Raw genomic sequence first — 56,358 nt, 5'->3', positions numbered from 1 at the left:
AAGCATTCGCTTGAGCAGTATCGCCAAGATGTTGCCGACCATTTAGCGAATACTGGTAAGTTAGTAAACAAAATGAAAGAAAACTACGATCAGTTATTAAGTCATGTTGAAGAAACTAATCAACTGTTACTTGAAGACAGAAATAAAGCCCCTGCTGAACCGTTTTTCTCTAAAGAAACCACCGAACAGTTACAAGCGTCATTAAAAGAACGTAGTTCAGATCGCTCAAACGCCGATGCCCAACCAGCTGATTATGTGTCGGGTAAATCAGGATTATTTGCTGGTGATGTGAATACTTCTAAAGCATCTTGATGAACTTTTTTTTGACCCCATAGTCTTTAGATATAACAGCTTTGTTGTTTTATCTTACTGATATACTTTTTTGAGGCTGCTTATTGCAGCCTTTTGCTTTTTAAGTGGAGTAAACCCTGACTATGAAAATGAAATTATCACTTATCAGTGCTGCTATTTTATCTACCAGCTTATTACTAAGTCCAACCGCCTCGTTTGCTAAATTGCCGGTTGCCGTTAATGGTCAACAATTACCAACACTTGCCCCTATGCTTGAGCAAATTACCCCAGGTGTAGTGAGTATTCAGGTTTCAGGCTCTAAAGAGGTTCGCCGACGCGGTGACCCGCTCGATTTCTTTTTTGGCAACCCGCAGCCACGTAGCCAAAAGCGCCAGTTTAGTGGTTTAGGCTCAGGAGTTATTATTGATGCTGACAAAGGTTATGTCGTTACTAACAACCATGTAGTGCAAGACGCTGAAAAAATGGTAGTCACCCTTGAAGATGGCCGCGAATATGAAGCAACAAAAATTGGTAGCGATAAAGAGTCTGATATTGCGCTACTACAAATAGACGCAGATGAATTAACCGCAGTAAAGCTAGCTAACTCAGATGACTTACGTGTCGGTGATTTTGCCGTCGCAATTGGTAACCCTTTTGGTTTAAGCCACACGGTTACCTCAGGTATTGTTAGCGCATTAGGCCGCAGTGGCTTAAATATTGAGGGTTACGAAGATTTCATTCAAACCGATGCCGCGATAAACCAAGGTAACTCAGGTGGGGCTTTAGTTAATTTAAACGGTGAGCTGATTGGTATTAATACCGCTATTTTAGGTGCATCAGGTGGAAATGTGGGGATTGGCTTTGCTATTCCGTCAAATATGATGAAAAACCTAGTTGATCAAATTGTAGAGCATGGTGAAGTACGCCGTGGTTCGTTAGGTATTTCAGGCCGCCCTCTTGATGCAGGTCTTGCTAAAGCACAGCAGCTTGATGTTAAACAAGGGGCTTATGTTATGCAGGTAATGGATGACACCGCAGCCAGCAAAGCGGGAATTAAAGCAGGCGATGTAATTATTAGCATTAACGGCAGTGAAATTAGCGGATTCCATGAGCTACGCAGTAAAATTGCCACCTTAGGTGAGGGTCGTGAAGTACAGTTGGGGATTTACCGTGACGGTAAAGTTAAAAATGTGGAAGTAACCCTAGATGGTGCATCAGGCATTACCGCTGCGGGCGAAGAGTTACACCCAGCATTCCAAGGTGCAACGCTTGAAAACGTGAAGAAGAACAAAATGAAAGGGATTGAGGTGACCTCTGTCGACCCTCGTTCGCCATCAGCACGAGTAGGCCTTGAAGAAGGCGATGTTATTGTGCAAGTAAACCGTCAACGAGTAGAAAGCATTCGCGACATGAACAAAATTATCGAAGATATTCAAGGTAATATTGTGTTAGGTGTGAAACGCGGACGTGAATCTATTTTTGTATTAATTCAGTAATAATACAATAAAAGTAACAGCGGCACTTGCCGCTGTTATTTTTTTGTGCCATCATAAAGGGATTGCTCACTAACAATAAGAATACCGTGCTAAAACTTCTAAAATTTGTACTTCCTCCTCTATTTGCCGGTTTAGGCATTGCTTTTTTAGTGGTTTTTTTTAGCCCTAACATGCGCACTGCATTGCTACCTAACGTGCCGCTACCCAGTGCAATGACTGCAAGTCATTTGAGCTTTTCTGACGCAGTTAAGCGCGCAGCGCCATCGGTTGTCACCATTTTTTCAGAAAGCATTTCTAAAGAGCCACGCTATAAACGCCAAAATACGGTGCAAGAGCTTGGTTCTGGGGTGATCATGTCACCTGACGGTTATATTTTGACTAATTACCATGTGATCAATAATGCCGATCAAATACTGGTTATTCTTACTGACGGCAGACGTTTTTTTGATGTGCAACTCATTGGCTTTGATACTATTACCGACTTAGCATTATTAAAAATAAATGCCAATCACCTGCCTGTTATACCCGTTAACGATAACTACAGTTCGAGTGTAGGCGATTTAGTATTAGCCATCGGAAACCCACTTAACTTAGGGCAAACCATTACTCAGGGGATCATTAGCGCCACCGGTAAGCAAAAAATTACCGACAGTCCTTACAATAACTTATTGCAAATGGACGCTGCTATTAACGTAGGTAACTCTGGTGGTGCACTGGTAAATTCTAATGGCGATTTAGTAGGGATCACCTCTGCCCAGTTTAAAACCCGTGAAAACTTAAATATACAAGGGATCTTTTTTGCGGTGCCTTACACCTTGGCAAAAGAGGTAATGGGCAAACTTATTCGCCATGGTCGTGTTGTGCGCGGCTATTTGGGCTTTGAAGGCACAGCGGTAGACAGTACAGGTAAAGAGGTCAATGATAGCTTAACGCCCGTTGCAGGCATGCGTATTACCAACCTAGACCCTTTAGGCCCTGCATGGCAGGCGGGTATAGAAGAGCAAGATATTGTGATTAAAATTGCTGGGCTTTCAGTGGCTAATCCACAAAATGTATTGAAAAAAATAGGCAGTACCGAACCGGGGAAAGAAATTGAGTTTGAGCTATACCGTAACGGTAAAATACAAAAAATAATGGTGAAAGTAGCAGAGCTTGAAACCAAGCTATAAAGCGCTTATTTATACTTTGGCATTAGACATAAAAAACGCGATAGATTATCGCGTTTTTATGGATTAGAATAATAATCGTATTAGTATAACTAATTGCTTTTGCGTTTGATGTTAGCACCTAGCGCACTGAGTTTATCTTCAATACGCTGATAACCTCTATCTACATGATAAATACGATCAACAACCGTTTCGCCTTGGGCTACAATCCCCGTTAGAATAAGACTCGCTGATGCACGAAGGTCAGTTGCCATTACTTGCGCACCCGATAAGCTTTTTGTTTCACCACAAAAGGCCGTATTGCCTTCTAAGCGAATATTAGCGCCCATACGTTGTAGCTCAGGCACATGCATAAAACGATTTTCAAAAATAGTTTCGGTAATCGTCGCACTACCATTAGCCACCACATTTAATGCGGTAAACTGCGCTTGCATATCGGTTGGAAAACCTGGATGAGGCATAGTTTTAATATTCACCGCTTTTAGCTCTCGGCCTCGCATGTCTAAATAAATACTGTCATCGTGCACTTCTAATAACGCATTGGTTGCACGTAGTTTTTCTATTACTGGCTCAAGTGAATGAAAGTCGGTCATTTTACATAGTACTTCGCCGCCAGCCATCGCTGCAGCCACTAAAAAGGTACCTGTTTCAATACGATCCGGTAATATGCGGTGCTCACAACCTGATAAACGCTCAACCCCTTCAATCTCAATACGGCTTGAGCCCGCACCACTGATTTTAGCCCCCATAGCAATTAAGCAATTGGCTAAATCGATAATTTCGGGCTCGCGCGCTGCATTTTCTAGTACTGTTTTACCCTCGGCGAGCGTTGCCGCCATCAGTAAGTTTTCAGTAGCACCTACGCTGATCATTTCCATGAAAACTTCAGCGCCTTTTAAGCGACCATCTACTTTGGCATTAATATAACCGTTTTCAACGGTTATTTGAGCGCCCATACGCTCTAAGCCTTGAATATGAATATCAACCGGGCGCGCACCAATAGCACAGCCACCAGGTAAGGATACTTGTGCCTCACCAAATCGAGCGACTAAAGGACCAAGTGCAAGCACTGACGCACGCATTTGCTTTACTAAGTCATAAGGCGCTAACGTGCTATTTACCGTTGCACCATCAATAATGAGTGAATCGCCCTGCCACTGAACATCAGCGCCTAACGTTTTCAGTAAGGCTTCGGTCGTGATGATATCGCGAAGATGTGGTACGTTAGTGAAAGTACTTTTGCCATCAGCTAATAAAGCTGCAAATAGAATCGGAAGAGCTGCGTTTTTAGCGCCAGAAATAGTTACTTCACCAGCGAGTGAAGTGCCACCTTGAATTACAAATTGATCCATCTAAGGGGCCTTATTTATTGCGGTAAAATGAATTTTTGCTCACGTTTCCACTCTGTCGGAGTAAAAGCGCGGATAGAAACAGCATGAATGGTACCGTCTGAAATAGTGTTCATTAATGGGCCATACACTAGCTGTTGCTTTTTAACACGACTTAATCCGTCAAAGCATTCACCGACAGCGATTACTTCATAATGACTGCCATTGGCTTTTACATGTACTTCAGCTAACTGAAGTTCGTCGCGTAATAATGTTTCGACTTGACTCGTTTCCATAACTCTCACTCAAATAGGGTTGTAACCTGGCCTAACTGCATAAGGTTTTGCAGTTGTTCAGGTGGGTTTTGCAATTCAAGGCGAATGCCTTGTTGCTTAAATTCTGTAAAAGAGTGAATTAACCAAGCTAAGCCGGCTGTGTCAACCCTTGTCACCTCACTTAGGTCAAAATAAAGGGTTTTATGCTCAGTTTGTCGCTTAGTGTTCAGAAGCCGTTCATTGCCAATTGAATTATGAGTCAATTCACCACTGACTCGTAGATGCTGTTCATCGACTTGGCTGATTGCCAATTTAGTCATTTGTGTCGCTGCCTCTAAACTGAACCGGTAACTTACTTTTTTGCTCTAACAGGTCGCTAACGTGGTCAATACCTTGTTGGCGTAAAATGCCCTGAAGCTCACTTTGTTTTGCATCAAGTAAGCTAATGCCTTCAGCAATCATATCGTAAGCGCGCCATTCGCCACTTCTATCTTCACGTACTTTAAAATCAATTTTAATATCAGGCTTACCGGCTTCTACAATTTTGGTTTTTATCATCACCACATCTTTGCCTTTAAAAGGCTGCTCGGCAGCAAATTCAACTTGTTGATTAGTATACTGGGTAAAAACGCCAGCATAAGTGGCAACAAGGTACTCTCTAAACGCGCCAATAAAACGCTGAATATCTTCAATTGCTTTTGCTTTTTCTGCTTTGTCGGTAATGGCGCGTACCTTAGACACTTCGCTACCTAACACTCTTAGTGCTGCATATTTGTAGTCAATGTAAGGCATCAGCTCTTCTTCAACGATGACCCTTAAATGTTCTTTGTTGGTAGATATTAATGGCTGGTCTTTGGTAATACGCTCAAAAGTATTATCAGCAACCTGACGCACCATTTTATTCGGATCAACCAATTTAACTTCATCGGCATGCACGCTTTGTACTAGCATTAAACTTACCAATGCGACATTTGCTAAAAATGTTTTCAACATAATAATTACTCACTACCTTGGTTGAATAAAAACTGGCCAATTAATTCTTCAAGTACCAATGCCGACTTAGTATCAGTGATTGAATCGCCACTTGCTAATGCTTTGCTTTGCACCCCAAATAAATCGTCAATAGCTTGGTCTTGCGCACTGTTTGCAACATCTTCGCCTAAACAACGTTGTTTAGCTGAATCTGAGGCGATCACAGGGTTAATACCTAAATATTGCTCGCCTAAAATACCCGAGGTTAAAATTGAGATAGAACTGGTGTCTGAAAAACGACATAAATACTGCGCATCAATACTCATGTTCACCACAGGTAAAAACTCTTGCGGGTGCACATAAATTGACTCGACACGACCAATAACAACTCCCCCTACTTTAATAGGCGCGCGAGTTTTTAATGAGCCTATATTTTCAAACTTGGCGTTTAATGTGTAGGTTTCACCTGAGCCGCTAATACCTGAATTAGCCACTTTAAGCGCTAGCATTGAAAACGCCAAAATACCTAGTGCGACAAAAAAACCAACTAAAATTTCTAATTTCCGTGAATTCATTATTTAATACCCTATTAGCTAGTAAACATTACCGCTGTCAAAATAAAGTCAAAACCTAATACCGCCAGTGATGAGTGCACCACTGTTTCTGTTGTTGCCTTACTGATCCCTTCTGATGTAGGAATACAGTCATACCCTTTATAAAGCGCAATCCAAGTGACAACAATCGCAAATACGATACTTTTAATTAAACCGTTTAGTATATCTTTTTCAAACGACACCTGAGCTTGCATTATTGACCAAAAGCTTCCAGTATCAACGCCTAGCCAATCAACACCCACCAAGTGAGCACCAATAATAGCGACCGCTGAAAAAATTAACGCCAGTAACGGCATACTAATTAAGCCAGCCCAAAATCGCGGCGCAATAATACGCCTAAGCGGGTCGATAGCCATCATCTCTAGCGACGATAACTGCTCGGTGGCTTTCATTAAACCGATTTCAGCCGTCAACGCACTGCCTGCCCTACCTGCAAATAATAATGCAGTAACCACAGGCCCCAGCTCACGTAACAAGCTAAGCGCCACTAGAGGTCCAAGGCTGTCTTCTGCACCATAATCAACTAAAACGGTATAACCTTGCAGAGCTAAAACCATGCCGATAAATAAGCCCGACACCACAATAATCAACAGCGATTGTGAACCAACCATGTAGAGTTGGCGCACCAGTAGAGGCGTACCTTTTTTAAAATTGGGTAAATGCCATAGTGCACTTGCTAGCATTTGCGTTGAACGCCCAAGTGCAGCAAAACGACCCAGTGTTTTATGGCCTATTTTTTGTAGTAAATCCAACATTACTGCGGCTCTCCTAACAGTTCATCTGCATAGGTTTGTGCTGGATAATGAAATGGTACAGGCCCATCTGATAACCCTTTTAAAAATTGTTGCACCAGTGGTGATTCATGCTGACGCATTTCATCTGGCGTGCCGCTTCCAATCACACCTTGCTCGGCAATAATAATAACATGGTCGGCAATGCTCATTACTTCATTCACATCATGTGTAACAATCAAAGAAGATAAACCAAGCACTTCATTTAATGACTTAATCAGCTTAACCAACACTCCCATTGAAATGGGATCTTGTCCTGCAAAAGGCTCATCATACATAATAAGTTCAGGATCAAGCGCTATAGAGCGAGCCAAAGCTGCACGACGTGCCATACCACCAGATAACTCTGAAGGCATTAAATCTTTAGCACCACGTAAGCCAACGGCTTGAAGTTTCATTAAAACCACTAGACGGATTAAGTCTTCACTGAGTTGTGTGTGCTCGCGGATAGGAAATGCGATATTGTCAAACACCGACATATCGGTAAATAAAGCACCGCTTTGAAATAACATGCTCATGCGTTTACGTGCCGCGTAGAGTTCTTTACGCGACATGGCGACTATGCTGTCTTTTTTAAATAAAATATCACCGGAGTCAGGTTTGAGCTGGCCACCAATTAAGCGCAGCATCGTGGTTTTGCCAATTCCGCTTGGCCCCATAATGGCAGTAATTTTACCCTCTGGGACATCAAAGCTCATATTTTTATATATGACCCTATCGCCTCTAGAAAAGGTAACATCCTTTACTTCTACTATTGATTGCGACAAGTCGCTCTCCATAACAATATTCTCTCATATTTCTATTTTAAGGGTTTTTTGGTCAAGATGGAAAAAACAATTCGTAAGATTTTGTAATAGCGCCGCCAAAACAGTTATAAGACTGCGATAAATTGACTTAACCGACGCTTAAACAACCAAATCAACTTAGTAAAAAATTATTTTAATAACCGTCTAATGTATTACAGCTTACTCTTTTACTTATACTTTTATGGTGGCTTTTGTTACTATTCGCGCTATCTGAATTTACACTAGCTGGCTTATCACAATGGTTACCTCGTTTGTCATTTTAATTCTCGGTTTTGCAGCTCTCGTATGGAGTGCAGACAGGTTTGTTTATGGTGCAGCTGCACTGGCTAAAAACTTTGGCGTACCAACATTAATAGTAGGTTTAACCGTGGTAGCTATGGGCTCATCGGCGCCTGAAATGATGGTATCCGCTTCAGCTGCTTTGGCTAATAAAACCGATACGGCGGTTGGTAATGCGGTAGGTTCAAATATAACTAACATACTATTAGTATTAGGTATTACAGCGCTTTTAAGACCACTTTCAGTTTCTTCAAGTACACTAAGGCGTGAAATTCCATTGGTATTACTGGTGTCTATCGCCACTTGGTATATTTTTTCAGATAACTACTTTTCGTTTTTTGAAGGCGCAGCCTTACTGTTTGGTTTTGTTGTTTTTATTGGTGGGCTTATTTTTGTATCACTGCGAGCAAAAAACCAAGACGACCCCTTTGTTAGCGAAGCCTGTGATGAAGTACCTGACAACGTACCAACCAAAAAAGCCGTTTTTTGGTTGGTAGTGGGTATGATTTTACTGCCGGTTAGCTCACACTTTTTAGTTGGCTCAGCCGTCGATATTGCTAAATACTTTGGCTTAAGTGACTTAGTAATTGGTTTAACCATAATAGCCATAGGTACCAGCTTACCTGAACTTGCAGCCTCTATTGCGGGTGTTCTTAAAAATGAAGATGACCTAGCACTGGGTAACATTGTTGGCTCAAATATCTTTAATATTTTAGCGGTATTACCGCTGGCAGGATTAATTAACCCATCGGTTATTGACGCATCAGTAGCTAACCGTGATGTTATCATTATGATAGGTGCAACCTTGGCACTTATTGCTATGTCATTGAACTTTAGAGGTCAAAGACGTATCAATAGACTAGAAGGTGGCTTGCTCATCGTCGCATTTATGATTTACCAAGGTTATATTTTTAGTCAAGTAGGGTGATCCATGGCAACGCTAAATTTTATTCAACAAGGCTTACGCGTCCTTGATATAGAACGCCAAGCACTCAACGATATCGCACAATACGTTAATGAAAGCTTTAACCAAGCGTGTCAATTAATGTATGACTGCTCAGGCCGTATTATTGTTATTGGCATGGGTAAATCGGGCCATATCGGTAATAAAATAGCAGCCACTTTAGCGAGTACTGGTAGCCCCGCATTTTTTGTTCACCCTGGTGAAGCGAGTCATGGTGATTTAGGTATGATCACTGCCAGTGATGTAGTTATGCTTATTTCTAACTCTGGCGAAACCAGTGAAGTGCTTAATATTATTCCGGTATTAAAACGCATTGGCGCTAAAATGATTGCTATGACAGGTAACGAAACGTCAACTATGGCAACATTGGCAAATGTGCATGTGTGTATTAAAGTTGAACAAGAAGCCTGCTCATTAGGCCTAGCGCCAACGGCAAGTACCACGGCAACACTCGCTATGGGTGATGCAATGGCAGTCGCATTATTGGAAGCCCGTGGCTTTACCGCAGATGATTTTGCTCTGTCGCATCCAGGTGGCAGTTTAGGCAAACGCTTACTGTTAACCTTAAAAGATGTAATGCACAGCGGTATTCACACGCCTATTATTAATGAAACGCAAACCATTAAAGACGCCCTAATTGAAATGTCAGCCAAAGGACTCGGCATGACCGCTATTATAGATGGTAACCAACAATTATCTGGTTTGTTTACCGATGGTGATTTACGCCGTATTTTAGAGCAACGTGTTGATATACACAGCACAGAAATTAATGTTGTGATGACTAAATCATGCACAACAGCCACACAAGACATGCTCGCGGCTGAAGCACTGAACATTATGGAACAAAAACGTATTAATGGTTTAATTGTGATTAATGAGCATAATCAGCCCATTGGCGCACTAAATATGCAAGACTTACTAAAAGCGGGAGTGCTATAAATGCAGTTTGAAGATCTTTACCAACCGTTAAGTGATGATGCAAAAGCGCGCGCCAAAAAAATAAAATTATTAATTTGCGACATTGATGGTGTGTTTTCTGATGGGCGTATTTATCTTGGTAACCAAGGTGAAGAGCTCAAAGCATTTAATACCAAAGACGGATTTGGCATTAAAGCCCTTATTAATAGTGGTTTTGAAGTTGCCGTGATCACAGGTCGTCACTCACAAATAGTTCAACAACGTATGAGTAGTTTAACCGTACAACATATATACCAAGGCCAAGAAGACAAACTCATCGCCTATCAAGAATTAAAACAAAAATTAGCGCTTAGCGATGAGCAAATTGCCTACATAGGCGACGATGGCCCTGATATGCCAGTAATGGAAAAAGTCGGGTTTGCAGTAGCCGTGAACGACGCCCACCCGCTGATTAAACGTTTATCGCATTATGTTACTCAGCTGCCTGGCGGCTTTGGCGCAGTAAGAGAGTTAACAGACTTACTAATGCTTGAAAACAATAAGCCACTTACCAGCCAAGGAACCAGTTCATGAATGTGGCGCGCATTATACTGAGCGTTTTATTCATAAGCTGTATGGTTTGGCTTTGGTATCCTTACTTTACTCAGGTAGATATTGTTGCGGATGAACAAACTCAAGTTATTGCTAGACCCGATTATACCGCGATTGAGCTAAAACAAACCGCTTACAATGATCAAGGTAAAGTAAGCCATAAAGTGACTGCGGTAAAAATGGAGTTATATCAACAACTCGGTTTTACCTTTTTTGAAAAACCTATATTTACGTTATATAACGAACAGCAAACATGGCGTATTAACGCTGATGAAGCCACCCTCTACGACGATCGGCAACTGGTGTTAGAGGGTAATGTGAAAGCGCTAAATTTAGTCGATAACGCAATGATCGATACGATCACAGCCGATAGCATCAATGTAGATATAAAACTACTCACTATGCAGTCACAGCAGCCAGTCGTTATTACAGGACCTAATTTAAAAATCATCGGTAAAGGCCTTGAAGCCGATTTAAAAACCGAAGTGATTAAACTTATTAACCATACGCGAACCCTATATTATGACCAATAACCTATTTAAAATTTTAATTGTTCCTTCACTACTGATTGCATTTCATAGCCATGCAGAGGAGGCCGTTGAAGCCCCTGTGGCTAATCAAATTTCAATTAGTGCTGACAGACAGGAAGGTCAATTAAAAGAAAACGTGGGCATTTTTGAAAAGAATGTTGAAATTATTCATGGTAATCGCCGCATTACCGCCGATCGTTTAGAAGTACATAAACGTGATGACTTAGGCGAGAATAAGCAACTTTTAATTGCCACAGGTAGCCCTGCTTACTTTGAAGAAACACAAGCTGATGGCACCATCATGAGCGCCAGTGCCAATGAAGTTCGCTATGATGTATCGCAACGTTTTTTAACCTTAATCGGTGATGCCAGCATCGCTCAAGCAGGTCAAAAAATTACCGCTAAAAGTATCACCTACGATATAGAGCAGCAGTTGATTAGCGCAGAAAAAGATGAAAATTCAACCGATCGTGTACACACCATTTTGGTGCCTGTTGAAAACAAAAAAGAAGACGATAAAGGCCAACCATGAGCACATTAAAAGCAGAGCTATTAGCAAAAAGCTATAAAGGCCGTGAAGTGGTGAAAAATGTTGGCCTAGAAGTCGAAGCTGGCAGTATTGTCGGTTTACTTGGCCCCAATGGCGCAGGTAAAACCACGACCTTTTACATGATTGTAGGGCTTGTACCGAGCGATAAAGGTAAAATATCAATAGATGATCAAGATATCACTTTATTACCAATGCACAGCCGAGCTCGCCTAGGGATTGGTTACTTACCACAAGAATCATCGATTTTTAGAAAGCTGACGGTTTACCAAAACTTAATGGCTATTTTAGAAACACGTAAAGAGCTTAATAAACAACAACGTGAAGATACCTTAAATAATTTACTTGATGAATTTAGCATTCAGCATATTCGTGACAGCCAAGGTATGGCTCTGTCAGGCGGTGAACGCCGCCGTGTTGAAATTGCCCGGGCATTAGCAGCAAATCCTAAATTTATACTATTAGACGAACCCTTTGCAGGGGTTGATCCTATCTCTGTATTAGATATTAAAAAGATCATAGAGCATCTTAAAAATCGAGGGATTGGCGTATTGATCACAGATCACAACGTACGCGAAACACTTGATGTTTGTGAAAAAGCCTACATAGTTTCTCATGGGGAGTTAATTGCATCAGGCACTCCAGATTACGTATTAAACGATAAAACAGTACGCGATGTTTATTTGGGCGAGCAGTTCAAGCTCTAATATTTGTGTTATTCCACTAAGCATCTGCTAAGATTAATTATACTTAGGTCTGTTGACCTTTCAAGGTTGAATTTGCAGCAGTCTGTTTGGTATTTAGGCAAGGCAGAGCCTATGTGATGTGGTATTCCCCATAAATAGGCGATAACGCAGCATCAATGCCAAACAGGCGCTGGCCTTCGGGTTCTGCCTAGGGACGATTTACTTTTTGTTGCTCGGTTTTGACTTAGCCCACTAGGTTACAAACCTCGCGCCGCGATTAAACCGCCCCTAGTTTGAACAAATTTTAATCCGTAAAGGTCAACAGACCGTAATTTAAAAGGATTGTTAGAGATAAATGAGGCAATCATTACAGCTGCGCATGGGCCAGCAACTTACAATGACTCCACAGTTGCAACAAGCAATTCGCTTATTGCAGCTCAGTACATTGGATCTCCAGCAAGAAATTCAAGAAGCGCTCGATAGCAATCCCTTGCTTGAAGTTGAAGAACAAGATTACAGCGAAGATGCTGCGGGTAAAAACGAACAAAAAGCCGATAACGATGAATCAACGCTAAGTGCTTCAGCTGACGAAAAACCTAGCGAGTATGAGCAAGACAGCGGCGAAGCCATGAGCAAAGACACCATTAGCGATGATATGGCAATGGACGTTACATGGGATGAATACATGAGCGCAGCACCTGCCTCTTCATCGGGACCGATGCCTGAAGATGAATCAATTTATCAAGGCTCTTCAACTGAAACGCTGCATGAATATTTAATGTGGCAATTGCAACTGACGCCATTTAGTCCTACAGATGAAGCCATTGCGATTGCAATAGTAGAAGCCGTGGACGACTCAGGTATTTTAACCCTTAGCTGTGAAGAAATTTTAGAAAGCTTTAATCAAGAAAACGACGACGAAGATGAAGTTGAACTTGATGAAATAGAAGCGGTATTAAAGCGTATTCAATTATTTGATCCAGTAGGAATAGCCGCGCGTAGTTTACAAGAGTGTTTGTGTATTCAACTTAATCAATTTGATAAAGACACGCCTTTTTTAAACGAAACAAAAATGATTTTAACCGATCATATTGATTTACTAGCGGCACGTGATTATCGCACGTTAATGAAAAAAACTAAGCTCAAAGAAGATGAGCTTAAAGAGATCATGACGTTAATTCATACCCTTAGCCCAAAACCGGCAGACACTATTGTCAGAGAAGAGTCAGAGTATGTTATTCCTGATGTGTCGGTTAAAAAAATTAAAGGGCGTTGGGTGGTTGAACTAAACCCTGATAGCATGCCTAAAATTAGGGTAAACAGCCAATATGCGGCTATGTCACGTACTGTTAAATCAAGTGGTGATAGCCAGTTTATTCGCTCACACTTGCAAGAAGCAAAATGGTTTATAAAAAGTCTAGAAAGTAGAAACGACACGCTACTTAAAGTAACTAACTGTATTGTGCAACAGCAACAGGCCTTTTTTGAACATGGTCCTGAGGCGATGAAGCCTATGGTGCTTAATGATGTGGCAGAAATGGTAGAAATGCACGAATCGACTATTTCGCGTGTTACTACGCAAAAATACATGCATACACCACGGGGTATTTTTGAGCTTAAATATTTCTTTTCAAGCCATGTAAGCACTGAAAACGGTGGCGAATGTTCATCAACAGCAATTCGCGCATTAATTAAAAAATTAATCGCGGCAGAAAACTCAGCTAAACCATTGAGTGATAGTAAAATTGCAGATATATTGGCAGAGCAAGGAATTAAAGTAGCAAGGAGAACTATTGCAAAATATCGCGAATCTCTAGCTATTCCCCCGTCGAATCAACGAAAAAGTTTGATTTAAGGCGTACAACAAAGAGGAAAATGTTTATGCAACTGAACTTAACTGGTCGCCATGTAGATATTACTGACTCGCTTAGAGACTACGTAAATAGTAAATTTGCAAAGCTGCAGAGGCACACTGATCACATAACGAATGTGCATGTTATTCTCGATGTAGAAAAACTAAACCAAAAAGCTGAAGCAACCGTTCATGTTAGTGGCGCTGAAATTTTTGCCTCTACTGAACATCAAGATATGTATGCCGCTATAGACTCGCTGATTGACAAGCTAGATCGTCAAGTAATTAAACACAAAGAGAAACTTGCTCGACACTAACACTATGAAACTAAGCTCACTTATCTGTCAGGACTGCAGTAAAGCTGCGGTCCTTTTTAATAGTAAAAAAAGAATTTTAGAATTTATCAGTGAATTGGCTCACAATAAACTGCCCTATTTAACCCAACAAGATATTCTCAACGCGTTAACCGCTAGAGAAAAGCTAGGGAGCACAGGTATAGGCCGAGGAATTGCAATTCCACATGGTCGTATGAGTGGTGCACAAGAGCCTCTTGCACTTATACTGGTGAGCGAAACGGCTATTAATTTTGATGCGATAGATAACCGACCGGTCGACATTTTTGTTGCCTTAATTGTCCCCGACGGTGACAATCAACAGCATTTAAAGACCTTAGCTACCATTGCAGATAAGCTCAACGATAAAGAATTTTGTAAGCAATTACGGGCGGCAAAATCCGACAATGAGCTGTACCAAGTCATTGTCAGTCAACCGTAGTAACAATAAAGGGTGATAAATGGAATTAATAATTATAAGTGGTCGCTCAGGTTCTGGTAAATCTGTTGCGTTACGGGTTGTTGAGGATTTAGGTTATTATTGTGTAGATAATATTCCTTTAAATTTATTACCATCTCTTGTTCGAAGTGTTTCCGACAGCTACAACAAAATTGCCGTAAGTGTTGATGTGCGTAACTTACCTAAAGAGCAGCAACAGTTTAATGAAATCATTGAATATTTACCTGGTTTCACTAAACCAACGGTGTTTTATTTAGACAGTGACGATCAAACATTAATTAAACGCTTTTCGGAAACTAGGCGTCTTCACCCTCTTTCTATTGATTCTCTACCGCTTGATTTAGCAATAAAAAAAGAAAAACAACTACTGGATGTTTTGATCAATCATGCTGATCATATGATTGATACCACTGATTTAAGTGTGCATCAGCTGGCTGAGTCTATCCGTGAAAAAATACTCGGTAAAAAAGACAAACAACTGATCATTACCTTTGAGTCATTTGGTTTTAAGCACGGTATACCCAAAGAAGCAGATTACGTATTCGATGCCCGATTTTTACCAAACCCGCATTGGGAGCCTGAACTTAAGCCACTCACAGGGCTAGATCAACCGGTAAAAGACTACCTAGCCAGCCACAGCATAGTACAAAAATTTACATGGCAAATTCAAACCTTTGTACAAACATGGTTGCCGCATTTAGAAAGAAATAACCGCAGCTATTTGACCATAGCCATAGGTTGTACTGGTGGACAACACCGTTCTGTTTACTTAGCGCAAACTATAGGTGAAAGTTTTGCAATGAGTCATCCTAATGTAAAAATTCGTCACAGAGAACAAGAATAACATCAAAGAGAATAGTAATGCGGTTAGAAAACACATTTTTAATAAAAAACAAATTAGGCCTGCATGCCAGAGCGGCAACAGTACTGGCACAGCTTTCTGTGCAATTTGATGCCTCAATCACTTTATTTCAAGACGATAAACAAGCCGCTGGCGATAGTGTATTAGCACTTATGTTACTAGAGAGCAGTCAAGGCAAAGAAGTGAAGGTAGTATGTGAAGGCCCTGACGCAGAACCTGCACTTAATGCAATTGGTGAGCTCATTGACCAACGATTTAATGAGCAAGAATAAAATAGTTCATCATTAAATCATCATCCTAAGCTAAGGTTAATAGTGGTTGAGGTAGTTTGCTCATATAAAGTAAGATAAACTAAAATTGAATAGCATTCATAACCCTTCCACTATGTAATAAAATTTAATTAAGGACGCCAATGCCTGAAGCTTTAGAACAAGATATTCCACTACAACAACTAAAACAGGTGACCAAGTCACTAAATAGTGGTCAATTTGTTCAAGTTAGGCGCATGCTAGCAAAAACGGCACCTTGTGATACCGCACTTCTTTTAGAATCATCTCCCCATAAAATTCGTCGCATGCTCTGGCAACTGGTTGATCCTGATGTACAGGGCGATGTACTTGAAGAGCTCTCTGAAGACGTACGTTTGGGTATTATTGCGCAAATGGCACCTGAGCACATTGCGGCTGCAACAGAAGACATGGGCCATGATGACTTAGGGGAAGTGCTACGTAGTCTGCCTGACACCGTTTATAAAGACGTTGTCAGCGCTATGGATATTCAAGATAGAGAACGTGCAACACAAGCTCTATCCTATCAGGAGCGCTCTGCTGGCGCCTTGATGAATATCGATACCGTAACTATTCGCCCTGATGTAACTCTAGATGTTGTACTACGTTATATTCGCTTACGCGGTGAGCTACCAGAAGGCACCGATGACTTATACGTTGTAGATAAACATAACTGTTTTTTAGGCGCCTTATCGCTAAGCACTTTATTAACTAATCCTCCAGAGAAAATTGTTCAGGATTTAATGGATGAAGAGTGTGAATCTATTCCTATTTCAATGGATGAAAGCGAAGTAGCGCAACTATTTGAACGGCATAACTGGATATCGGCACCAGTTGTCGATGACAACGCGCATTTGCTTGGTCGTATTACTATTGATGATATCGTTGATGTTATCCGTGAAGATGCAGAGCATAGCTTATTAAGCTTAGCGGGTCTTGATGATGAAGAAGATACCTTTGCGCCGGTCTTAAAAAGCTCTAAAAAGCGCTCAATTTGGCTAGGTGTAAACTTACTAACTGCATTGCTGGCTGCAATTGTGGCGAGCTTTTTTGAAAACACCTTAGCTATATTACCAATTCTTGCTGTGCTCAATGGCATTGTCCCGTCAATGGGTGGGGTTGCAGGCAGCCAAACTTTAACTTTGGTTATTCGCGGTATTGCCGTAGGTCATATTAACCAAACTAACCAACGTTTTTTATTATTAAAAGAACTCGCTATCGGCGCGATTAACGGTATGGTTTGGTCTATCCTAATTGCCGGTGTCGTTGCGCTTTGGCAATGGGATTTCAAACTCGGTGGTGTTTTAGCGTTTGCTATGTTTATGAATTTAGTTGCGGCAGGTATTGCGGGTGCTAGTATCCCACTATTGCTTAAAAAAATGAAAATAGATCCAGCACTTGCAGGCAGTGTGGTACTAACCACAGTAACTGATATTGTTGGTATATTTGCCTTCTTAGGTACTGCGACTTGGTTATTGATTTAATCTTTTTATAAACGTTTATAAACAAAAACACCGCATCAATACGCGGTGTTTTTGTTTAAGCCGATAGTTACTTTACATAAGTTAAGGCTACTTAGCGCGCTGGCGATTACCGCCTACCTTAGGTTTAGTGTTGGCTTTTTTAAACTGACTAAAGCCAGTATGACGAGTAAGCGCAGGACGACCGCCCTTATTGCCTTTACCGCCTTTGGTTTGCCTTTCATCTCTGCCTTCTTCTGGCACTAAACAATTTGGACCTTTACCAATGAGTTTAGCTTTGCCCATATTACGCAGGGCTTCACGGATCATTGGCCAACCGGCAGGATCATGGTAACGCAAAATCGCTTTATGCAAACGACGCTGGCGCGCGCCTTTTGGTACCGCAACTTGCTCAGTATTATTTTTAATATTACGCAGCGAGTTCATTTCAGTATGATAAATGGTGGTCGCATTAGCCATCGGTGATGGGTAAAAGTTTTGCACCTGATCAAGCTTAAAGTCATTCGATTTCAGCCACAAAGCCATATTCACCATGTCTTCGTCTTTAGTCCCTGGGTGAGCAGAAATAAAGTATGGAATTAAATACTGCTTTTTACCTGCTTCTTTAGAGTACTTATCAAATAGCGCTTTAAATTCATCATAGGCGCCCATACCCGGCTTCATCATTTTTGATAATGGGCCGTCTTCTGTGTGTTCTGGGGCTATTTTTAAATATCCACCAACATGATGAGTTACTAGCTCTTTAACGTAACGAGGATCACGTACAGCAAGGTCATAACGTACGCCCGAAGCAATTAAGATCTTTTTGATCCCTTTAACCTCACGCGCCTTTTTATATAAATCGATAGTCGGGGTATGGTCAGTATCCATATGCTTACAAATATCAGGATACACACACGACAAGCGGCGACAGGTACTCTCTGCTTTTTTACTGGTACAACGCAGTTTGTACATATTTGCGGTCGGTCCGCCTAAATCAGAAATAACCCCAGTAAAGCCCGGCACTTTATCTCTAATTTGCTCAATCTCTTCAATAATTGATTCTTGTGAGCGGCTTTGTATTATTCGCCCTTCATGCTCAGTAATAGAACAGAACGAACAGCCGCCAAAACAACCACGCATAATGTTTACCGACGTTTTAATCATATCGTAAGCAGGAATTTTATCGTCGCCATAACTTGGGTGCGGAATACGCTGATACGGTAAACCAAACACATCATCCATTTCTTGGGTTTCAAGTGGATAAGCTGGCGGATTCACCCAAATAGAGCGATCGCCATGACGCTGAAATAGCGCTCTTGCACAACCGGGGTTAGTTTCTTGGTGCAAAATACGCGATGCATGGGCATACAATGGTTTATTAACACTGACCTGCTCAAAAGCGGGTAGCTTAACGTAAGTTTTTTCCCATGGTTTAGGGCGCGCAGGCTGAATGGTAATTGGTTTTGCAGCTTCGGCTTTTAAATCAATACCCGCTTGCTTAAATTCTGATTTAGCACAACCCACATCATCCGCACCATAAGGATTAGGAATAGGATCTATTTTACCAATTTTATCAATCGCGGTTGAATCACTGCCGCGCCAACCGGGTAAAGGCTCCTTACGAATAACCGCCGTGCCTCTCACATCTTGTATGGTATCCATGGTTTCACCTGCAGCGATACGATGCGCCACTTCAACTAATGGACGTTCGGCATTACCATAAATTAAAATGTCACCCTTAGCGTCAAACAATACACTACGGCGTACTTTCTCTTGCCAATAATCGTAATGAGCAATACGACGCAAGCTGGCTTCAATGCCCCCTAACACCAGTGGCACATCTTTATAGGCTTCACGACAACGTTGTGAGTATATGATCACGGCACGGTCAGGGCGTTTACCACCTACATTTCCCGGTGTATAAGCATCATCGTGGCGCATACGTTTTTCAGCGGTGTAACGATTGATCATCGAATCCATGTTACCGGCTGTAATACCAAAAAATAAGTTAGGCTTACCCAATGCCATAAACGCATCTTTAGAGTTCCAATCAGGCTGAGCAATAATGCCCACTCTAAATCCTTGCGCTTCAAGCACACGGCCAATTACGGCCATCCCAAAACTAGGATGGTCTACATAAGCATCACCGCTAATAATAATAATATCGCAGCTATCCCAGCCAAGCGCGTCCATTTCTTCGCGTGTTGTTGGTAAAAATGGGGCTGTGCCATAACACTCAGCCCAATACTTAGGGTATGAGAATAAGGCGCGATCAGCTTTTAATGTGCTCATAAAATTGGCCGTTCAATAACAAAAGGCGCGAATTATACCCTATCGACATCCACGTTGATATAGCTCAAAATGTAAGGTGGTGATTAAAAACCGCCTACTTTTATAGCAATACTAAAACAAAAATATCATCTAAACTAATTACTGCTAATGTCTGCTTTTAGAATTGTTTTAAGCAGATAAAACAAACAAAAATCCGCAGCTCTAAGCTAAACTATTAAATAAGCTGTGATTATTAACAATTCATAGACGCTGTAATATTAAAACCAATGAGGCATACCTATTAAACTACTTAAACAATTAATGCAGTTTTCAGCCATCTTACTGTTGGCGTTTGTTGTTGTGGGGTTACTTTTACCACAAAACTATCACGTGCAAAAAAGCATTAAAATAAATGCCCGCCCTCCTGTTATAAAGTCATTAGTGGAAGATTTTACGCAGTGGTACAAATGGTCGCCGTGGCAGCAAATAGATCCCAACATTGAATTTAGTATTGGTGAACCAAGTTCTGGGGCAGGCGCCTATCAGTCTTGGCAAGGTAAGTGGGGCAATGGCGAAATGACAATATCATCATTGAGCGCCAATGAAGTTGTATTTAGTGTGTTATTTAATCAAGAACATATTATTACTAGCCGATTACTATTTAGCCCGCATACAAAAACCGTCACGTGGCATATTGAAGGGCAAGCAACGGTGCCACTCATTTCTGGCTATGTTGCTATATTTGCTGAAAATATATTAAGCAATATAGTCACTCTTGGGCTAAATAACCTAAAGACGGTAGCCCAGCTCAGTGATGCACAAGCAATAATGGAAAGTCATGACAGTCAAAACCGCACAAGCCAGAATTAAACTTGCCAATATTATTGAGTCACTGTTAGGTTACTCAGTCACAAAAGTGAGTAATACACCTGCAGCTGATGAAAAAACCTATAATACGCAGGGTAAAGCAAAGTCTCTTTATCGTATTAATAGCGAGCATTCAGTGTTAGCTCGAGCACAAAAAAGACAAGATCTACTGCTAATAAAACAACAACAAAATATCGAGACTATTTTAGCCTTAGCAATGGAATTTTGTCCTGATGTAGCCTGCGCTAAACAACCTGACGCCGATTGGGTGGAGCACTTTATTGCCTTATGTGAAGATACCTCAAACCAATCTATGCAAACATTATGGGCAAAAATTTTTACTGGCGAAACCATTAGCCCAGGTACCTTTTCTATAAAAAGCTTACAAACTCTCAAACACATGACCCAGCGCGAAGCTGATTCATTAAGAAAGTGTGTGTCTATTTCAGGGTATAACGAAAAAGACAGTAGTCACCTAATATTTTTAGGCTATTACAAAAAACCCTCGTTATTTGATTTATTAGGCAAGGGTAATAAAGTGTCATTAAGCATAGGTAAAAGCGGTGTGAGCTTTCCTGATGTATTAACCTTAATGGATTTAAATTTGTTATACCGTAAAGAGATTGAATCCGCTGCATTAAAAGCAGGACAAGAAATTACCCTCTCCTTTTTGACTCAAAAACTAACTTTAAAAGCAAAAAGTAACGACTTAGTATTGAGTTATTATAAGTTTACCCAAACCGGTGATGAACTGTTTAGACTGATGAATTACCCAATTAATAAAGTGTACAAACAGTTAATTGGTGCAGCATTTGAGGGGGAGTTTGAATTAGTATGGCACGCTTCAAAATAACTAAAAAAAGCCACACAAGGTGGCTTTTAGAAAAATCGGTGCTTAAAAATGAACTTGTATGCCCGCAAATGGGCCTGAAGCATCAATATTAGTATTAATGTCATCTACATCATCAAGTTCTAAAACCATAGAGCGGTAGCCCGCTTTAACCGCAACATCAACGGCTAGGTTATCAATAAACTCCCAAGCAATACCCATTTGGTAATCTTGTACTTTGCTATCGTCAATGGCTAAAAAGCTACCCTCAGCAAAAACACTTAAACCACTAAACGGTAAACCCGCTTCAAAACGGCCGTATGCTAAAGGCACCACACCTGAGAACTCTTCAATTTCAGTGAAGTTAGCGCCACCTTGTTGTGATGTACCTGTTACCACAAGCTCACCATCAAACTGCTTAGCATTAATACCTAAATCAATCGAGATTAAATCGTTATCAAAAATCTCGTAGTAAAGAATATAATCAATGTGCGATAAGTCAGTAACTGAATTAACATCAGTGCCTACAACATAATCAGTGCCATTGAAAGTAAATGTATCTTCCAGTCGCGTTGAACCGGTTAGTTCAAGCTCAGTGTATTTTAGCTTTAAGTTTGGCACTAATGGAACCGGATGCTCAAGTGCGGCGTAATAGCTAACAAAAGTCTCATCTTCAAAATTGAAGTTTTGTAGGGCGTTATTATTATCAGAAAAGCTACCGTCATTATCGGCTTTCCAACCATCAACCCCTACATACAAACCCAATACAGTGTCGGCTTGTGCTACAGGTGCTAAACATGCCATTGATAAGGCTGCTGCTATACAATACTTTTTCATTTTTTATCCTTGCGCTAATAATTCGCTAAGTTCAATCAGTGCCGCATTGGCTCTAGAGATATAATTTGCCATAACGAGTGAATGGTTGGCGACATAACCGAACCCGTTGCCGTTTAAAATCATTGGGCTCCAAACGGTTTCTTGGGTCGCTTCAAGCTCGCGTATAATTTGTTGTAAACTAACACGAGCGTTCTTTTTATCAAGCACTTCGGCAAAATCATATTCAACCGCTTGTAAAAAATGCAGTAAAGCCCAAGTAGCACCGCGTGACTCATAAAATACATCATCAATTTCCCACCACGATGTTTTTACTTGTTGTTGCAATGGCGTATAAGTGGCTTGAGTATTTGAAGAGTTGCCGGCTAAATCGGTATTTACCTTATCTTGACCTACACTCGCACTCAAACGTTGGCTTAGGCTACCTAAGCGTTTTTCTGCTTCTTTTAACCAACTGCGTAAATTATCTGCACGTGAGTAAAATTGGCTATCGCGCTCATGCTGATTCGCAATTTGAGAGCGGTATACTAATAAGTAATCAATGCCCTTTTGATATTCGCCCTCAGCACTCGGCCATGCCCATGCTTCAGAGCTGATATTAAATTGTGGTTGTGCTTTTTTAAGCGCTTCGTGCTCAGTTGATTGTGACTGTGAACGACTAAAATCTTTTCGCATTGATAATGCTAAATCACGCACCATTTCCAACGCGCCATACTCCCAAGCTGGCATGTTGTCCATTATTACGCTCGGTGGCAGCACATCATTTGATAAATAACCACCTGACTTAGTTAAAAGAGTATCAGAGACAGTGATAAGCGTTGAAGTGGTTACATAGCCTGTTACTGGTTTCTCGTTACGCAACTGTGCTTGTTGTTTTGCATTTTGTACCACATCAAAACGTGCAGGCTCTATGCTCCAGTAAACTGCAATAGCGTAAAATACGACAAACAATAATACCAATGCCGTTATTATTTTTCCTTTATGCTGTGACATTTATCCCCCTAATGATGACTATGATCTTTCGATGCTTTTACCGGCTCAGCTTGCGATGCTAACGAAACTACTTTTGCATTAGTGAACACTCGATTCCCATCTTCAAAATATAGCGTGAGTTTGCGTTCTTGACCTACTTTTAACGGCTCTTGTGGTTCAAACACCATTAAATGATAGCTACCAGGCTTAAAATCGAGTTGCTGGTGAGCTTTAATAAGCAATGATTCTACTTTTTGCATTTTCATCATACCATCAGCGTGGACGTTCTCATGAATCTCAACACGACCTAAACCATCTATGGTCGCTCTTATGAGTGTTGCCGGTACATTACTGTGATTTTCAATACTAAAATAACCCACGCTCGCTTTAGTGGCAGGTAAAAACTCTCTTACTTGCGCATGCGTTACTTGTAATTGCGCAACGACACTATCGTGTTCATGTCCTTCATGCGCCAATAACGAAGACGAAAAAACACCCATCAATAATGCACTTGCACTTAAAATACATTGTTTAATCATCAGTAAAATCCTTGTTAAAATATAAAAATATAGTCCAAATTTATCATAATTCCCTAATATTAGGCAGCTAATTTAAGTTTAAGAAGCCACTTTTTTGTTATCTGCGATTAACCAGCATAACCCTGCCACAAACAATAATGGCCAAGCAATCATCAATGATCCGAATAAAAAGGCTAATATAGTTCCAGCCAGTGCCACCATCGCCGCGCCAACAAGCCCCATGGTTACCAAAGCAGCAATCGCAATAACAACAATAATGCCGACTAACGCCCCAATGAGCTCAATACCTGTCCAACTAATATCTGAAATCCACAGCGGAAATTGCCATACATCAAAATGAATTATCGAACCGCTATTAATTAAAAATAATGTAACAATAAGTAGGCATACGGCGAAAGTTTTCATGTTGCTCTCCTTACACTGCTTTTTCTTCAAGACAACAGTGTGCGATTAAATAACCTAGCGCCACTGCAAACGGAAAACTTAAAAATAATAAAACGGTGACTAAGCGAGTAGACCATACCGGAAAGTCTAATCGATAAGCTAACCCACTACAGACACCCGATATTTTTTGTTAAGTGTATTTTTATACCAACGACGATATGTATTAAAATTATTCATAACAATCTCCTTAGGCTGTTTGTTTATCAGCGGTGTTTAAACTCGCTTTTAAACTTGCCAGCTCTGCATCAATTTTTTCGTTTTTAACCAGTGACTCAATTTGCATTGCCGTATTGCTCGCTGTATCTGTTAGTTCATACGCTTCAACTTGCGATTCAACACTCTCAACGCGGCGCTCAATTTGCTCAAATCGTGATAAAGCAGTGGCCACTTTATCGCTCTGCAGCTGAGTATTTATCTTTGCTCTTGCCTCAACCACATTTTCACGCTTTACAAGTTGTGCTTGCTTAGCTTTAGCCTGTGTCATTTTTTGCTGTAGGCGCTCACAATCCTCTGTGATTTTTACAATTGATTGCTGCAATGTCTCAAGCTGTGTTTGTAAGCATTCTATGTTTTTTTCAACTGTGTGTTTTTCAGCTAATGCTGATTTAGCTAAATCGTCACGATTTTTTGCAATGGCATGTTCGGCCTTTAATTGCCAATTTGTGAGCGCTTGTTGTTTATTGCTTATTTGACGCTTGATATTCTTTTCTTCACATAATAGTGCTGCCGCGGTGCTACGACACTCATTAAGTGCCTCCTGCATTTCGGTTAGCATCAAATTAAGTAGTTTTTCTGAATCTTCGGCTTTATCAAGCATAGCTACGATATTTGCTTGAATGACGTCGTTTACGCGATTAAATATACCCATGTTATTCTCCTGATGATTTTTTATTTATACATCAACAGGATTCCAAGAGTTATGCCAATAACTTAACATTATTTTATTTTCATTAAATATCAATAATTTAAATCATTTTTGGCGGGTAAGTTAATGACTAGTCACTGAATGAAATTAAGTCGAATTGGCTAATAAATTACATTTTTGACTAAAATTTGGGATCAAAAAAAGCCACCTGAGGTGACTTTTTCTATACAGAGGATCTGTTACGCCAATTGCATTAAATTAACATTACTCGGGTACGTAGCTTAGTGCCTTATCCATAACACTTAAATCAGCTTGCTTGCCATGACCATTTTCAGATAAGTGGCGTCTAAAACCACGCGCACCAGGTTGCCCCTGAAAAATACCCAACATATGGCGAGCAACATGCCAAAAATTAGCCCCTAAACGCATCTCTTCTTCAATGTAATCATACATAGAGCGTACAACATCATGTCGAGACTGAGTGTTAGCTGCATCACCATAAATTTTTTCATCTACTTCATTAAGCATAAATGGATTACTGTAAGCCTCTCGGCCAACCATAACCCCGTCTATGTACTGTAAATGCTCAAGGCTTTGCTCAATGGTTTTAACACCACCATTAATACTTAAATCAAGTTGTGGGTAATCTTTTTTAAGCTGGTAAACGCGGGGGTAGTTAAGCTCAGGAACTTCGCGATTTTCTTTCGGGCTCAACCCTTTTAGCCATGCCTTACGGGCATGAATAATAAAGTCATCGCAGCCAACTTTATGTGAAGCCTCTATCAAAGCACATAAAAACTCATAAGAATCTTGCTCATCAATACCAATACGAGTTTTAACCGTAACCGGAATATTCACTTCACTTTTCATTGCAGCAACACACTCTGCAACTAAATTAGGCTCAGCCATTAAACAGGCACCAAAACGTCCATTTTGCACACGATCTGACGGACAACCTACATTAAGGTTTATTTCATCATAACCACGCTCACCAGCAAGCTTGGCACACTGCGCTAGCGCTTGCGGATCGGATCCTCCTAATTGCAATGCCACAGGACCTTCGTGCTGATTAAAATGCAAGTAGTCACCGCGGCCGAATAAAATAGCGCCTGTAGTGATCATTTCAGTGTAGAGCACGGTGTGTTTTGTCATTTTACGATGAAACGTACGACAGTGGCGATCAGTCCAATCGAGCATAGGGGCAACAGAAAAGCGTCGATTTAAAGTACGTTTATCCAAAATGTGATCCTCAAAAATTTATAATTTAAGCACAGCTTAAAAGGCGCTGCATTTTACACAAAAGCCCTATGCGCAGCAATATTAAGCAAACACTTGCAAGCCAAAGTATTGCGCAATACCGTTTAAAATATTAGTCACCGCGACTGAGCTTAAAATTAACCCCATGATTCGACTAATAATACTCGCTCCACTATCGCCTATTATTTTATGTACATGCGTAGCAAGTAATAACAAAATCAGTACCACCACTAAAACAGCTAACATCATTGATGAGGTAATCATTTGCTCAACCCAGGTATACTCCTCATTGCGCGTCATTAATACCGCACCTAACATGGCACCGGGACTGGCTATTGAAGGGATAGCGAGCGGAAAAATAGCGGTTTCAGTGCTGTCTCTAACACTTTTAATTTCAGCTTCGGGCTTACTTTCACCAAAGGTCATGGAGAGCGCAAAAATTAATAAAATTAAACCACCTGCTATTTGAAATGCCGAGAGCGGAATCTCAATCACATTCAATAATTGCTCGCCAGCAACCACAAAAAATAACAGCACTAAAGCAGATACACCCACGGCCTTAAAAATCACTTTACGCTTAAACTTGTCGTCATCTCCCCGAGTTACAGCGATAAAAACCGGGATGGTGCCTATTGGATCAATAACCGCAAAAAAGAAAATAAATATAGCTAATAGCTCATGCATTAATGAATACCTTTGGACAAAATCAATTAATAAAACGCTGCAACTACAATACAGTATGTTAGTATATCACGGCAGCGTAAGGATGAGAGAAGATGAATATAGAATCACTCGTAAGTAAAGCAAAACAAGTATGCGACAACCGTGGTGCGCGATTCACACCAATTCGCGAAAAGGTATTTCGTTTATTAGCCAGTGCCCAAGGTGGTGTGGGTGCATACGATTTACTTGAACAATTAAAAGTCACTGAAACAGGTGCTAAACCTGCAACAATTTATCGTGCTTTAGACTTTTTAGCCGAACTCGGTTTTATTCATAAAATTGAAAGCACCAATGCATTTATGCTGTGTCATCATTTTGATCATATTCATCCTGTTCAGCTATTAATTTGTGATAGCTGCGGTTTTGTTAAAGAGCTGCATTCAACAGTAATTTCACATGAGCTCAATAACTTAGCAGCTGAAAGTGGCTTTGTCGTTTCAGGGCAAACAATAGAAGCGCATGGTAAATGTGACTCTTGTCGAGCATAGCTCAGCGACTATAGCTATACTTTACGTATAACCTTTATCAGTACCAATTTAAGGATATCTAACATGAATGTAGAGTTCATTAATCCCTTTTTATCTTCTTTGATGAATGTATTGAGCACTATGGCTCAAACTCAATTAAAACCAGGCAAGCCGCGTATTAAAACCGATGAGATAGCCTGTGGTGATGTATCGGGATTAATTGGTATGGTCGGTCCGCAAACTCGTGGTTCATTTTCAATTACCTTCGACGAGAGTTTAGCACTGACTATTATGGAACGTATGTTAGGTGAGCGACCAGACAGTATAAATGAAGAAGTAACTGACATGGTTGGCGAAATAACCAATATGGTTACCGGTGGAGCTAAGAATTTATTAGGGGAAAAAGGCTATGACTTTGCCATGGCAACTCCCATCGTTGTCTCTGGTACAAACCACACCATTACGCATAAAAGTGACGGCAAAAAAATTCTTATGCCATTTACCAGTGACGCAGGTAATGCAAATATTGAAGTGAGTTTCGATAAGCTATGAGCTGGTCGCAAACTACGATTACATTAAAGCCTCGCTCGCGAGGCTTTCATTTAATTGATAACGACATACTTACTCACCTCCCACAACTGAGCCAGCTTAAAGTTGGTTTATTACACTTATTTATTCAACACACCTCAGCCAGCTTAACTATTAACGAAAACGCGGATCCAACGGTACGCATGGATATGGAAAGCCACTTTAATCAGTTTGTTCCAGAGCGCCAGCCTTATTATCGCCATGACTATGAGGGCGATGATGATATGCCTGCCCATATAAAAACCAGTACCTTAGGTTGTGAGTTAACTATACCGATTAGTGATGGTCAGTTAGCGCTAGGAACTTGGCAAGGAATATACTTAGGTGAGCACCGTGATCATGGCGGTTCAAGACGTATTATTGCAACTTTGCAAGGCGAAAAGTTTTAGGTTTTAGGTTTTAGGTTTTAGGTTTTAGGTTTTAGGTTTTACAACATAGATCATTCGCACACATTGAACATTTCAAAAAGTTACATAAATTAAATTTATAATGATTCGCGTGTGGGTTATTGTTTGCTATTTGAGAATGAATATCTGGAAAGTAAATAAGATTGGAGCGGTACACGAGGCTCGAACTCGTGACCTCGACCTTGGCAAGGTCGCGCTCTACCAACTGAGCTAGTACCGCATTTAATTCTAGGTTCTAGGTTCTAGGTTCTAGGTTCTATCAATTTTAACCTTTTATCTTGAACTACAATTTCTTTTGGTGAGAAATTGGAGCGGCACACGAGGCTCGAACTCGTGACCTCGACCTTGGCAAGGTCGCGCTCTACCAACTGAGCTAGTGCCGCATTCTAGGTTCTAGGTTCTAGGTTCTAGGTTCTAGGTTCTAGGTTCTAGGTTCTATCAATATTAAACCAGTTCTTTTAACCTAAGCTCAAACACACTAACCCCGCGGGGGTTATCGTCTTGAGCGGGGCAGGATTCTACAATAATTAGGGGGCTTTGCAAGTATTTTTTATAAATTAAAAAACTTTTCTCGGTAAACCTTTAATTCCATAATCGAATCTTTAATGTCATCTAACGCTAAATGCGACCCTTTTTTATTCACTTGAGCCAGCACATCTGGTTTCCAACGACGAGCAAGTTCTTTAATGGTACTGACATCTAAATTACGGTAATGAAAAAAGTCTTCAAGCTCGCGCATATACTTATTCATAAAGCGGCGGTCTTGGCCTATCGAGTTACCACACATAGGTGAAGCACCCGCTGGCACCCATTGCTTTAAAAACGCAAGTGTTTGTTCCACGGCATAAGCTTCATTAAACGTGCTTGCCTTACAGCGTGCCGTTAGTCCAGATTTGCCATGCTGAGTTGTACACCACTCATCCATACCATCAAGTAGTTCATCACTTTGATGAATGGCAATCGTTGGGCCTTCGGCTAATATATTCAGATCAGCATCAGTGACAACAGTTGCAATTTCAAGTATTTTGTCAGTCTCTGGTTCAAGTCCGGTCATTTCCAGATCGAGCCAAATTAAATTTGATTTATTAATAGTCATAATTACCTTAAACGGTGCTTTTCTTTAGATCCAACGCATTTCGATATATCATATTAGCATCAACCGTCGAGCTAAAGCTTTTTTTAGCAAACTCGGCATTTAACTCAGGTTATAGGCCTCAAGTGGCAAAACAGAAAAAATTAAGTAAAGGCCAATCCCGTAGGATCAAGGCTAACCATCAAAAGCGTTTAAGCAATGCCGACGCAAAACCAGCGAAAGCGGGTGCGCAAGAGTGGCAAACAGATAATTTAGGTCAAGTGGAAAATGCGATTGTCATTAGCCGCTTTGGGCAACATGCCGATGTAGAAACGCAAAATGGCGATGTTCTTCGCTGTAATATTCGCCGTACCGTATCGAATTTAGTATGTGGCGATGAGGTATTATTTCGTCGAGCAAAAGTAAGTGAAGGCGATTTAGCGGGTGTTATTGAAGCAACTCAAGAACGTCGTTCACAGTTAACGCGCCCTGATTTTTACGACGGTGTAAAAGTTATTGCCGCTAATATAGATCAAATTTTAATGGTTTCAGCGGTACTGCCAGAGTTTACGCCAAGCATTATCGACCGCTATTTAATTGCCTGCGAAGACATGGGCATTGAGCCAATTTTAGTGCTTAATAAAATTGATTTAATTGATGAAGCTGGTTTAAACGACATACAACAAATACTCGATATTTACCGTAAACTTAATTATCAGGTGCTGCTAGTTAGTAATATAACCGGCGAAGGCATTAATGAATTAAAAGAAGTACTTGTAGGCAAAAACAATATTTTTGTTGGCCAAAGTGGTGTGGGTAAATCTACCTTAGTTAACACTGTGCTGCCGGATGCTGAAATTTTGACTAAAGAAGTGTCTGAAAACAGCGGTCTAGGCCAGCACACCACGACAGTATCGCGTCTGCATCATTTACCAAGTGGCGGTAACTTAATAGATTCACCGGGTATTCGTGAGTTTGGTTTATGGCATTTAGATGTTGAACGAGTCACGTGGTGCTTTAAAGAATTTAGAGAGTTTATAGGTGGATGCCGTTTTAGGGACTGTAAACACTTAAACGATCCTGGCTGTATAATTCAGCAAGCAGTCGCTGATGGCGATATCTCAAAGTTACGTTTTGAAAGCTATCATCGTATTTTAGAAACCATGGCCGATGGCCGTGCCGGCGCGCGTGCGCCTCGCGTATAATTAGGGAAAAACCTGTGAGTTTAGATAAATTTAAAATCGCCATGCAATATGCTATGCCAAAGCACTTTATTTCTCGTGTAGTAGGTAAGCTTGCAGCTGCAAAAGCGGGCGCATTAACCACAACATTAATTAAATTATTCATTAAACAATACAAAATAAATATGAGTGAGGCTAAATATTCTGATCCAGCTCACTATAAAACCTTTAATGAATTTTTTACCCGCCCATTAAAAGACGGTGCTCGTCCTATGGTTGAAGATGACGATATTATTATTCACCCTGTTGACGGCGCAATCAGTCAACTTGGCGATATTGTTGACGGCCAACTAATCCAAGCTAAAGGCCATGATTACAGCTTACAAGCGTTGCTAGGTGGCTCACAAGACGACACAACGCCGTTTTTAGGCGGTAAATTTGCAACTATTTACTTGGCACCAAAAGACTACCACCGTATTCATATGCCAATTGATGGCACGTTAAGCAAAATGATTTACGTACCGGGCGATTTATTTTCAGTAAATCCACTTACCGCGCAAAACGTACCGAATTTATTTGCCCGTAACGAACGTGTAGTAGCAATTTTTGAAACTGAAATTGGCCCGCTTGCTATGGTCCTTGTAGGCGCAACCATTGTTGCTAGCATAGAAACTATTTGGGCTGGCACAGTCACTCCACCAGCTGGCAGTGATGTGTTTAGCTGGAATTACCCCACTAAAGGCGAAAACGCGATTAACCTTAAAAAAGGGGAAGAAATGGGTCGCTTTAAATTAGGCTCAACAGTTGTGCTTGCATGGGGTGCAGATAAAGCCGATATTTTTGATGATCAACGCCCTGAAACAGTCACCCGTTTAGGCACTGCGTTTGCAAAAATTGATGATTAATAAATAGTACCAGTTGTCTGGTTGAGATTAAAAAACACCGTGTTTATTTTCTATAATCACGGTGTTTTTGTAGACGTAGAGCTTGCGACGTTAAAAGCGAAGCTACTCTTTACTCATACTGCTACACTCTCTACACGCTAAATTTTTAGCCATCTTAAAATGCTGTTGCTTTAAGCTTAATGCGTCAAAGGTTATAAACACACTCCCCCCAAAATGACCTAACAACATATTAAGAGTTAGCTGTGCCTGCATAGAGCCAATTACCCCAAGTAAGGGACTAATAACGCCCGCATTGTCGCAATTAACAACAGGGTTAGCATCACTGTGTGGAAATACGCAGCCATAGCAAGGGCTATCTGTTTGCCTAAAGTCAAAGCCCATTAATTGCCCTTGAGTTGCTAGCGCTGCTGCAGAAATTAATGGTATTTTGTTGTTTACGCAAAAACGATTGACGGTGTAACGAGTCGCAAAGTTATCAGAGCAATCAAGTACAATATCGGCGTTATTTAATAGTGCATCACTGTTAGCAGCGCTCAACTTTTGCGAGTGAGTCACTATGTTTATTTGATTATTAAGGCTCGCAAGCACCTTTCCTGCTGCATTTACTTTTTGCTGCCCTAAGTGATTCACTTTATAAAGTATTTGCCGCTGTAAATTAGATAGTTCAACGGCATCGTCATCAATTAATATTAGTGTGCCAATGCCAGCCGCTGCTAAATAAAGTAGCGCAGGACTTCCTAGCCCGCCTGCACCTACCACAGCAACGGTTGCCTCTTTAAGTGTTAACTGCCCTTCAAGCCCCACTTCTTTTAATAATAAGTGACGGCTATAGCGCAGAGTTTCTTTGTCGCTCAGTTGCTGCGCTTGCATGTTAGCAGGCATTCTCATTTATCACCGATTTTAAGGTATTGATTGCCTCTACATAATCATCAGCCTCGGTAATAGCACGTACCACGGCCACACTGCCCACGCCCGTTTTAGCAACCTCTTGCGCCCTGTCTAAATCAATTCCGCCAATAGCCACTGTAGGATAGCTTTGCATTAGTGGCACAAACCGAGTTAGCTTTTCAAGCCCTTGAATTTGGCCTGTCATGTCTTTGGTGGTGGTAGGGTAAATCGCGCCAAAGGCCATGTAACTTGGGCGGTAATTGTGCGCCCGAAGCATTTCATAAAAGCCATGGGTAGAAAGCCCAAGTCGCAGGCCTGCTTCTTTTATAGCTGCTAAATTGGCGTTCTCTATGTCTTCTTGTCCTAAATGCGCACCATAGGCGCCATGTTTAATTGCCAGCTGCCAGTAATCGTTAATAAACACATGCGCACTGTATTGCTGACCCAAAGCGACCGCGCTTGCGACTAATTGTTCCAGCTCATCTTCGCTTTTATTTTTAACTCTTAACTGCGCTGTTTTAATACCATTTTGTAAGCATTTTTCTAACCACTCTACACTATCGACTACCGCATAAGCGCCAAGCGCTTTGCTTTCACACGCAGCAAAGTCAGCTGCCATATTAAAATCAAGCGGTACATCAAAATCTAGCTCATCACCCAACCAACTACCCGCTTCAATCACTTGAGGGTAATGCGCTAGGTCAGTCGGAAACGACGTTTGTGCAACCGGCCCTATCCCCTCGCCATAGCGAACTGATTGCTTTAAACCTTGGTTTATATAGGCTTTAGCTAAAATAAACGCATCTTTTAACGGATAGTCTTTTGCAAGACATGCAGCAATAACAGACGCCATACTACAGCCAGTGCCATGATTGTGCGGAACCTGAATTTTTTCATTACCCAACCAGTACTCTTCACCACCTTGTGAGCAGTAATCAATACAGTAACCACTTGGGTAATCCCAATGCCCGCCTTTTATAACCACCGCTTTGGCACCCCATGCCATTAGTTTGCTTGCTGCTTCTTTAATTGCTGCGGGGCCAATTAAATACACACCTGTTAATAACTGTGTTTCATGGGTATTAGGGGTAATTACATCCACCAGCGGTAATAGGCATTCTTTAATCGCGCTTACAGTGTCTTCTTCTGTTAGTACGTCACCGCTTGAGGCAATAGCCACAGGGTCGTACACAATCACCGGCGGGGTTGGCCACTTCGCTTTGTAATGGCTAATATGCTCACTGATCAATTGAATTTGCTGCACGTTAGCTAACATACCAATTTTAATTACTTTGGCTTTCATGTCTTTTTCGAGTGCCAATAACTGCGACTCAATCACATCAGTAGAGACGGGATTAATCGCCTCAACACCTAAACTGTTTTGTGCTGTTAGTGCGGTAATCGCAGTACAACCGTGCACACCAAAGCTTTGCATTGCTTTAATATCAGCTTGAATACCTGCGCCACCGCCGGAGTCTGAGCCCGCAATCGTCCATACTACATTGTTCATAATGACCTACTTCCTAATTTTTTACGTTTGATGCCAAAATGGCATACCCATTGTGGGGGTTGATGGGGCCGCAACGTCTTTTTCTGGCATTGCTTTGGCGTTATAAGCAAAGCGCCCTGCTTCAACCGCTGCTTTAAATGCACGTCCCATGGTAATAGGGCAACCCGCGCCCGCTATGGCTGAATTTAATAATACCGCATCATACCCTAATTCTAAGGCTTGGCAGGCATGCGATGGTAAACCTAACCCAGCATCAACAATTAATGTGCTGTTAGGTAAACGCTCCCGTATCGCCTTTAAGTTATAACTATTTAATAATCCCTTACCGGTACCAATTGGCGCGCCCCATGGCATTAGCACCTCGCAGCCTAATTCATCTAAACGCTGGCAAAGCACTAAGTCATCGGTGCAGTAAGGCAGTACTTTAAACCCATCTTTAATTAAAATCTCAGTGGCTTCAAGCAGAGCAAAAGGATCTGGCTGTAAGTTATAATCATCGCCAATTAATTCCAGCTTAATCCAATCGGTAGCAAATACTTCTCGACACATTTTAGCTAAATTAATGGCCTCTTTAACACTGTGGCATCCTGCTGTGTTAGGTAAAACTTTGAGCCCTGTATTCTTTATAAGTTGCCAAAAATCATCTCCTGCAGCTGCGCTTTGCTGGCGACGTAAAGACACAGTAACAATATCCGCTCCTGAAGCATTAATTGCTTTAGTCATCGTCGCGGGAGATGGGTAAAGCGCAGAGCCAATCAGTAATCTACTTGAAAATTGCTCGCCATAAATAGTGATATTATCGGGAGGTAACATAATGGTTACCCTCCTTGAATCGGAGATAACACATCAATGCAATCACCATCATTAAGTGTGTAGTTAGCATGTTGCTCTTGAGGTACAAACTGGCCATTAATGGCTACTGCAAACGGTGCTTTAGCACCATACTCAATTAAACACTGTTTTAGTTCGCTACTTGTTAGGGTGAGCGCTTTACCATTAATTATTATATCCATCATTCTTCACTCTATTCTGGCAACAGCATCAGCAACTAAACTCGGCGCGAGCATGTAGCCATGGCGGTATAATCCATTAATACTAATTACCTGCCCCAGTTGTGTAACTTGTGGGCAGTTATCGCTAAACGCAGGGCGAAGCCCGGTTTGAATATTTAACAGTCGAGCCTCGGCAAAACCGCTGTGCACTGTATAAGCGGCTGAAAGTAACTCCAACGTTGAACGCACCGTTGCCAGCCCATTATCTTGAGACTCAATTTCGGTGGCACCAATCACATATTCATGATTCGGCTTAGGTGCTATATAAATAGGATAACGCGGATGCATTAACCTCACTGGCCGAGATAAATTAACCTCGGGTGCATAGAGTCTTGCCACTTCCCCGCGCACGCCTCGAAGGGGCTGTTCTTGTTTGGCTCCAAGCCCTCTGCAATCAATAATGTAATCAAACTCTCGATTATTCACTTTGTTATCAAAGATGCTGGCGCGCTGATTAAATACAAACTTTACTTTGCGCTTATTTAGCAACCTAAAGCTGGCTTTGTAAAAGGCTTGGTTATCTATCTGCGCTTCACCGGGCAAAAATAGGCCTTGGCTAAATCGACCAGCCAGTTCAGGTTCTAGTTGCTCAATTTGCTGCGCATTGACTGCTTCAGCACTAAAATTTAGTAACGGCTTGATTCGCTGTGCAAAGCTTTGTAAGTCGCCTTTATCCTGCGGATGAGCAACCACTAGGGTACCTTGCTGTTGAAAAAATACCTCGCTATTTAGTTGTTCTAAAATAGCAGGCCATCGAGTGATAGAATCCACTCCCAATAGCGCTAAATCATGTTCACACATAACCGATTCAGCTAGCGGTGCCAGCATAGCCGCCGCCACTTTACCCGCACTATTTTGGGTATGCTCATCATCAGCTTCAAATACAGTAATACGGTGCTGCTTACTTAACTCAAGCGCCGCCAACCGCCCCGCTAAACCAAATCCCACCACAGCAATGTCATAAAACATAAACACTCCTACATTTAGCTGCGAGCTGCGGGTCTCTGGCTTCGAGCAACAAGATGCTAAGATAAACATTTCGCTACTCGATGCTCGCAACCCGCAATCTATTTTATATTGCTTTGTGGTAAATCTCTGAGCCTGTTTGTTTAAACTCTTCAGATTTAGCTTTCATCTCGGCTTCTACATCAACCATTTTTATTTCAATGGCATCGCCCACGTTATTAGGATCAATACCGCGCGCTTCTAGATCTTTTGCGTAGTCGCGTACTTCTTGGGTTATTTTCATGGAACAAAATTTAGGGCCGCACATAGAACAAAAATGCGCCACTTTGCCTGATTCTTGCGGTAATGTTTCATCATGATATTCACGAGCACGAACCGGGTCTAAACCAATGTTAAATTGGTCATGCCATCTAAACTCAAAGCGCGCTTTTGATAGCGCGTTATCTCGCTCCTGTGCACCTGGGTGGCCTTTGGCTAAATCGGCCGCATGTGCGGCAATTTTGTAAGTAATCAGGCCTTCTTTTACATCTTCTTTATTAGGTAACCCTAAGTGCTCTTTAGGTGTTACGTAACACAACATCGCACAGCCATACCAAGCAATCTGCGCTGCACCAATCCCTGAGGTTATATGGTCGTACCCCGGGGCAATATCTGTGGTCAGTGGACCTAAAGTATAAAACGGGGCTTCGTCACAATGCTTAAGCTGTTCATCCATATTCGCTTTGATCATATGCATAGGCACATGTCCAGGGCCTTCTATGAACACTTGTACATCATGCTTCCAAGCTATTTTAGTCAGCTTTCCTAAAGTACGTAGCTCACTAAATTGTGCTTCGTCGTTCGCATCGGCAATTGAACCCGGGCGCAAACCATCACCGAGTGAAAAGCACACATCGTATTGCTTTAAAATTTCACAAATATCTTCAAAGTGTGTGTATAAGAAGTTTTCTTTGTGGTGTGCTAAACACCATTTAGCCATAATTGAGCCACCACGTGACACAATACCGGTTACGCGTTTTGCTGTCATTGGCACATAACGCAGCAGCACACCAGCATGAATGGTAAAGTAATCAACGCCTTGTTCTGCTTGTTCAATCAGGGTGTCGCGAAATATTTCCCAGGTGAGGTCTTCTGCTACGCCATTTACTTTTTCAAGTGCTTGGTAAATTGGAACCGTACCGATAGGGACTGGCGAATTACGCACCAGCCATTCACGGGTTTCATGAATGTAACGCCCTGTTGATAAATCCATTACGGTGTCGGCACCCCAACGGGTTGACCACACCATTTTTTCAACTTCTTCTTCGATAGATGAACCCACTGATGAATTACCAATATTGGCATTTACTTTAACTAAAAAGTTGCGACCAACAATCATAGGTTCAGTTTCTGGGTGATTAATATTATTAGGTAAAATAGCGCGCCCACGAGCAATTTCATCGCGAACAAATTCAGGAGTAATAAACTCAGGAATACTCGCGCCAAACGACTCCCCTTTATGCTGCGCAGCTAGTAACTCTTCACGTATTTGCGCACGCCCCATGTTTTCACGTATCGCAACATATTCCATTTCTGGGGTAACAATCCCTTGGCGAGCATAATGCATTTGGGTGACATTTTTACCCGTTTTTGCACGGCGTATTTTTGGAAGGTGTTCAAAGCGAATATGATCTAGCCCGTCGTCAGCCATACGCTGCTGTGCAAACTGTGAGGTTACCGACCCGAGTACTTCGGTATCATTACGGCTCTCAATCCATTGTTCACGGTATTTATTAAGCCCCTTACGTACATCTAATTTAAACTCAGGATCGGTATACGGGCCTGATGTATCGTAAACACGCAGCGGCGCATTTGGCTCATACACGGGGTTTTCATCTGTGCCACCTATGAATGTATCGCTTAATGTTATTTCGCGCATACCCACACGCACGCCTTGCAGGCTTCCTTCAACATACACTTTATGAGAGCTTGGAAATGGTTGACCCGTTAGGTTATAAATATAGTCAGATGCAGCAGCACGAGTTTCTCGGCGCGACGATTTTTTTGTAGTGTTTGACATGACTTACCTCATTGCTTAAGGGTTGTCTTGCCAGATATTCCGATGGAATAGAGAAAGATCGTAAAGTAGCTTTATGCCACTTTGCAGCCTAAATTGACGGGTTTGATGTTGTTGTACGCATAAAAAAAGACGCACAAGCGTCCCGTTTAGGCAGCTTGTTCCCTACGCAGGTATTAACCTGATCAGGTTCACGGATCCCGCTTTCGCGATCTCAGCCTAAATAAAACTTAGGCACTCCGACAAGTAGTTAAATTGTTCGTTGATTTGATAATGTTTTAATCAAATCTGCTATGAGTGTACGCCAGTTGAAAATTCCCCGCAAGGGGCTGTTTTTCAAAATGTGTAAAATTTACTTAGGGATAAACACAAATTTTTGCTCGCCTTGCATCACCAATTTTTGGTCTTGCAGGTTAAGCTCGGCACCTTGCTTAAGCGCTTGTAAAAACTGCTGTTCAAACTCATCCAGTTCAGGGCCGCATGATTTGCGTGTCATACCTAATTTACTTACGCTCAAGCTGCTATCTTCAAGCGAACCTTCACCAAAAAACTTATTGCATCCGGCAAAGCCATTTATTTGTAGCGCTTCTATAAAGCTCATTGATGCTTTAAAAGATGCGGGAATGGCCAAACCATCAACCTTTGATAATTGCCATTGTGTATATTTTAGCTGCTCAGTGGTAACTGTCCCTGTTGATGCGCAACCAACACATAAACCGATTACAAGCATCGGTATTGCTGCTAATTTCATGTTACTACTAACTTATTGTCTAATTAGTGTAATAGTATCAATATTTGTCAGGTTTATCCGTTAAAAATGCATGTTTTAAATGTAAATTTTTGTTCTAAGCTAATTTAAAAGCAGTACTATTTGGAATTAAGCAATTGCTTGGAATAAGTTATCTATCTGTGGTGGTAAAAATGGACGACCTTTCTCGTTAACCGACGTACCTATTACTAAGGCATTGAGCATCACTTTTTCGTCTAATTTGCGAACTACCGTTTGTTTAAACGCAAATTTAAGGCGACTAATGCGTACAGGCTCTACTGCTACATAAAATTCATCCGCTGGCTTTAAAGACTGCTTGTAATCCATTTCACTGCGAAGTACCACTAAGTTAATTTTATCTTTAGCAAGTTGTGCAAAATCAACACCCTGTGCGTATAAAAACTCATGACGAGCGTGCTCCAGATAATTAAAATAAACACTATTATTTACAATACCTTGTAGGTCACATTCATAGTCGCGTACCTTAAAGTCTACTTTAAAGGTCATATTAGTAATCCCAATTATTTAACGTATAATTGCCGCGTTTATAGCACAAGTGTTGAAATAATTGCTACCATACAAGTCCCTAAAATGGAGTTAAGTAACCTAATGAACTTACGTTTGTCTTTAATTACAGCCACGTTATTACCCTTATTCGCTGCCCCTATCTATGCTAACGCAGATGACACCGAACTAGAGAAAATCATTGTTACCGGTGACTTTCAGCAAGAAAGCATTCAAACATTAAGTGCCAGTGCCAGCTTATTTTCTGAAAATGAAATGAATCAACGTGGTGCAACGTATTTAGACGAAATGTTAGCCAGTGCTGCCAATGTAAACTTTGCTGCAGGTGCGTCTCGCGGGCGCTATATTCAAATTCGCGGTGTCGGTTTACGCTCGCAGTTTGTTGACCCAATAAACCCATCTGTAGGTTTGGTGATTGATGGCATTAATTATTCAGGCTTAGGGGGTAGTTCATTATTGTTTGATATTGACCAAGTAGAAATTTACCGTGGTCCTCAAGGTACGCGTTTTGGTGCAGATAGCATGGCGGGCATGATCCAAATGCAATCAGCTAATGCAACCAGCGATCCTAGCTTAAAATTACATTTAGGTGCTGGCACTTATAACAGCCACGAAGCAGGCCTTGCTGCTAGTACAGGCTTAACAGATGACACCAGTGCCCGCGTTAGCTACTTTCGCAGAAAGTCTGACGGCTACGTAGACAACCTTTATTTAGATAAACCCACTCAAGATCAAGATGAGCAAGTTGCACGCTTTAAATTAAACAGCCAACTCACAGCTCATTTAAATTCAGAACTTAACCTGCATTATATCGATATTAATAACGGCTACGATGCATTTACTCTTGATAATTCTCGCAACAGTCTTGCTGATCAACCAGGCGAAGATAATCAACAAAGTTATGCTATTGGCCTGAATAATACTTACACTGGTTTTGATACCTTTGATGTCAGCTTAAACCTTTCAGCCATTGATACAGAACTTTTTTATAGCTTTGATGAAGACTGGGTGTGTAACGATACTAATAAGCCGCAATTATGTGCCGCCGGTTTACATCCTGATGGTTATAGCTCAACAGATATTTATAGTCGCGATCGTGATGATCAAGCGCTCGATCTGCAGTTTACTGGTAAAGCTGGTAACTGGGTGGCGGGTATTTACTATCAAAACCGAGATGTGGATTTAGAGCGTCAATATACGTGGTTAGCCAATCCGTTTGCGTCAACCTATGAAACCAATAACATTGCAGCTTATGGCCAGTTAGCCACTAAAATAGGCCCAAAAACTACGCTTATTACTGGTTTACGAATTGAGCAATATCAAGGTGATTACACCGATAGTAACGGCTTTATTGAAGAAACTGACGATATTATGCTCGGTGGTAAAATTGCACTTGAATACCAAGTTATTGACCGCACCATGATTTATACCAGTATCACCCGCGGTTACAAAGCCGGTGGTATTAATTCAGAAGCGCTAGCAAAAGCAAAAGATGAAGGTTTAAGCTTAGATGCTGATTTTTTCAAACAGCATACCAGCTTTGACCCAGAGTACTTGTGGAGTGGTGAGTTTGGTGTTAAAGGCTCATCGCTAGATGACAAGTTTACCCTGCGTTTAGCTGCTTTTTATATGCATCGCGATAATATTCAATTAAAGTCGTGGCAAGTATCAGATCAACAATTTACCGGTTATGTCGCCAATGCCAGCTCTGGCAGCAACTACGGTCTTGAAATTGAAGGCAGCTACTTACTTACTGATAATTTACTCATTAGCGGTAGCGCTGGCTATTTAGATACGAAAATAAACGACTTTGTAACTAAATCAGGCTTAAACCAAGATGGCCGCGAGCAAGCACAAGCACCTAAATATCAATACGCATTTAGTGCACGCTACAATGTTACTGATGAGCTATATGCTATGTTAGGTGTTGAAGGCAAAGATGATTATTACTTCTCAGACAGCCATAATGCACAAGCTCCGAATACAAACTTAGTAAATGCGAGCCTTGGTTACGAAGCAGAAAACTGGGCTGTTCGTGCGTGGGCACGTAATGTGTTTGATGAAACCGTTCCAACTCGCGGCTTTGAATTTGGTAACAACCCGTTAGATGGTTATACAAGCCAAACTTATATTCAACTAGGTGAGCCACGTGTAGCGGGCGTTACGTTTACACTCAATTTGTAATACAGCTACCAGTTGTCAGTTAGGGATAAAAAAACACCGCGTTTAATGCAAACGCGGTGTTTTAGTTTTGTGTAGGCGAGTAGCTTGCTGCCGCTCGCGCAGTCCAAATGGTTTAAACAAATTACAGTTAAAAATGTAGCTTTCAGGTTTTGGCTTTCGGCGGTCAGCAAAAAATTAACCAAGCATTGTGTTTAGATTTTATATAAGCGGGGAACGCACATCAGCTCGAATCCCGCCGCCCTAAGCTCGTCGCCGGCAACCCGAAGCGATAATTCACCTAAGCTCTGGCCACATCAAACGCAATCACTTCTTTTATTTTTTGTTTATTGGTTGCTAGCATCACTAATCTATCAATCCCTAATGCAACCCCCGCACATTGCTCTAAACCATGTTCCAATGCTGCAATTAAACGCGTATCCATAGGAACCTGCTTTAAGCCATTGGCAGCACGGTAGGTGTTATCTTCGTTAAACCTTTTTGCTTGTTCTTTAGCATTAGTGAGTTCATTAAAGCCGTTAGCCAGCTCCATATTTTTGTAATACAACTCAAAGCGCCCTGCTACACGCTCATCGTGTTCACAAATTTGTGCCAGTGCCGCTTGTGATGCTGGAAAGTGATACACAAAACATGGCTTATCTTGCCCTATTGTTGGCTCTACTTTCATACAAAATAATAATTGTAGTAAGGTATCTTTATGAGTCTCATTTTTAGCAATATCAGCAAAGCCATGTTCGCATGCGAGTTGTTGTAACTGCGTGATAGAGGCAGTTAATGGATCGACCCCTAACGCGCGTTCAAATGCCTGTTGGTAGGTAACGCGCTCTGCAGGAGCAACCTCAAGAATGAGCTGCATTAGCTCATCTATTTCGTCCATTAAAGCAAATTCGTCAAACCCAGGCCGATACCATTCGAGCATAGTAAATTCAGGATTATGATGACTGCCTGCTTCTTCATTTCTAAATGCCTTACAAAGCTGAAAAATAGCGCCTGAGCCAGCTGCTAACAAGCGTTTCATCGCAAACTCTGGAGATGTTTGCAAAAACAGGGGTAGCCCACCAGCATGGCCTGGGCCCACAAATGTAGTATTAAAGCTGGCTAAATGCACATCGGTTACACTGGCAGCACTTAAACTCGGTGTTTCGACTTCCATTACATTACGCTCATAAAAGAATTCCCGAATGCTGCGCATAATTGCTGCTCGTTGCTTAAGTATCTCTATGCTGGCACTCGGCTTCCAAAGATCTGCTGACATATTTTCTCCAAAAAAAATCCCAGCTTAAGCCGGGATTTAATTAATAAGACGCGTTGCTGCTTACTTAACACGGCTCACGTATTCACCATTACGAGTGTCTACTTTAATTACTTCGCCAATTTGTACGAATAATGGAACACGTACTACAGCACCTGTGCTAAGCGTTGCTGGTTTACCACCCGTACCCGCTGTATCACCTTTAAGGCCCGGATCAGTTTCAGTGATCTCAAGCTCAACAAAGTTTGGTGGAGTAACAGCAATTGGGCTGCCGTTCCATAATGTAATAGTACATACATCGTTTTCAACTAACCATTTGCCAGCATCGCCCAGTGCTTTTTCGTCAGCAGCGATTTGTTCAAATGTTTCATTGTTCATGAAATGCCAAAATTCACCGTCTGTGTATAGGTACGCTAAATCGGTATCCATTACATCAGCACCTTCAACCGATTCACCCGATTTAAAGGTTTTTTCAAGTACCTTGCCAGAGATAAGCTTACGGATACGAACACGGTTAAACGCTTGGCCTTTACCCGGTTTTACCATTTCATTTTCTAAGATACTGCAAGGTTCGCCGTCCATCATAATTTTTAGGCCGCCCTTGAACTCGTTGGTGCTATAATTCGCCATCGTTTCCTCTATTTATATTTTTCGAGTAATCTACGTGCCAATGATACAAAGAAATGAAGCAAATTTGCATAAAAACTGGCAAAAAGAATTAGCAAATGTAGTTACCTGCCCAAAAGTGTTGTTAGAAATGGTTGGTTTATCGAGCCAAGTCCATGAAAACGACATAAAAGCTCGTAGCTTGTTTCCTGTTCGTGTGCCATTGCCTTTTATAAAAAAAATTCGTCATGGCGATGCAAATGATCCTTTATTGCTGCAAGTTATGCCTCGCCATCAAGAATTTTTAACTAAGTCGGGGTTTAATAAAGATCCGCTACTTGAGCAAGATAACAATCAACCAGGTCTGTTACATAAATATCAATCACGTGTTTTAGTCATGTTTAAAACTGGTTGTGCGGTAAATTGCCGCTACTGCTTTAGACGCCATTTTCCTTATCAAGAAAACCAGTTAAATAAACGCAGCCTTATTGATGCATTGAGCTATATACAAGCTGATAAAAATATTAACGAAGTGATTTTAAGTGGTGGCGATCCACTAATGGCCAAAGACGATGCCATAAGCTGGTTTTTAGATGAGCTTGAGCAAATACCACAAATAAAACGGATGCGCATACACAGCCGCTTACCCGTTGTGATCCCTGCACGCATTACTGAACAATTATGTGAAAGATTAGCAAAGTCACCACTAAAAATTATATTCGTGAACCATATTAACCATGCTAACGAAATAGATAATGACTTTAAAAACGCCATGAAGATGCTAAAACAAGCCAATGTACTGTTATTGAATCAGGCGGTTATTTTAAAAGATGTTAACGATACCGTTGATGCACAAATTAACTTAAGTGAAGCACTATTTGATGCAGACGTAATGCCTTATTACTTACACCTACTGGATAAGGTAGAAGGCGCAAGTCATTTTGATATAGATGAGGCGCAGGCCATAAAAATAATGGCAGAGCTTTTAGAAGCCCTGCCAGGATTTTTAGTGCCTAAACTGGTAAGAGAAATAGGGGGCCAAAAAAGTAAAACCCCTATTGACCTCAAATTGGTTTAAACATAAACGTTTACATTATTTCCAAGTGTTGCAGTAACCGACTTAGCCGGTGTTTGCGCACTTGAGGATTGTGTAGCACCTTCAATAAGCGCAAGTGCAGCGGCGCCATCAGCTTGCTGTTGCTTTTTAGATAAAGCAGCAGTTAAAACCTCTGCGCCTTGGCCTGCACCAGGGATTGTAGGTAGATTTCCACCTGATATATTCATAACTCACACCTGACATTTAAATGTAATACACGTATTATAGTCGTTGAATTGGTAAATTACTTTACCAACCCACTTAAGTATTTATCGGCAACATTGCACTAAGCTTTAGGAAAACCATGGATTCTATAATTGAACAACTCAACGCCAACTTAAAAATTGTTTACCGTCAGGCGCTTGATGCTGATAAAAAACTCGATGAGTTACAACAGCAAGGCCACGGAAAATTTAAAGCCTTATTTGCCGAGGACGCTGGATTTAGCTTTGAAGCTAAACGCTTTAAGCCGTACGTTTTAGACGTTGCCGCTGATGTAGAAAGCTTATCGAGCGACGGTTTTGATGAAGAAAAGCTAAAACAAGCAGTTATTAAACTACAAAACTTACTAACCTTGTTGGCCACCTTTAAGTAAGCACTCTGGGCTTACTGCGCAAAACACCTGTTGAACAGATGTTTTGCGCTATGTTACTTAATTCGCGGTAAAACTTGCTCACCAAACCACTCTGTTAATAAGCGTTTTTCGTAGTAAAACGCTTCATCTCGACCCATTTTAATTTTATCCATAAAACCCATATCTTTTAGACTTACGTTATCTTCTTGTGCGACAACGCCACTTTCATCACTAAGCACATAGTTAAATTCAATGCGTGGAAAGTGAATGGGTTTAACCACCCGAATTTCGTTAACACCGCCATAGCGTACGTCTCCGGCTAAATCTAAATCGGTGACTTCAATTTTTAAACTGTAGTTTTTAGGAAGTTGCTCGCTGAGCTTTGCAAAGTGTTCATCAATACTTTTGGCTATTTGCTTATGGTATGAGCCTTTAGTTTGGTTTGATGGGCGTACATCGCGATAATCATTAAAGTCATGCCATTTCACTTGAGCCTCACCCGCGCAAACAACACTCGGTAGTGCAATACACATCAACATTGCTATTTTTTTAACTAAGTTCATACGTTTCTCCAACGAGTATTTTGATCATTGTGATCAATTGAATATTTTACAAATCGCTATACATCACTTTAGCAATTACATATGAACTATAACTTAATCTTTACGCTGAGGTGTTATTAAAATTGCACAAAATGTAATCGAAAGTACGGTTTACGATCATACTATTACAAAGCAAATAAAATAATACATGTAAAAACTCATTATTTATGGTGAAATTAGGGTAATTGAACAGAGGTTTCCAAGGAGCATTCATGGCAATTTTAGTAACCGGTGGCGCAGGCTATATTGGCTCACACACCGTTTTAGAACTTTTACAGCAAGGCAGCGACGTTATCGTTATCGATAACTTAAGTAACTCCTCTGAAGAGTCACTTGAGAGAGTGAAAAAAATAACCGGTAAAGCAATTACTTTTTATCAAGGTGATATTTTAGATAAATCCTTTTTAGACTCAGTATTTGCAAAACATAACATTGATAGTGTAATTCATTTTGCAGGTTTAAAAGCGGTTGGTGAGTCGGTAGCCAAACCAATCGCGTATTATCAAAATAACGTACAAGGAACATTAACACTAGTTGATGCTATGCGTGACGCGGGTGTGTTTAAACTGGTATTTAGCTCATCTGCAACAGTTTATGGTGACCCTGCAAGCTTACCAATACGCGAAGACTTCCCCGTTGGCGGTACAACCAACCCATATGGTACGTCTAAACTAATGGTTGAAATGATGCTGCAAGATATCGCTAAATCAGATGAGCGCTTTGCGTTTGCTATTTTGCGCTACTTTAATCCTGTTGGTGCACATGAGTCAGGTTTAATTGGTGAAGATCCTAATGGCATTCCTAATAATTTACTGCCTTTCATTTCACAAGTTGCGGTTGGTAAATTAAAGCAGCTCGCTATATTTGGCGATGATTACGACACGGTAGATGGTACTGGTGTGCGCGATTACATTCATGTTGTGGATTTAGCCTTAGGGCATTTAAAAGCACTTGATAAAATAGCCGCAGAAACCGGCGCACTTGTTTATAACCTTGGTACCGGTAACGGCTATTCAGTATTACAAATGGTCAATGCGTTTATTAAGGCTAGCGACCAAGCTATCCCTTATGCGGTGTCGCCTCGTCGCCCTGGTGATATTGCAGCCTGTTATGCTGCGCCAGAAAAAGCCCTTAGTGAACTAGGTTGGCAAGCTGAGCGTGGTATTGATGTGATGATGCAAGATACTTGGCGCTGGCAATCAAATAATCCAAATGGATACAGAAAATAGAGGTTTTAGGTTTTAGGTTTTAGGTTTTAGTTTGATATGAGCCTAAAACCTTATTCCTAGCACCTCTTTTTTACCTCTACCAGTTTTGCATTTCAACAATGCGAGACTGGGTTCGCGCATATTCAAAACTTAATTTTTTACCTTGATACAACTCGTTAATGTCAGCCTGGGCATTAATAACCAGTAATTTATGGCAATCATAAAACTCATCGACTAAGGCAATAAAACGCCTAGCTTCATCATCAAGAGTATGTTCATCTAACTGCTGCTTTTCGCGCTGATAGCTGTCTTCTATACCATGCACAATAACTTTACCAGTTGCCTCTTTTCCCATTATTGGCACATTCGCGATGTATACTACCGAAAACTGTTCTGCTAAAAACATATAGTCATTGGCGCTACGAGGGCCTGAGCACAATGCCATAAAATCAATTAGTAAAGCATCGTCAGTTTTTAATAAATAAGGAAGCACTCGGCCATGCACAGTTATTGTATTATTACGCATTGCATGAGAATGTGCGGATAAAAACCCAGCCTCAAATTCAGCATCGGGCAAGTTAATAAAATAATGACGACTGCTTCTACCGTACCTGAAGCGGTGGTCTTCCTCCCCCGCTACGTTAATTACATGACAATGCGCATTTATTAAATCGATAGTTGGTAAAAATCGCGCGCGTTGCAAACCGTTGTAATAAAGTTGCTCGGGTTTTGCGTTAGAGGTTGCGACTAGTACCACGCCTTGTTCAAACAAAGCGTTAAATAACCGAGCCATGATCATGGCATCACCAATATCACTAACAAAAAACTCATCAAAGCACAGTACCTTTATCTCTTTGGCCCACTGTTTAGCTATTATTTGTAGCGGATTTTTATCCCCTTGTAACTTGGCCAATTGAGCATGAATTTTTTCAATAAAGTGATGAAAATGCAGGCGCTGCTTTTTTTCTGTGGGTAAGTTTTTATAAAATAAATCCATCAGCATAGATTTACCTCGGCCAACAGGACCGTATAAATATACCCCTTTGATTAACCGTGCTTTTTGCCACCAGCTTGTTGGCTGATTTAATTGCTCACTCAAAGACTGTAACGCACTCACGGCTTGGTGCTGCGCCGCATCAAAAACAAGCTCTCCTGATGAAACTTTGCGGTGGTACAGGCTTAAAATTTCTGTGCTGGGCTCTGTCATGGTATTTCACTATCCGCTATACTCGCGGTCATTGTAGCCGACTAAAAATGTGAACAACATGAAATTTCCTTGCCGTTTAGATAAATTTATTAGCCATTTAGCAGAGTTACCACGCTCAAAAGCCCGTGCGGCAATAAAAAGCCAAGCGGCTAGCGTTAATGGCGAGGTGATCACGGCATTCGACTTTCAAGTTACTCAACAAGATGACGTGCTGTTTTATGACGAGCCATTAGTTTTTTTAGGTAAACGCTACTTTATGCTCAATAAGCCGGTAGGTTATGTATGCGCTAATTCAGATGAGTTACACAAAACCGTATTTGATTTGCTTGATGAGCCAAACATGGCCGATTTTCACATTGCTGGGCGTTTAGACATAGACACCACTGGCCTAGTGCTTATTACTAACGATGGCGACTGGTCACACAAAATTACCTCGCCGAAAAAGAATAAATTTAAAACCTATTTGGTTGAAACCCAAGAGCCGATTACCGATGATGCACTGCAGCAATTACGCGACGGTGTACAGCTTCACAATGAAAAAGATTTAACTCGCCCTGCTATTGCTGAGCGCTTGGGGAATTATGGTTTACGCTTGTCTATTTCTGAGGGTAAGTATCACCAAGTAAAACGTATGCTAGCAGCGGTAGATAACAAAGTAGTTGAATTACATCGTGAACAAATTGCGGGTATAAAGTTAGGTGAAGATCTGGCTGCAGGTGAATACCGCCCACTAACCGCCGCAGAGATAAAACTGTAAGGCTGTTTAGGTATTAGGAAAACAGCTTCAAACTGACCGCAGCCCTTTCTGAAACCTGACGCCTAAAACCTGCTCTTATGATTTAATCTGCACTAAATCAAAGTCTGTCATCCCGGGTACAATGGCTTGTAGGCGAGACTCTGTAATATCAAGAGAATTTAAGCATTCACAATATTCAGAGGCTTTAAGTTCTAATTGGTGGGCTTTTTTTTGCAACGACTTATCGATTTCTTTGGTGATGATATCCATGCGTTGCCCCATGTCGTTCATGCGGTCTTCTATATTGCCTTCTCGAGATTTAAACGCATCCCCGAGCGACATTAAAATAGCCCCCAAAGAGCCATGTACTGCAGAGTGTATTTTTTGGCTAATTTCTTTAGTAAAAAAATCATCAATTTGGGAAAGCGATTGAGGGGCTATAAAAAAGAAGTCGTCGCCACGCTTAAACTTATCCATAAGTGCACGCTCTACATATTGTAATTGCGTTTTTAGCACTTCGGGTTCTTTATCTGACATGCCCTCAACAACATGCTCAATAGCACTAAGCCCAAGGTTTACGCCATCAGTCGCTAAATCGACCAGCTCTGGAACCGTTTGACGAATACCATTGCTAAATTGTTCTAGCACTTTACTTTCGTCGGTACTTAAATCGACCCAGTAGCCTCGAATAAACAGTTGATTATTATTGTTAATTTGCACCCTAGTTTGGCCTTTATCAACAATACGGATCACATCATCGGTAATAATTAAACCATGACGAAGTTCAACATCACATTGCTTTTGTGCGATTGCATTGCAGCTTAAAAGTGCCATTGATAACGCCAATATCGAACGAGATAAAAACGCCATAAACACCTCAAAAAGACTAAAATAGGGGGTGGCTAGATTAACAAAAAACCAACTTTATGCAAGCAAAAGTAACACCCTAAAAACAAGGCACCATGAAACGTAACGTTTATACAGCGCCTTTATCCTCTGGCTTGTACTATTAAATAGGTGAGCCTGGTGGTATGGGTAACGCTTTAAAGTTATCAGGCCACTGGCCTGTTGTTAAAAACTGATTAATTTGCGCCGCTAAATAGTCTTTAAATGCGCTGTCACCTACTTCAGGATGGCTCAGTAAAGAGTGTTGATTAAACTCATCCGCTAGTTTATTTAAGTAAAAATGCAGTTGCGCTTGCACCTCTGGACTTAGTGTTTGGCTAGCGACAAGATCAGCCATAGTTTTTGCCGTTAAGTACTGTACTCGTTGCGTTACTTTTCCTGTCATGGTGGCAGGCGCTGATACATTAAACACCTGCTTATTTAATTGTTTAAGCAGCTCATCTAAGCCATAAAAGCGGTTATCACGTGCTTGTTGCTGTGCTAAACGATTTAATCGTTGAGCATTAAGTAATAGCGATAAGCTATGCTGCGCGGCGACTTCAGGTAATGCAAGTGCATCCATAGTTAAGCCGGTACGACCCACTATACTTTCTCGTGATTTAGACTCGCCATACGCTTTAGGTACGATTAAGGAAAGTATCGACTCTGGAATCGTTAAGTTGCTTGCTTTTAGGGTCGCTAAAATGGCATTAACCGCTTGTTGTTGAGCATCTTTAGTTACAACTTGAGCGCCTTTAACGGGTGCATCACTGCGTATCTCATAGTCATAATCAACGCCCGCGATAAGCTTAGCAACCGCTTCAACTTGATAACGGTGGAACAAATAAAGCGGTACTAGCTTTTCTTCCAATTGCGATAGCGCAACCCCAGTTTTTATATTATTAATACCAAACTGCCCAAGCGCCTGCTTTCGCACATCAAGCACTCTAAGTAATTCTTCACTTGGATTACTGCCATTATCCCAAAGATGCGCTGTAGGGTGCGCCCCACCTTTTGCACGGGCATCACTGTCAGAAATAAACGCCAAACCTTGCGCTTTATTTTGCTGTAAAATAGCAGCGAGTGCTGCGCTTTCATCTTGGCCGGTAAAATCACTGTAGCCATATTTGATCACTTGGGTATCCCATGCCCCCATGCCTTTAGCATAACCTTGAGATACATCTAACTGACCATTATCTGCAAAGCTCAATAACGGATGTGGATAATCCATCACCGAAGCACGATTATTTACTGACGCAGCAAAGTTGTGCGCAATACCCAGTGTATGACCAATTTCGTGAGCACTGAGTTGACGAATACGATCAAGTGCCATTGCCTGTAAGGTACTTGCTACTTCATTGCCTTTTAAATAAGGCGCTGCCAGTGATTCAGCAATTAAAATATCTTGGCGTACTCGTAGCGATCCTAGTGTGACATGGCCTTTAATAATTTCGCCTGTACGTGGGTCTATAATTGAACTGCCATAAGACCAACCACGAGTTGCGCGATGCACCCATTGAATAACGTTGTAGCGCACATCCATAGGATCAGCATTATCTGGTAGCACTTTAACTTCAAATGCATTTTTATATCCTGCTGCATTAAAGGCGTCATTCCACCATTGCCCGCCTTCTAATAAAGCCGTTTTTACTGGTTCAGGTACGCCAGGGTCTAAGTAATACACAATGGGTTCGACCGGTTCACTTACAGCCAGACTCGGATCTTTTTTTATTAACCGATGGCGTGGAATGTGACGCACATACATAGACTCATCGAGCCCTGCTGCATAATTTTTATGCTCCACACTCCAATAACCCGATTGCGGGCTGAATTTACGTGGCGTGTAATTGTCATCAGGCAATTTGATTAATGAATGGTGCATATGCACGGTTAGCGCGTATGGATCAGCACTCACTTGGCGCACATATTCACCTGGTTTAGACCCTTTAAAGGTGAGAATGGCTTCAAGTTCAGTATTTTTTACAAATGCTTTTGAGCGATTCATAAATACCGCACTGCGTGACTCATCAAGGCTAAACTGCCCTTGCTTGCGCGCAGCTAAAGTACGGCTTACGCCATGTACATCGCTTAGTAAATAGGGGGTGTAATCAATTAATGCAGCATTGTCATCTTGCGCGACAACTTTAAAACCCGCCAAAATACTGGATGCAAACGCTTCTTTAACGCTTTGCTGCTCTGCTAGATTACTTGTGTTAGCACGGTAGTAAGTATTTACAGCGCGCAACATAACCTTATTGCCGAAGCGCTCAAACTGTACCAAATAAGTACCGCCTAATTGGCCTCTATCTAAACCTATGTCGTTAGAACCAACGCCATAAGGTAAGCTGTGTTGTAATAAAAATTGTTGTTCAAGTTTATCGACCTTTAAATACACATTGCCGTTTTGCGTATCGTAAAAGAAAGAAAAATAACCCGGGAAATGGTTCATTTTTTCAGTAAATTCGTCAATAGACTTAATTGCTGCGTGCGCTTGGGTTATCATACAGAGCAGCACAGTAAAGAGTATGTAACTTAATCGTGATATTTTTTGCATAATCTTATCTTTGTTATTAGCGTTTTAAATGCGATGTAGCTACCCCATTATAGGGGGTTATTTATACAATACAGTTATTTAAGACGAATTTCAGCGCTCTAAACTAATTTCTCTCACATTATGATTAGTTTTAACACGTTATCAGGAAAAAAGAATGCGTAGACTCCCACCAGTATTACTAGAAGATGGCTGTTCAAGAGAACTTTTGTCGTTAATTCGTACTATTTTAGCGGCATGTAAAGAAATTTCATTTCGCGTCGGTCAAGGTGAATTATCGGGCGTATTAGGCTCAACCCTCGATGAAAACATTCAAGGCGAAACACAAAAGAAACTCGATGTACTGTCTAATCAGTTATTAAAAGATATATTGCTGGAGTCAGGCACAGTTAAAGCGATTGCCTCTGAAGAAGAAGATTATACCGTTGCCGGTAATCCAGATGCTGAGTACATTGTTGCATTTGACCCACTTGATGGTTCGTCAAATACCGATATTAACTCGCTAGTAGGCACTATATTTTCTATTATGAAAGCGCCGGTGGGCTCTGATGCTGCTGATGAAAAGATTTTTATGCAACCTGGGCATCAACAAGTAGCTGCAGGTTACGTACTGTATGGGCCATCGACCATGCTTGCGCTAACAACGGGTAAAGGTACACGCATGTTTACCTTAGATAAAACCCAAGGTAGCTTTTTACTTACCCAAGATTTTGCCGCTATTTCTGCTAAAACCAATGAATTTGCAATTAATGCCTCAAACCAGCGCCACTGGGAACCGGCGATGCAAAACTACATTAATGATTTACTTGCCGGAGATACAGGCCCTCGTGCTCAAAACTTCAATATGCGTTGGATTGCTGCAATGGTTGGCGATGTACACCGTGTACTTAGTCGTGGTGGCTTATTTACTTACCCAACTGATACTAAAGATCCTAATAAGCCTAACAAACTGCGTTTACTTTACGAAGCAAACCCAATGGCAATGCTAGTAGAGCAAGCAGGTGGTATTGCTTCAACAGGCACTGAGCGTATTATGGATATTCAGCCTGATGCCATCCATCAGCGTGTTGCGGTTATTTTAGGCTCTAAAGACGAAGTAGAAACTTGCTTGAGCTATCATAAGTAAACTTTAAGAACAGGTTTTAGGTTTCAGTTGTCAGCTAGAGATTAGCCCAGTAGTGGTTACTAACATCTGAAAACTGTTGCTTAAAACCTTTCATACTTTCTGATAACCACCTGCTACTGTTGTAACAGCTTTAACAACTGTGCGAGCTTTTGATGAGTCAACTCGCCCATTTGCTCGCTATTACTTAGCGCGTAAATAACACCTTCATGCTCAGCGCAATTTATGTCATCTCGCGACTCAATAACATTTGCCCACAGCTGTAAATCGTCAATATCAATTTCTTTATTGAAACAACGCGTAAGTACATTAATTAGTACAGGCTTTGTGAGTGTGTACAGGTAGATTTTATTGCTTGCTGCGGTTGAAACAATCACACTAATGGCACTATCTCTTTGCTCGCCAAATGTAATAAATTCAGCCAATGCTTTTTGTATATTCATAATGTTTGTTATTCTTGCTGCTCTACTGTTAATAAGACCTAAAATGACCCAGATAAACTGCAGCCAATGTAATACAACGCTTAACTGTAATGTTAATGATATAACCGCATGTTGGTGTTATCAGTTACCCGCTATTTTACCACTCAATGATACAGCAACCAGCTGCTTATGCCGATCATGTACTCTTGCTAAAATAAATAGCTATTTAGAGACTATATACACCCAACCAATAAAAGCTCAAATCGCTTTTGCTAAACAATTTAGAAGCAATGATAATTTAATTGAAGGGTTAGATTACACCATGCAAAATAGTTACATGGTGTTTAGTAAGTGGTATTTTTTAAAACGGGGTACTTGCTGCAAAAACGGGTGTAAAAATTGTCCCTACAATTAATCTACTCTCCCGCTGCAATTGGCAGTGAACTGTCGGCTCCCCATTCACTCCACGAGCCATCGTACACACTTAAATTACTATAGCCGCATTCATCAGCGAACAGCGCAAGCGCACAGGCAGTAACGCCAGAGCCACAGCTAAATTGTAAGTGGGTTGCATTACCAACTAATTCATTAAACTTTGCCTTTATAAAGTCGAGTGATTTTGCCTCGCCATTTTCTAATAGACTATTTAAAGGTAGCGAATAGCTATTAATAATATGGCCGCTGCGCATTCCGGCTCTTGGCTCACTACTTTTGCCGGTAAAGCGCTCATAAGCGCGTGCATCTAAAATAACTGTATTGGCATCCTCAGTAGCACTTAGCACCTGTTTTTTATCAATAAAGTAATCAGGCCGGTATTGAGCAATAAAATCGCCTTTTAATGATGCTTGTGTATAGTTTGATTCAACCGGAAGCCCAAGTTCAAGCCACTTGGCTAAACCGCCACTGAGGACTTTTACGTTATCAAACCCCATGGCTTTAAACATCCACCAAGCTCTAGCTGCACTGAATAACCCTGCATCTTCATAAATCACCACAAGTGAATCGTGATTCACTCCCGCTTTTTGCATCACTTGAGTAAATTGTTCTGCACTACACAAGGTATTAGGCAATGGGTTTGAGGGATCTGCGAGTTCTTTTTTGATATCAAACCGTTGTGCTTTAGGTAGCATGGCAACGGGTGAGTACTCCCCCGCAGCTGAGGGACGTAACATACCCGCATCAAAAATAACCAGGTTAGCTTGCTTTAAACGCATGTTAAGCCACTTTGCATCAACAAGATGTTTCATAAAAAATCCCCTAGAGTAAAGAACCATATAATCAAACTATTAGATTAAACAATACTAAGTAATTAGGTAATATCAACTTTAGCATTGGTTATTTAAAAATAGCTATAAAAATGGTCATAGAAGTAATACTTTGGAATACTATAGTAGCTAATTTGTAGATGGATTTATGTTAGGATCTATCGTCAGTAACTTAATTATGAGAAGAATATTTTGAAACTATCTGTTTGTATTATTTGTAAGAATGAGGAAAATACAATTGCCCGCTGTTTAGAATCAGTTAAATGGGCTGACGAGATTATTCTGCTTGACTCAGGCAGTACAGATAATACACTCGAAATTGCAAAAAAATACACCGATAAGATATTCATTAGAGAGGATTGGCAAGGATTTGGCGAGCAACGTCGAAGAGCTGAACAGTTAGCTAGTAACGACTGGATTTTTGCTATTGACTGCGATGAAGAAGTTAGTGAAACATTAAAAAATGAGATACTTAATACTTTGCCTAGGTGTAGTGAAGAAAATGTATTAAGAATAAATCGGCTAACATATTTTTGTGGCCAGTTTATTTATCACAGTGGCTGGCACCCTGATCATATTGCCCGTATATACAACAAGAAAAAAACAAGTTACAACAGAAACTTAGTGCATGAATCTGTTATAACAAAAGACTGTGAGCTAATTACACTAAAAGAAAACATTTTACACTTCCAGCACCAAGATATTTTTACCTATCTTAATAAAAGAAACCACTATGCTAACTTAGGCGCAAAGCAAATAATTCAAAAAGGAAAAAAGCCTCATTATCAAAAGCTACTGGCTCTGCCATATTTGCTTTTATTCGACATTATTTTTTAAGGCTAGGTTTTTTAGATGGAAGAGCCGGTTTCGTTATAGCTGTTATCCAAAGCCAATACAGTTTTAACAAATACCTTTTCTCAGCTTATAAATAATATATAGCTTTCATAGAATAATACTATTGAGTCTAATTACATATACTGGATTTTTTAAATGAATCTATTTCGCTTAAAGACTATTAAGCTACAAACAATAAAATAATTAACCTGAGATCTGGTTAAGCCAACATTAGATTATTACTCTCTAAAATTTCAAGTTCTTGCGATGTTAAATCTAATGACGGCTTTTCCTCTTTTAGGCAATAGGCAATAGGCAA

63 protein-coding genes, 2 tRNA genes, 1 pseudogene and 1 riboswitch (1 of these 67 only partly in view) are annotated in these 56,358 nt (G+C 41.0%); of the genes and pseudogenes, 30 read left to right on the top strand and 36 right to left on the bottom strand.

What is annotated here, in order from left to right:
• The 3 genes from P20439_RS05460 to P20439_RS05450 all read left to right on the top strand — a co-directional run.
• Positions 1-312 carry the 3' portion of a YhcB family protein gene (locus P20439_RS05460; protein WP_008465126.1) on the top strand. It extends 123 nt beyond the left edge of the window, so only the last 312 of its 435 coding nucleotides appear in the window; its start codon lies off the left edge, out of view; its stop codon occupies positions 310-312.
• Positions 313-434: 122 nt separating this feature from the next.
• Positions 435-1,787 carry a Do family serine endopeptidase gene (locus P20439_RS05455; RefSeq protein ID WP_008465125.1) on the top strand — a complete coding sequence of 451 codons (1,353 nt, stop codon included), beginning with the start codon at positions 435-437 and terminating at the stop codon, positions 1,785-1,787.
• Positions 1,788-1,873: 86 nt separating this feature from the next.
• Positions 1,874-2,956 (top strand): trypsin-like peptidase domain-containing protein, encoded by a 1,083-nt coding sequence (locus tag P20439_RS05450; RefSeq protein ID WP_008465124.1) that lies wholly within the window; start codon positions 1,874-1,876, stop codon positions 2,954-2,956.
• An 89-nt stretch (positions 2,957-3,045) separates the two neighbouring features.
• Here P20439_RS05450 and murA read toward each other — a convergent pair whose 3' ends face one another.
• The 7 genes from murA to P20439_RS05415 are packed head-to-tail and all read right to left on the bottom strand — an operon-like array spanning position 3,046 to position 7,712.
• Positions 3,046-4,305, bottom strand: coding sequence for a UDP-N-acetylglucosamine 1-carboxyvinyltransferase (murA, locus tag P20439_RS05445; protein ID WP_008465122.1), 1,260 nt, complete (start codon positions 4,303-4,305; stop codon positions 3,046-3,048).
• A gap of 14 nt (positions 4,306-4,319) precedes the next feature.
• Positions 4,320-4,577, bottom strand: coding sequence for a BolA family protein (locus P20439_RS05440; protein ID WP_007378312.1), 258 nt, complete (start codon positions 4,575-4,577; stop codon positions 4,320-4,322).
• Positions 4,578-4,582: 5 nt separating this feature from the next.
• The gene (locus P20439_RS05435) at positions 4,583-4,876 is read right to left on the bottom strand and encodes a lipid asymmetry maintenance protein MlaB (protein WP_008465119.1); all 294 of its coding nucleotides are present in this window, start codon (positions 4,874-4,876) and stop codon (positions 4,583-4,585) included.
• Positions 4,869-5,549, bottom strand: coding sequence for a phospholipid-binding protein MlaC (locus tag P20439_RS05430; RefSeq protein ID WP_008465117.1), 681 nt, complete (start codon positions 5,547-5,549; stop codon positions 4,869-4,871). The genes P20439_RS05435 and P20439_RS05430 overlap by 8 nt, the downstream gene beginning before the upstream one ends.
• A 5-nt stretch (positions 5,550-5,554) precedes the next feature.
• Entirely contained in the window at positions 5,555-6,103 is a 549-nt protein-coding gene (gene mlaD / locus P20439_RS05425; RefSeq protein WP_008115537.1) for an outer membrane lipid asymmetry maintenance protein MlaD, read from the bottom strand.
• A 14-nt stretch (positions 6,104-6,117) separates the two neighbouring features.
• Entirely contained in the window at positions 6,118-6,897 is a 780-nt protein-coding gene (gene mlaE / locus P20439_RS05420; protein WP_008115536.1) for a lipid asymmetry maintenance ABC transporter permease subunit MlaE, read from the bottom strand.
• A complete protein-coding gene (locus tag P20439_RS05415) occupies positions 6,897-7,712 on the bottom strand; it encodes an ATP-binding cassette domain-containing protein (protein WP_076918908.1) in 816 nt (271 codons plus the stop codon). The genes mlaE and P20439_RS05415 overlap by 1 nt, the downstream gene beginning before the upstream one ends.
• A gap of 265 nt (positions 7,713-7,977) precedes the next feature.
• Between P20439_RS05415 and P20439_RS05410 the strand changes: the two genes are divergently transcribed.
• The 12 genes from P20439_RS05410 to mgtE all read left to right on the top strand — a co-directional run bounded on the left by P20439_RS05410 (position 7,978) and on the right by mgtE (position 17,531).
• A complete protein-coding gene (locus P20439_RS05410; RefSeq protein WP_036932956.1) occupies positions 7,978-8,946 on the top strand; it encodes a calcium/sodium antiporter in 969 nt (322 codons plus the stop codon).
• Between the two features lie 3 nt (positions 8,947-8,949).
• Complete coding sequence (locus P20439_RS05405; RefSeq protein WP_008115530.1) at positions 8,950-9,921, top strand: KpsF/GutQ family sugar-phosphate isomerase; 972 nt, start codon at positions 8,950-8,952, stop codon at positions 9,919-9,921.
• On the top strand, positions 9,922-10,473 hold the full coding sequence (gene kdsC, locus P20439_RS05400; RefSeq protein WP_008115528.1) for a 3-deoxy-manno-octulosonate-8-phosphatase KdsC: 552 nt from the start codon (positions 9,922-9,924) through the stop codon (positions 10,471-10,473). It abuts the gene before it with no gap.
• Positions 10,470-11,024 carry an LPS export ABC transporter periplasmic protein LptC gene (gene lptC / locus P20439_RS05395; RefSeq protein WP_008465114.1) on the top strand — a complete coding sequence of 185 codons (555 nt, stop codon included), beginning with the start codon at positions 10,470-10,472 and terminating at the stop codon, positions 11,022-11,024. The genes kdsC and lptC overlap by 4 nt, the downstream gene beginning before the upstream one ends.
• Positions 11,014-11,553 carry a lipopolysaccharide transport periplasmic protein LptA gene (gene lptA, locus P20439_RS05390; RefSeq protein WP_008465112.1) on the top strand — a complete coding sequence of 180 codons (540 nt, stop codon included), beginning with the start codon at positions 11,014-11,016 and terminating at the stop codon, positions 11,551-11,553. Before lptC ends, lptA begins: the two co-directional genes overlap by 11 nt.
• Positions 11,550-12,275 (top strand): LPS export ABC transporter ATP-binding protein, encoded by a 726-nt coding sequence (gene lptB, locus P20439_RS05385; protein ID WP_008115523.1) that lies wholly within the window; start codon positions 11,550-11,552, stop codon positions 12,273-12,275. The genes lptA and lptB overlap by 4 nt, the downstream gene beginning before the upstream one ends.
• Before the next feature lie 334 nt (positions 12,276-12,609).
• Positions 12,610-14,109 carry an RNA polymerase factor sigma-54 gene (locus P20439_RS05380; RefSeq protein WP_008465110.1) on the top strand — a complete coding sequence of 500 codons (1,500 nt, stop codon included), beginning with the start codon at positions 12,610-12,612 and terminating at the stop codon, positions 14,107-14,109.
• 26 nt (positions 14,110-14,135) lie between these two features.
• A complete protein-coding gene (hpf, locus tag P20439_RS05375) occupies positions 14,136-14,423 on the top strand; it encodes a ribosome hibernation promoting factor (protein WP_008115519.1) in 288 nt (95 codons plus the stop codon).
• Positions 14,424-14,427: 4 nt separating this feature from the next.
• A complete protein-coding gene (gene ptsN / locus P20439_RS05370) occupies positions 14,428-14,880 on the top strand; it encodes a PTS IIA-like nitrogen regulatory protein PtsN (RefSeq protein ID WP_033104262.1) in 453 nt (150 codons plus the stop codon).
• A gap of 19 nt (positions 14,881-14,899) precedes the next feature.
• Positions 14,900-15,742: an RNase adapter RapZ gene (rapZ, locus tag P20439_RS05365; RefSeq protein ID WP_008115516.1), complete on the top strand. Its 843-nt coding sequence runs from the start codon at positions 14,900-14,902 to the stop codon at positions 15,740-15,742.
• Between the two features lie 17 nt (positions 15,743-15,759).
• Complete coding sequence (locus P20439_RS05360; RefSeq protein ID WP_008115514.1) at positions 15,760-16,032, top strand: HPr family phosphocarrier protein; 273 nt, start codon at positions 15,760-15,762, stop codon at positions 16,030-16,032.
• Positions 16,033-16,172: 140 nt separating this feature from the next.
• Entirely contained in the window at positions 16,173-17,531 is a 1,359-nt protein-coding gene (mgtE, locus tag P20439_RS05355; protein WP_008115512.1) for a magnesium transporter, read from the top strand.
• An 87-nt stretch (positions 17,532-17,618) separates the two neighbouring features.
• Here mgtE and P20439_RS05350 read toward each other — a convergent pair whose 3' ends face one another.
• The gene (locus tag P20439_RS05350; protein WP_008115511.1) at positions 17,619-19,802 is read right to left on the bottom strand and encodes a YgiQ family radical SAM protein; all 2,184 of its coding nucleotides are present in this window, start codon (positions 19,800-19,802) and stop codon (positions 17,619-17,621) included.
• A 300-nt stretch (positions 19,803-20,102) separates the two neighbouring features.
• Between P20439_RS05350 and P20439_RS05345 the strand changes: the two genes are divergently transcribed.
• Both P20439_RS05345 and P20439_RS05340 read left to right on the top strand, forming a co-directional pair.
• A complete protein-coding gene (locus P20439_RS05345) occupies positions 20,103-20,651 on the top strand; it encodes an SRPBCC family protein (protein WP_008465106.1) in 549 nt (182 codons plus the stop codon).
• A complete protein-coding gene (locus tag P20439_RS05340) occupies positions 20,620-21,501 on the top strand; it encodes a TIGR03899 family protein (RefSeq protein ID WP_008115509.1) in 882 nt (293 codons plus the stop codon). Before P20439_RS05345 ends, P20439_RS05340 begins: the two co-directional genes overlap by 32 nt.
• Positions 21,502-21,543: 42 nt before the next feature.
• Here P20439_RS05340 and P20439_RS05335 read toward each other — a convergent pair whose 3' ends face one another.
• The 8 genes and pseudogenes from P20439_RS05335 to P20439_RS05305 all read right to left on the bottom strand — a co-directional run bounded on the left by P20439_RS05335 (position 21,544) and on the right by P20439_RS05305 (position 27,072).
• The gene (locus tag P20439_RS05335; protein WP_008115508.1) at positions 21,544-22,314 is read right to left on the bottom strand and encodes a TIGR04219 family outer membrane beta-barrel protein; all 771 of its coding nucleotides are present in this window, start codon (positions 22,312-22,314) and stop codon (positions 21,544-21,546) included.
• Between the two features lie 3 nt (positions 22,315-22,317).
• Positions 22,318-23,304 carry a DUF2333 family protein gene (locus tag P20439_RS05330; RefSeq protein WP_008115507.1) on the bottom strand — a complete coding sequence of 329 codons (987 nt, stop codon included), beginning with the start codon at positions 23,302-23,304 and terminating at the stop codon, positions 22,318-22,320.
• Positions 23,305-23,312: 8 nt separating this feature from the next.
• Positions 23,313-23,822 (bottom strand): copper chaperone PCu(A)C, encoded by a 510-nt coding sequence (locus tag P20439_RS05325; protein ID WP_008115506.1) that lies wholly within the window; start codon positions 23,820-23,822, stop codon positions 23,313-23,315.
• Positions 23,823-23,900: 78 nt separating this feature from the next.
• Complete coding sequence (locus tag P20439_RS05320) at positions 23,901-24,227, bottom strand: hypothetical protein (protein ID WP_008465103.1); 327 nt, start codon at positions 24,225-24,227, stop codon at positions 23,901-23,903.
• Positions 24,228-24,237: 10 nt separating this feature from the next.
• Positions 24,238-24,443 (bottom strand): annotated as a pseudogene (locus tag P20439_RS18150) (PspC domain-containing protein).
• Between the two features lie 10 nt (positions 24,444-24,453).
• Positions 24,454-25,134, bottom strand: coding sequence for a PspA/IM30 family protein (locus tag P20439_RS05315; protein ID WP_008115503.1), 681 nt, complete (start codon positions 25,132-25,134; stop codon positions 24,454-24,456).
• 261 nt (positions 25,135-25,395) lie between these two features.
• Entirely contained in the window at positions 25,396-26,328 is a 933-nt protein-coding gene (gene dusA / locus P20439_RS05310) for a tRNA dihydrouridine(20/20a) synthase DusA (protein ID WP_036932963.1), read from the bottom strand.
• Between the two features lie 123 nt (positions 26,329-26,451).
• On the bottom strand, positions 26,452-27,072 hold the full coding sequence (locus tag P20439_RS05305) for a MarC family protein (RefSeq protein WP_008115498.1): 621 nt from the start codon (positions 27,070-27,072) through the stop codon (positions 26,452-26,454).
• A 92-nt stretch (positions 27,073-27,164) separates the two neighbouring features.
• Between P20439_RS05305 and P20439_RS05300 the strand changes: the two genes are divergently transcribed.
• The 3 genes from P20439_RS05300 (at position 27,165) to P20439_RS05290 (ending at position 28,555) form a co-directional block, all read left to right on the top strand.
• On the top strand, positions 27,165-27,599 hold the full coding sequence (locus P20439_RS05300; protein ID WP_008115496.1) for a transcriptional repressor: 435 nt from the start codon (positions 27,165-27,167) through the stop codon (positions 27,597-27,599).
• 63 nt (positions 27,600-27,662) lie between these two features.
• Positions 27,663-28,130 (top strand): chemotaxis protein CheX, encoded by a 468-nt coding sequence (locus P20439_RS05295; protein ID WP_008465100.1) that lies wholly within the window; start codon positions 27,663-27,665, stop codon positions 28,128-28,130.
• Complete coding sequence (locus P20439_RS05290) at positions 28,127-28,555, top strand: secondary thiamine-phosphate synthase enzyme YjbQ (protein WP_008115492.1); 429 nt, start codon at positions 28,127-28,129, stop codon at positions 28,553-28,555. The genes P20439_RS05295 and P20439_RS05290 overlap by 4 nt, the downstream gene beginning before the upstream one ends.
• A gap of 162 nt (positions 28,556-28,717) precedes the next feature.
• Here the strand turns inward: P20439_RS05290 and P20439_RS05285 are convergent.
• The 3 genes from P20439_RS05285 to orn all read right to left on the bottom strand — a co-directional run bounded on the left by P20439_RS05285 (position 28,718) and on the right by orn (position 29,669).
• A tRNA-Gly gene (locus P20439_RS05285) sits at positions 28,718-28,793 on the bottom strand.
• 87 nt (positions 28,794-28,880) lie between these two features.
• Positions 28,881-28,956, bottom strand: a tRNA-Gly gene (locus P20439_RS05280).
• A 167-nt stretch (positions 28,957-29,123) separates the two neighbouring features.
• On the bottom strand, positions 29,124-29,669 hold the full coding sequence (gene orn, locus P20439_RS05275) for an oligoribonuclease (RefSeq protein WP_008465098.1): 546 nt from the start codon (positions 29,667-29,669) through the stop codon (positions 29,124-29,126).
• Positions 29,670-29,791: 122 nt separating this feature from the next.
• On the opposite strand from orn, the gene rsgA reads away from it, so the two are divergent.
• Complete coding sequence (gene rsgA / locus P20439_RS05270; RefSeq protein WP_008115488.1) at positions 29,792-30,850, top strand: small ribosomal subunit biogenesis GTPase RsgA; 1,059 nt, start codon at positions 29,792-29,794, stop codon at positions 30,848-30,850.
• Between the two features lie 14 nt (positions 30,851-30,864).
• On the top strand, positions 30,865-31,731 hold the full coding sequence (gene asd / locus P20439_RS05265) for an archaetidylserine decarboxylase (RefSeq protein WP_008465096.1): 867 nt from the start codon (positions 30,865-30,867) through the stop codon (positions 31,729-31,731).
• A gap of 102 nt (positions 31,732-31,833) precedes the next feature.
• Here asd and P20439_RS05260 read toward each other — a convergent pair whose 3' ends face one another.
• The 8 genes from P20439_RS05260 to P20439_RS05225 form a co-directional block, all read right to left on the bottom strand.
• Positions 31,834-32,619, bottom strand: coding sequence for a HesA/MoeB/ThiF family protein (locus P20439_RS05260; protein ID WP_008465093.1), 786 nt, complete (start codon positions 32,617-32,619; stop codon positions 31,834-31,836).
• Complete coding sequence (gene thiE, locus P20439_RS05255; protein WP_008465091.1) at positions 32,603-34,129, bottom strand: thiamine phosphate synthase; 1,527 nt, start codon at positions 34,127-34,129, stop codon at positions 32,603-32,605. Before thiE ends, P20439_RS05260 begins: the two co-directional genes overlap by 17 nt.
• A gap of 21 nt (positions 34,130-34,150) precedes the next feature.
• Complete coding sequence (locus P20439_RS05250) at positions 34,151-34,942, bottom strand: thiazole synthase (RefSeq protein ID WP_008115481.1); 792 nt, start codon at positions 34,940-34,942, stop codon at positions 34,151-34,153.
• A 5-nt stretch (positions 34,943-34,947) separates the two neighbouring features.
• Positions 34,948-35,142 (bottom strand): sulfur carrier protein ThiS, encoded by a 195-nt coding sequence (gene thiS / locus P20439_RS05245; RefSeq protein ID WP_036932961.1) that lies wholly within the window; start codon positions 35,140-35,142, stop codon positions 34,948-34,950.
• Between the two features lie 6 nt (positions 35,143-35,148).
• The gene (locus tag P20439_RS05240) at positions 35,149-36,150 is read right to left on the bottom strand and encodes an FAD-dependent oxidoreductase (RefSeq protein WP_008465088.1); all 1,002 of its coding nucleotides are present in this window, start codon (positions 36,148-36,150) and stop codon (positions 35,149-35,151) included.
• Between the two features lie 103 nt (positions 36,151-36,253).
• Complete coding sequence (thiC, locus tag P20439_RS05235; protein WP_008465086.1) at positions 36,254-38,206, bottom strand: phosphomethylpyrimidine synthase ThiC; 1,953 nt, start codon at positions 38,204-38,206, stop codon at positions 36,254-36,256.
• Between the two features lie 142 nt (positions 38,207-38,348).
• A riboswitch (TPP riboswitch) is annotated at positions 38,349-38,455 on the bottom strand.
• A gap of 100 nt (positions 38,456-38,555) precedes the next feature.
• Complete coding sequence (locus P20439_RS05230) at positions 38,556-38,954, bottom strand: META domain-containing protein (RefSeq protein WP_013463956.1); 399 nt, start codon at positions 38,952-38,954, stop codon at positions 38,556-38,558.
• A 126-nt stretch (positions 38,955-39,080) separates the two neighbouring features.
• On the bottom strand, positions 39,081-39,479 hold the full coding sequence (locus tag P20439_RS05225; RefSeq protein ID WP_008465083.1) for a thioesterase family protein: 399 nt from the start codon (positions 39,477-39,479) through the stop codon (positions 39,081-39,083).
• Between the two features lie 102 nt (positions 39,480-39,581).
• Between P20439_RS05225 and P20439_RS05220 the strand changes: the two genes are divergently transcribed.
• A complete protein-coding gene (locus P20439_RS05220) occupies positions 39,582-41,681 on the top strand; it encodes a TonB-dependent receptor (protein WP_008465080.1) in 2,100 nt (699 codons plus the stop codon).
• A gap of 277 nt (positions 41,682-41,958) precedes the next feature.
• On the opposite strand, the gene epmA is transcribed toward P20439_RS05220, so the two are convergent.
• Together epmA and efp are read right to left on the bottom strand one after the other, a co-directional pair.
• Complete coding sequence (gene epmA / locus P20439_RS05215) at positions 41,959-42,933, bottom strand: elongation factor P--(R)-beta-lysine ligase (RefSeq protein WP_008115473.1); 975 nt, start codon at positions 42,931-42,933, stop codon at positions 41,959-41,961.
• Between the two features lie 60 nt (positions 42,934-42,993).
• Positions 42,994-43,560, bottom strand: a complete 567-nt coding sequence (gene efp, locus P20439_RS05210) for an elongation factor P (RefSeq protein WP_010390517.1) — start codon at positions 43,558-43,560, stop codon at positions 42,994-42,996.
• A gap of 40 nt (positions 43,561-43,600) precedes the next feature.
• On the opposite strand from efp, the gene epmB reads away from it, so the two are divergent.
• Positions 43,601-44,614, top strand: coding sequence for an EF-P beta-lysylation protein EpmB (gene epmB, locus P20439_RS05205; protein WP_008115469.1), 1,014 nt, complete (start codon positions 43,601-43,603; stop codon positions 44,612-44,614).
• Here epmB and P20439_RS05200 read toward each other — a convergent pair.
• Positions 44,611-44,820: a hypothetical protein gene (locus tag P20439_RS05200; RefSeq protein WP_008115467.1), complete on the bottom strand. Its 210-nt coding sequence runs from the start codon at positions 44,818-44,820 to the stop codon at positions 44,611-44,613. The two genes, epmB and P20439_RS05200, sit on opposite strands and share 4 nt — an antisense overlap.
• A gap of 116 nt (positions 44,821-44,936) precedes the next feature.
• On the opposite strand from P20439_RS05200, the gene P20439_RS05195 reads away from it, so the two are divergent.
• Positions 44,937-45,227, top strand: a complete 291-nt coding sequence (locus P20439_RS05195; protein WP_008115466.1) for a hypothetical protein — start codon at positions 44,937-44,939, stop codon at positions 45,225-45,227.
• Between the two features lie 53 nt (positions 45,228-45,280).
• On the opposite strand, the gene P20439_RS05190 is transcribed toward P20439_RS05195, so the two are convergent.
• The gene (locus P20439_RS05190) at positions 45,281-45,769 is read right to left on the bottom strand and encodes a DUF3016 domain-containing protein (RefSeq protein ID WP_008115465.1); all 489 of its coding nucleotides are present in this window, start codon (positions 45,767-45,769) and stop codon (positions 45,281-45,283) included.
• Positions 45,770-46,020: 251 nt separating this feature from the next.
• On the opposite strand from P20439_RS05190, the gene galE reads away from it, so the two are divergent.
• Positions 46,021-47,037, top strand: coding sequence for a UDP-glucose 4-epimerase GalE (gene galE, locus P20439_RS05185; RefSeq protein ID WP_008115464.1), 1,017 nt, complete (start codon positions 46,021-46,023; stop codon positions 47,035-47,037).
• 76 nt (positions 47,038-47,113) lie between these two features.
• Here the strand turns inward: galE and zapE are convergent, their stop codons facing one another.
• Entirely contained in the window at positions 47,114-48,223 is a 1,110-nt protein-coding gene (gene zapE / locus P20439_RS05180) for a cell division protein ZapE (protein WP_008115463.1), read from the bottom strand.
• Positions 48,224-48,281: 58 nt separating this feature from the next.
• On the opposite strand from zapE, the gene rsuA reads away from it, so the two are divergent.
• A complete protein-coding gene (gene rsuA, locus P20439_RS05175; RefSeq protein WP_008115462.1) occupies positions 48,282-48,980 on the top strand; it encodes a 16S rRNA pseudouridine(516) synthase RsuA in 699 nt (232 codons plus the stop codon).
• Between the two features lie 75 nt (positions 48,981-49,055).
• On the opposite strand, the gene P20439_RS05170 is transcribed toward rsuA, so the two are convergent.
• Positions 49,056-49,829 carry a YggN family protein gene (locus tag P20439_RS05170; protein WP_008115461.1) on the bottom strand — a complete coding sequence of 258 codons (774 nt, stop codon included), beginning with the start codon at positions 49,827-49,829 and terminating at the stop codon, positions 49,056-49,058.
• A gap of 139 nt (positions 49,830-49,968) precedes the next feature.
• Positions 49,969-52,398, bottom strand: coding sequence for a zinc-dependent metalloprotease (locus tag P20439_RS05165; RefSeq protein WP_008115460.1), 2,430 nt, complete (start codon positions 52,396-52,398; stop codon positions 49,969-49,971).
• A 154-nt stretch (positions 52,399-52,552) separates the two neighbouring features.
• Here P20439_RS05165 and P20439_RS05160 point away from each other — a divergent pair, with 154 nt between their 5' ends.
• On the top strand, positions 52,553-53,521 hold the full coding sequence (locus P20439_RS05160) for a class 1 fructose-bisphosphatase (RefSeq protein WP_008465072.1): 969 nt from the start codon (positions 52,553-52,555) through the stop codon (positions 53,519-53,521).
• 113 nt (positions 53,522-53,634) lie between these two features.
• On the opposite strand, the gene P20439_RS05155 is transcribed toward P20439_RS05160, so the two are convergent.
• Positions 53,635-53,961, bottom strand: a complete 327-nt coding sequence (locus P20439_RS05155; protein WP_008115457.1) for a hypothetical protein — start codon at positions 53,959-53,961, stop codon at positions 53,635-53,637.
• A gap of 43 nt (positions 53,962-54,004) precedes the next feature.
• Here P20439_RS05155 and P20439_RS18145 point away from each other — a divergent pair, with 43 nt between their 5' ends.
• Positions 54,005-54,355, top strand: a complete 351-nt coding sequence (locus tag P20439_RS18145) for a DUF5522 domain-containing protein (protein WP_035112598.1) — start codon at positions 54,005-54,007, stop codon at positions 54,353-54,355.
• A gap of 1 nt (position 54,356) precedes the next feature.
• On the opposite strand, the gene P20439_RS05150 is transcribed toward P20439_RS18145, so the two are convergent.
• Positions 54,357-55,187 (bottom strand): sulfurtransferase, encoded by an 831-nt coding sequence (locus P20439_RS05150; protein ID WP_008115454.1) that lies wholly within the window; start codon positions 55,185-55,187, stop codon positions 54,357-54,359.
• A gap of 210 nt (positions 55,188-55,397) precedes the next feature.
• On the opposite strand from P20439_RS05150, the gene P20439_RS05145 reads away from it, so the two are divergent.
• Positions 55,398-56,042, top strand: a complete 645-nt coding sequence (locus tag P20439_RS05145) for a glycosyltransferase family 2 protein (RefSeq protein WP_008465069.1) — start codon at positions 55,398-55,400, stop codon at positions 56,040-56,042.
• Positions 56,043-56,358 lie beyond the last annotated feature (316 nt).

This window comes from Pseudoalteromonas sp. BSi20439, assembly GCF_000241165.1.
GTDB lineage: Bacteria > Pseudomonadota > Gammaproteobacteria > Enterobacterales > Alteromonadaceae > Pseudoalteromonas.
This window is presented reverse-complemented; position numbering and strand designations above follow the sequence as displayed.

What these genes read in the sequence shown, in the direction of transcription:
- P20439_RS05455 (WP_008465125.1), top strand. Translation starts at nt 435, where the DNA reads ATGAAAATGAAATTATCACTTATCAGTGCTGCTATTTTATCTACCAGC.
- murA (WP_008465122.1), bottom strand. Translation starts at nt 4,305, where the DNA reads ATGGATCAATTTGTAATTCAAGGTGGCACTTCACTCGCTGGTGAAGTA.
- P20439_RS05440 (WP_007378312.1), bottom strand. Translation starts at nt 4,577, where the DNA reads ATGGAAACGAGTCAAGTCGAAACATTATTACGCGACGAACTTCAGTTA.
- P20439_RS05435 (WP_008465119.1), bottom strand. Translation starts at nt 4,876, where the DNA reads ATGACTAAATTGGCAATCAGCCAAGTCGATGAACAGCATCTACGAGTC.
- P20439_RS05430 (WP_008465117.1), bottom strand. Translation starts at nt 5,549, where the DNA reads ATGTTGAAAACATTTTTAGCAAATGTCGCATTGGTAAGTTTAATGCTA.
- mlaD (WP_008115537.1), bottom strand. Translation starts at nt 6,103, where the DNA reads ATGAATTCACGGAAATTAGAAATTTTAGTTGGTTTTTTTGTCGCACTA.
- mlaE (WP_008115536.1), bottom strand. Translation starts at nt 6,897, where the DNA reads ATGTTGGATTTACTACAAAAAATAGGCCATAAAACACTGGGTCGTTTT.
- P20439_RS05415 (WP_076918908.1), bottom strand. Translation starts at nt 7,712, where the DNA reads ATGGAGAGCGACTTGTCGCAATCAATAGTAGAAGTAAAGGATGTTACC.
- P20439_RS05410 (WP_036932956.1), top strand. Translation starts at nt 7,978, where the DNA reads ATGGTTACCTCGTTTGTCATTTTAATTCTCGGTTTTGCAGCTCTCGTA.
- P20439_RS05405 (WP_008115530.1), top strand. Translation starts at nt 8,950, where the DNA reads ATGGCAACGCTAAATTTTATTCAACAAGGCTTACGCGTCCTTGATATA.
- kdsC (WP_008115528.1), top strand. Translation starts at nt 9,922, where the DNA reads ATGCAGTTTGAAGATCTTTACCAACCGTTAAGTGATGATGCAAAAGCG.
- lptC (WP_008465114.1), top strand. Translation starts at nt 10,470, where the DNA reads ATGAATGTGGCGCGCATTATACTGAGCGTTTTATTCATAAGCTGTATG.
- lptA (WP_008465112.1), top strand. Translation starts at nt 11,014, where the DNA reads ATGACCAATAACCTATTTAAAATTTTAATTGTTCCTTCACTACTGATT.
- lptB (WP_008115523.1), top strand. Translation starts at nt 11,550, where the DNA reads ATGAGCACATTAAAAGCAGAGCTATTAGCAAAAAGCTATAAAGGCCGT.
- P20439_RS05380 (WP_008465110.1), top strand. Translation starts at nt 12,610, where the DNA reads ATGAGGCAATCATTACAGCTGCGCATGGGCCAGCAACTTACAATGACT.
- hpf (WP_008115519.1), top strand. Translation starts at nt 14,136, where the DNA reads ATGCAACTGAACTTAACTGGTCGCCATGTAGATATTACTGACTCGCTT.
- ptsN (WP_033104262.1), top strand. Translation starts at nt 14,428, where the DNA reads ATGAAACTAAGCTCACTTATCTGTCAGGACTGCAGTAAAGCTGCGGTC.
- rapZ (WP_008115516.1), top strand. Translation starts at nt 14,900, where the DNA reads ATGGAATTAATAATTATAAGTGGTCGCTCAGGTTCTGGTAAATCTGTT.
- P20439_RS05360 (WP_008115514.1), top strand. Translation starts at nt 15,760, where the DNA reads ATGCGGTTAGAAAACACATTTTTAATAAAAAACAAATTAGGCCTGCAT.
- mgtE (WP_008115512.1), top strand. Translation starts at nt 16,173, where the DNA reads ATGCCTGAAGCTTTAGAACAAGATATTCCACTACAACAACTAAAACAG.
- P20439_RS05350 (WP_008115511.1), bottom strand. Translation starts at nt 19,802, where the DNA reads ATGAGCACATTAAAAGCTGATCGCGCCTTATTCTCATACCCTAAGTAT.
- P20439_RS05345 (WP_008465106.1), top strand. Translation starts at nt 20,103, where the DNA reads ATGCAGTTTTCAGCCATCTTACTGTTGGCGTTTGTTGTTGTGGGGTTA.
- P20439_RS05340 (WP_008115509.1), top strand. Translation starts at nt 20,620, where the DNA reads ATGACAGTCAAAACCGCACAAGCCAGAATTAAACTTGCCAATATTATT.
- P20439_RS05335 (WP_008115508.1), bottom strand. Translation starts at nt 22,314, where the DNA reads ATGAAAAAGTATTGTATAGCAGCAGCCTTATCAATGGCATGTTTAGCA.
- P20439_RS05330 (WP_008115507.1), bottom strand. Translation starts at nt 23,304, where the DNA reads ATGTCACAGCATAAAGGAAAAATAATAACGGCATTGGTATTATTGTTT.
- P20439_RS05325 (WP_008115506.1), bottom strand. Translation starts at nt 23,822, where the DNA reads ATGATTAAACAATGTATTTTAAGTGCAAGTGCATTATTGATGGGTGTT.
- P20439_RS05320 (WP_008465103.1), bottom strand. Translation starts at nt 24,227, where the DNA reads ATGAAAACTTTCGCCGTATGCCTACTTATTGTTACATTATTTTTAATT.
- P20439_RS05315 (WP_008115503.1), bottom strand. Translation starts at nt 25,134, where the DNA reads ATGGGTATATTTAATCGCGTAAACGACGTCATTCAAGCAAATATCGTA.
- dusA (WP_036932963.1), bottom strand. Translation starts at nt 26,328, where the DNA reads ATGCTCGATTGGACTGATCGCCACTGTCGTACGTTTCATCGTAAAATG.
- P20439_RS05305 (WP_008115498.1), bottom strand. Translation starts at nt 27,072, where the DNA reads ATGCATGAGCTATTAGCTATATTTATTTTCTTTTTTGCGGTTATTGAT.
- P20439_RS05300 (WP_008115496.1), top strand. Translation starts at nt 27,165, where the DNA reads ATGAATATAGAATCACTCGTAAGTAAAGCAAAACAAGTATGCGACAAC.
- P20439_RS05295 (WP_008465100.1), top strand. Translation starts at nt 27,663, where the DNA reads ATGAATGTAGAGTTCATTAATCCCTTTTTATCTTCTTTGATGAATGTA.
- P20439_RS05290 (WP_008115492.1), top strand. Translation starts at nt 28,127, where the DNA reads ATGAGCTGGTCGCAAACTACGATTACATTAAAGCCTCGCTCGCGAGGC.
- orn (WP_008465098.1), bottom strand. Translation starts at nt 29,669, where the DNA reads ATGACTATTAATAAATCAAATTTAATTTGGCTCGATCTGGAAATGACC.
- P20439_RS05260 (WP_008465093.1), bottom strand. Translation starts at nt 32,619, where the DNA reads ATGAGAATGCCTGCTAACATGCAAGCGCAGCAACTGAGCGACAAAGAA.
- thiE (WP_008465091.1), bottom strand. Translation starts at nt 34,129, where the DNA reads ATGAACAATGTAGTATGGACGATTGCGGGCTCAGACTCCGGCGGTGGC.
- P20439_RS05250 (WP_008115481.1), bottom strand. Translation starts at nt 34,942, where the DNA reads ATGTTACCTCCCGATAATATCACTATTTATGGCGAGCAATTTTCAAGT.
- thiS (WP_036932961.1), bottom strand. Translation starts at nt 35,142, where the DNA reads ATGGATATAATAATTAATGGTAAAGCGCTCACCCTAACAAGTAGCGAA.
- P20439_RS05240 (WP_008465088.1), bottom strand. Translation starts at nt 36,150, where the DNA reads ATGTTTTATGACATTGCTGTGGTGGGATTTGGTTTAGCGGGGCGGTTG.
- thiC (WP_008465086.1), bottom strand. Translation starts at nt 38,206, where the DNA reads ATGTCAAACACTACAAAAAAATCGTCGCGCCGAGAAACTCGTGCTGCT.
- P20439_RS05230 (WP_013463956.1), bottom strand. Translation starts at nt 38,954, where the DNA reads ATGAAATTAGCAGCAATACCGATGCTTGTAATCGGTTTATGTGTTGGT.
- P20439_RS05225 (WP_008465083.1), bottom strand. Translation starts at nt 39,479, where the DNA reads ATGACCTTTAAAGTAGACTTTAAGGTACGCGACTATGAATGTGACCTA.
- P20439_RS05220 (WP_008465080.1), top strand. Translation starts at nt 39,582, where the DNA reads ATGAACTTACGTTTGTCTTTAATTACAGCCACGTTATTACCCTTATTC.
- epmA (WP_008115473.1), bottom strand. Translation starts at nt 42,933, where the DNA reads ATGTCAGCAGATCTTTGGAAGCCGAGTGCCAGCATAGAGATACTTAAG.
- efp (WP_010390517.1), bottom strand. Translation starts at nt 43,560, where the DNA reads ATGGCGAATTATAGCACCAACGAGTTCAAGGGCGGCCTAAAAATTATG.
- epmB (WP_008115469.1), top strand. Translation starts at nt 43,601, where the DNA reads ATGATACAAAGAAATGAAGCAAATTTGCATAAAAACTGGCAAAAAGAA.
- P20439_RS05200 (WP_008115467.1), bottom strand. Translation starts at nt 44,820, where the DNA reads ATGAATATATCAGGTGGAAATCTACCTACAATCCCTGGTGCAGGCCAA.
- P20439_RS05195 (WP_008115466.1), top strand. Translation starts at nt 44,937, where the DNA reads ATGGATTCTATAATTGAACAACTCAACGCCAACTTAAAAATTGTTTAC.
- P20439_RS05190 (WP_008115465.1), bottom strand. Translation starts at nt 45,769, where the DNA reads ATGAACTTAGTTAAAAAAATAGCAATGTTGATGTGTATTGCACTACCG.
- galE (WP_008115464.1), top strand. Translation starts at nt 46,021, where the DNA reads ATGGCAATTTTAGTAACCGGTGGCGCAGGCTATATTGGCTCACACACC.
- zapE (WP_008115463.1), bottom strand. Translation starts at nt 48,223, where the DNA reads ATGACAGAGCCCAGCACAGAAATTTTAAGCCTGTACCACCGCAAAGTT.
- rsuA (WP_008115462.1), top strand. Translation starts at nt 48,282, where the DNA reads ATGAAATTTCCTTGCCGTTTAGATAAATTTATTAGCCATTTAGCAGAG.
- P20439_RS05170 (WP_008115461.1), bottom strand. Translation starts at nt 49,829, where the DNA reads ATGGCGTTTTTATCTCGTTCGATATTGGCGTTATCAATGGCACTTTTA.
- P20439_RS05165 (WP_008115460.1), bottom strand. Translation starts at nt 52,398, where the DNA reads ATGCAAAAAATATCACGATTAAGTTACATACTCTTTACTGTGCTGCTC.
- P20439_RS05160 (WP_008465072.1), top strand. Translation starts at nt 52,553, where the DNA reads ATGCGTAGACTCCCACCAGTATTACTAGAAGATGGCTGTTCAAGAGAA.
- P20439_RS05155 (WP_008115457.1), bottom strand. Translation starts at nt 53,961, where the DNA reads ATGAATATACAAAAAGCATTGGCTGAATTTATTACATTTGGCGAGCAA.
- P20439_RS18145 (WP_035112598.1), top strand. Translation starts at nt 54,005, where the DNA reads ATGACCCAGATAAACTGCAGCCAATGTAATACAACGCTTAACTGTAAT.
- P20439_RS05150 (WP_008115454.1), bottom strand. Translation starts at nt 55,187, where the DNA reads ATGAAACATCTTGTTGATGCAAAGTGGCTTAACATGCGTTTAAAGCAA.